The 57,485-nt window shown below is 65.5% G+C and carries 50 protein-coding genes (2 of these 50 running past the window's edge); 26 read left to right on the forward strand and 24 right to left on the reverse strand.

Features of this window, described 5'->3' with window-relative positions; all coding sequences use genetic code 11:
* The 4 genes in view from JQN66_RS16500 to glyA are tightly spaced (at most 11 nt apart) and all read right to left on the reverse strand, a layout consistent with a single transcriptional unit that may run on beyond the window.
* Positions 1-2,115 carry the 5' portion of a sarcosine oxidase subunit alpha gene (locus tag JQN66_RS16500; RefSeq protein ID WP_204675987.1) on the reverse strand. Its footprint begins 789 nt before the window's first position, so only the first 2,115 of its 2,904 coding nucleotides appear in the window; its start codon is at positions 2,113-2,115; its stop codon lies beyond the left edge, outside the window.
* Complete coding sequence (locus JQN66_RS16505) at positions 2,112-2,408, reverse strand: sarcosine oxidase subunit delta (RefSeq protein WP_204675988.1); 297 nt, start codon at positions 2,406-2,408, stop codon at positions 2,112-2,114. Before JQN66_RS16505 ends, JQN66_RS16500 begins: the two co-directional genes overlap by 4 nt.
* 11 nt (positions 2,409-2,419) lie before the next feature.
* Positions 2,420-3,637 carry a sarcosine oxidase subunit beta family protein gene (locus JQN66_RS16510; protein ID WP_188948086.1) on the reverse strand — a complete coding sequence of 406 codons (1,218 nt, stop codon included), beginning with the start codon at positions 3,635-3,637 and terminating at the stop codon, positions 2,420-2,422.
* A 2-nt stretch (positions 3,638-3,639) separates the two neighbouring features.
* The gene (gene glyA, locus JQN66_RS16515; RefSeq protein ID WP_420870936.1) at positions 3,640-4,956 is read right to left on the reverse strand and encodes a serine hydroxymethyltransferase; all 1,317 of its coding nucleotides are present in this window, start codon (positions 4,954-4,956) and stop codon (positions 3,640-3,642) included.
* 154 nt (positions 4,957-5,110) lie between these two features.
* Between glyA and JQN66_RS16520 the strand changes: the two genes are divergently transcribed.
* Complete coding sequence (locus JQN66_RS16520; RefSeq protein ID WP_204675989.1) at positions 5,111-5,770, forward strand: GntR family transcriptional regulator; 660 nt, start codon at positions 5,111-5,113, stop codon at positions 5,768-5,770.
* A gap of 15 nt (positions 5,771-5,785) precedes the next feature.
* On the opposite strand, the gene JQN66_RS16525 is transcribed toward JQN66_RS16520, so the two are convergent.
* Entirely contained in the window at positions 5,786-7,291 is a 1,506-nt protein-coding gene (locus JQN66_RS16525) for a PucR family transcriptional regulator (protein WP_204675990.1), read from the reverse strand.
* A 183-nt stretch (positions 7,292-7,474) separates the two neighbouring features.
* Here JQN66_RS16525 and JQN66_RS16530 point away from each other — a divergent pair, with 183 nt between their 5' ends.
* From JQN66_RS16530 to JQN66_RS16580, 11 genes are all read left to right on the forward strand, one after another.
* A complete protein-coding gene (locus JQN66_RS16530; protein ID WP_204675991.1) occupies positions 7,475-9,046 on the forward strand; it encodes a purine-cytosine permease family protein in 1,572 nt (523 codons plus the stop codon).
* A gap of 120 nt (positions 9,047-9,166) precedes the next feature.
* Positions 9,167-9,961, forward strand: coding sequence for a creatininase (locus tag JQN66_RS16535; protein ID WP_204675992.1), 795 nt, complete (start codon positions 9,167-9,169; stop codon positions 9,959-9,961).
* Position 9,962: 1 nt separating this feature from the next.
* Positions 9,963-11,675: a BCCT family transporter gene (locus JQN66_RS16540; RefSeq protein WP_204675993.1), complete on the forward strand. Its 1,713-nt coding sequence runs from the start codon at positions 9,963-9,965 to the stop codon at positions 11,673-11,675.
* Positions 11,676-11,905: 230 nt separating this feature from the next.
* The gene (locus tag JQN66_RS16545; RefSeq protein ID WP_204675994.1) at positions 11,906-13,162 is read left to right on the forward strand and encodes an aminopeptidase P family protein; all 1,257 of its coding nucleotides are present in this window, start codon (positions 11,906-11,908) and stop codon (positions 13,160-13,162) included.
* A 338-nt stretch (positions 13,163-13,500) separates the two neighbouring features.
* Positions 13,501-14,865 (forward strand): MFS transporter, encoded by a 1,365-nt coding sequence (locus JQN66_RS16550; protein ID WP_204675995.1) that lies wholly within the window; start codon positions 13,501-13,503, stop codon positions 14,863-14,865.
* Between the two features lie 247 nt (positions 14,866-15,112).
* On the forward strand, positions 15,113-16,456 hold the full coding sequence (locus JQN66_RS16555) for an MFS transporter (protein ID WP_204675996.1): 1,344 nt from the start codon (positions 15,113-15,115) through the stop codon (positions 16,454-16,456).
* A 76-nt stretch (positions 16,457-16,532) separates the two neighbouring features.
* Positions 16,533-17,345, forward strand: coding sequence for an IclR family transcriptional regulator (locus tag JQN66_RS16560; RefSeq protein ID WP_204675997.1), 813 nt, complete (start codon positions 16,533-16,535; stop codon positions 17,343-17,345).
* A 403-nt stretch (positions 17,346-17,748) separates the two neighbouring features.
* The gene (locus JQN66_RS16565) at positions 17,749-18,525 is read left to right on the forward strand and encodes an electron transfer flavoprotein subunit beta/FixA family protein (RefSeq protein ID WP_204675998.1); all 777 of its coding nucleotides are present in this window, start codon (positions 17,749-17,751) and stop codon (positions 18,523-18,525) included.
* 13 nt (positions 18,526-18,538) lie between these two features.
* Entirely contained in the window at positions 18,539-19,519 is a 981-nt protein-coding gene (locus JQN66_RS16570; RefSeq protein ID WP_188948070.1) for an electron transfer flavoprotein subunit alpha/FixB family protein, read from the forward strand.
* A gap of 2 nt (positions 19,520-19,521) precedes the next feature.
* Complete coding sequence (locus tag JQN66_RS16575) at positions 19,522-21,303, forward strand: cytochrome b/b6 domain-containing protein (protein ID WP_204675999.1); 1,782 nt, start codon at positions 19,522-19,524, stop codon at positions 21,301-21,303.
* 110 nt (positions 21,304-21,413) lie between these two features.
* A complete protein-coding gene (locus JQN66_RS16580) occupies positions 21,414-22,064 on the forward strand; it encodes a class I SAM-dependent methyltransferase (protein ID WP_188948068.1) in 651 nt (216 codons plus the stop codon).
* 99 nt (positions 22,065-22,163) lie between these two features.
* Here JQN66_RS16580 and JQN66_RS16585 read toward each other — a convergent pair whose 3' ends face one another.
* The 5 genes from JQN66_RS16585 to JQN66_RS16605 are packed head-to-tail and all read right to left on the reverse strand — an operon-like array spanning position 22,164 to position 28,596.
* Complete coding sequence (locus tag JQN66_RS16585; protein WP_204676000.1) at positions 22,164-23,636, reverse strand: rhamnulokinase; 1,473 nt, start codon at positions 23,634-23,636, stop codon at positions 22,164-22,166.
* Positions 23,633-25,690, reverse strand: a complete 2,058-nt coding sequence (locus tag JQN66_RS16590) for a bifunctional aldolase/short-chain dehydrogenase (protein ID WP_204676001.1) — start codon at positions 25,688-25,690, stop codon at positions 23,633-23,635. The genes JQN66_RS16585 and JQN66_RS16590 overlap by 4 nt, the downstream gene beginning before the upstream one ends.
* 33 nt (positions 25,691-25,723) lie before the next feature.
* Positions 25,724-27,016 carry an MFS transporter gene (locus tag JQN66_RS16595; protein WP_204676002.1) on the reverse strand — a complete coding sequence of 431 codons (1,293 nt, stop codon included), beginning with the start codon at positions 27,014-27,016 and terminating at the stop codon, positions 25,724-25,726.
* Between the two features lie 2 nt (positions 27,017-27,018).
* The gene (rhaI, locus tag JQN66_RS16600) at positions 27,019-28,191 is read right to left on the reverse strand and encodes an L-rhamnose isomerase (RefSeq protein ID WP_204676003.1); all 1,173 of its coding nucleotides are present in this window, start codon (positions 28,189-28,191) and stop codon (positions 27,019-27,021) included.
* Positions 28,192-28,248: 57 nt separating this feature from the next.
* Positions 28,249-28,596 (reverse strand): L-rhamnose mutarotase, encoded by a 348-nt coding sequence (locus JQN66_RS16605; RefSeq protein ID WP_204677667.1) that lies wholly within the window; start codon positions 28,594-28,596, stop codon positions 28,249-28,251.
* Positions 28,597-28,845: 249 nt separating this feature from the next.
* On the opposite strand from JQN66_RS16605, the gene JQN66_RS16610 reads away from it, so the two are divergent.
* A complete protein-coding gene (locus JQN66_RS16610; RefSeq protein ID WP_204676004.1) occupies positions 28,846-29,865 on the forward strand; it encodes a LacI family DNA-binding transcriptional regulator in 1,020 nt (339 codons plus the stop codon).
* 32 nt (positions 29,866-29,897) lie between these two features.
* Here JQN66_RS16610 and JQN66_RS16615 read toward each other — a convergent pair whose 3' ends face one another.
* Both JQN66_RS16615 and JQN66_RS16620 read right to left on the reverse strand, forming a co-directional pair.
* A complete protein-coding gene (locus JQN66_RS16615) occupies positions 29,898-31,664 on the reverse strand; it encodes a plasmid pRiA4b ORF-3 family protein (protein WP_204676005.1) in 1,767 nt (588 codons plus the stop codon).
* A 206-nt stretch (positions 31,665-31,870) separates the two neighbouring features.
* A complete protein-coding gene (locus tag JQN66_RS16620; RefSeq protein WP_204676006.1) occupies positions 31,871-32,671 on the reverse strand; it encodes an IclR family transcriptional regulator in 801 nt (266 codons plus the stop codon).
* A gap of 254 nt (positions 32,672-32,925) precedes the next feature.
* Between JQN66_RS16620 and mhpD the strand changes: the two genes are divergently transcribed.
* The 5 genes from mhpD (at position 32,926) to JQN66_RS16645 (ending at position 37,727) form a co-directional block, all read left to right on the forward strand.
* Positions 32,926-33,741, forward strand: coding sequence for a 2-keto-4-pentenoate hydratase (gene mhpD / locus JQN66_RS16625; protein ID WP_188948065.1), 816 nt, complete (start codon positions 32,926-32,928; stop codon positions 33,739-33,741).
* Positions 33,741-34,715 (forward strand): acetaldehyde dehydrogenase (acetylating), encoded by a 975-nt coding sequence (locus JQN66_RS16630; RefSeq protein WP_204676007.1) that lies wholly within the window; start codon positions 33,741-33,743, stop codon positions 34,713-34,715. The genes mhpD and JQN66_RS16630 overlap by 1 nt, the downstream gene beginning before the upstream one ends.
* On the forward strand, positions 34,712-35,719 hold the full coding sequence (dmpG, locus tag JQN66_RS16635) for a 4-hydroxy-2-oxovalerate aldolase (RefSeq protein ID WP_204676008.1): 1,008 nt from the start codon (positions 34,712-34,714) through the stop codon (positions 35,717-35,719). Before JQN66_RS16630 ends, dmpG begins: the two co-directional genes overlap by 4 nt.
* Positions 35,720-35,751: 32 nt before the next feature.
* Positions 35,752-36,933, forward strand: coding sequence for a flavin reductase (locus tag JQN66_RS16640; RefSeq protein WP_204676009.1), 1,182 nt, complete (start codon positions 35,752-35,754; stop codon positions 36,931-36,933).
* Positions 36,934-37,286: 353 nt separating this feature from the next.
* Positions 37,287-37,727: a hypothetical protein gene (locus tag JQN66_RS16645; protein WP_204676010.1), complete on the forward strand. Its 441-nt coding sequence runs from the start codon at positions 37,287-37,289 to the stop codon at positions 37,725-37,727.
* 27 nt (positions 37,728-37,754) lie between these two features.
* Here JQN66_RS16645 and JQN66_RS16650 read toward each other — a convergent pair whose 3' ends face one another.
* The 7 genes from JQN66_RS16650 to JQN66_RS16680 all read right to left on the reverse strand — a co-directional run bounded on the left by JQN66_RS16650 (position 37,755) and on the right by JQN66_RS16680 (position 45,068).
* A complete protein-coding gene (locus JQN66_RS16650) occupies positions 37,755-38,003 on the reverse strand; it encodes a hypothetical protein (RefSeq protein ID WP_204676011.1) in 249 nt (82 codons plus the stop codon).
* A gap of 638 nt (positions 38,004-38,641) precedes the next feature.
* Positions 38,642-39,943, reverse strand: coding sequence for a TetR/AcrR family transcriptional regulator (locus JQN66_RS16655; protein ID WP_204676012.1), 1,302 nt, complete (start codon positions 39,941-39,943; stop codon positions 38,642-38,644).
* A 208-nt stretch (positions 39,944-40,151) separates the two neighbouring features.
* On the reverse strand, positions 40,152-41,531 hold the full coding sequence (locus JQN66_RS18535; protein ID WP_239464067.1) for a cytochrome b/b6 domain-containing protein: 1,380 nt from the start codon (positions 41,529-41,531) through the stop codon (positions 40,152-40,154).
* Entirely contained in the window at positions 41,531-42,520 is a 990-nt protein-coding gene (locus JQN66_RS16665) for an electron transfer flavoprotein subunit alpha/FixB family protein (RefSeq protein WP_204676013.1), read from the reverse strand. The genes JQN66_RS18535 and JQN66_RS16665 overlap by 1 nt, the downstream gene beginning before the upstream one ends.
* Position 42,521: 1 nt before the next feature.
* Positions 42,522-43,307 (reverse strand): electron transfer flavoprotein subunit beta/FixA family protein, encoded by a 786-nt coding sequence (locus JQN66_RS16670; protein ID WP_188948057.1) that lies wholly within the window; start codon positions 43,305-43,307, stop codon positions 42,522-42,524.
* Positions 43,308-43,362: 55 nt separating this feature from the next.
* On the reverse strand, positions 43,363-44,169 hold the full coding sequence (locus JQN66_RS16675; protein ID WP_204676014.1) for a MaoC/PaaZ C-terminal domain-containing protein: 807 nt from the start codon (positions 44,167-44,169) through the stop codon (positions 43,363-43,365).
* Positions 44,166-45,068, reverse strand: a complete 903-nt coding sequence (locus JQN66_RS16680) for an SDR family oxidoreductase (protein ID WP_204676015.1) — start codon at positions 45,066-45,068, stop codon at positions 44,166-44,168. The genes JQN66_RS16675 and JQN66_RS16680 overlap by 4 nt, the downstream gene beginning before the upstream one ends.
* A 106-nt stretch (positions 45,069-45,174) precedes the next feature.
* Here JQN66_RS16680 and JQN66_RS16685 point away from each other — a divergent pair, with 106 nt between their 5' ends.
* The 5 genes from JQN66_RS16685 (at position 45,175) to JQN66_RS16705 (ending at position 49,527) form a co-directional block, all read left to right on the forward strand.
* A complete protein-coding gene (locus JQN66_RS16685; RefSeq protein WP_204676016.1) occupies positions 45,175-45,921 on the forward strand; it encodes an enoyl-CoA hydratase family protein in 747 nt (248 codons plus the stop codon).
* Between the two features lie 2 nt (positions 45,922-45,923).
* A complete protein-coding gene (locus tag JQN66_RS16690) occupies positions 45,924-46,769 on the forward strand; it encodes a CoA transferase subunit A (protein WP_204676017.1) in 846 nt (281 codons plus the stop codon).
* Positions 46,762-47,526: a CoA-transferase subunit beta gene (locus tag JQN66_RS16695; RefSeq protein ID WP_204676018.1), complete on the forward strand. Its 765-nt coding sequence runs from the start codon at positions 46,762-46,764 to the stop codon at positions 47,524-47,526. Before JQN66_RS16690 ends, JQN66_RS16695 begins: the two co-directional genes overlap by 8 nt.
* Positions 47,523-48,614, forward strand: coding sequence for an NAD(P)H-dependent flavin oxidoreductase (locus JQN66_RS16700; RefSeq protein ID WP_204676019.1), 1,092 nt, complete (start codon positions 47,523-47,525; stop codon positions 48,612-48,614). The genes JQN66_RS16695 and JQN66_RS16700 overlap by 4 nt, the downstream gene beginning before the upstream one ends.
* Positions 48,615-49,086: 472 nt before the next feature.
* The gene (locus JQN66_RS16705) at positions 49,087-49,527 is read left to right on the forward strand and encodes a hypothetical protein (protein ID WP_204676020.1); all 441 of its coding nucleotides are present in this window, start codon (positions 49,087-49,089) and stop codon (positions 49,525-49,527) included.
* Between the two features lie 146 nt (positions 49,528-49,673).
* Here the strand turns inward: JQN66_RS16705 and JQN66_RS16710 are convergent, their stop codons facing one another.
* Entirely contained in the window at positions 49,674-49,952 is a 279-nt protein-coding gene (locus JQN66_RS16710; protein WP_204676021.1) for a hypothetical protein, read from the reverse strand.
* Positions 49,953-50,106: 154 nt separating this feature from the next.
* Positions 50,107-50,556, reverse strand: a complete 450-nt coding sequence (locus tag JQN66_RS16715) for a MarR family winged helix-turn-helix transcriptional regulator (protein WP_239464068.1) — start codon at positions 50,554-50,556, stop codon at positions 50,107-50,109.
* Between the two features lie 82 nt (positions 50,557-50,638).
* Between JQN66_RS16715 and JQN66_RS16720 the strand changes: the two genes are divergently transcribed.
* Positions 50,639-52,087 (forward strand): MFS transporter, encoded by a 1,449-nt coding sequence (locus JQN66_RS16720; RefSeq protein ID WP_239464069.1) that lies wholly within the window; start codon positions 50,639-50,641, stop codon positions 52,085-52,087.
* Positions 52,088-52,239: 152 nt separating this feature from the next.
* Here JQN66_RS16720 and JQN66_RS16725 read toward each other — a convergent pair whose 3' ends face one another.
* From JQN66_RS16725 to JQN66_RS16735, 3 genes are read right to left on the reverse strand one after another with little or no spacing between them, the layout of a single operon-like run.
* On the reverse strand, positions 52,240-53,391 hold the full coding sequence (locus tag JQN66_RS16725) for an acetyl-CoA C-acetyltransferase (RefSeq protein ID WP_204676022.1): 1,152 nt from the start codon (positions 53,389-53,391) through the stop codon (positions 52,240-52,242).
* 12 nt (positions 53,392-53,403) lie between these two features.
* Entirely contained in the window at positions 53,404-54,207 is an 804-nt protein-coding gene (locus JQN66_RS16730) for an SDR family oxidoreductase (protein ID WP_188948048.1), read from the reverse strand.
* Positions 54,204-55,373 (reverse strand): acyl-CoA dehydrogenase family protein, encoded by a 1,170-nt coding sequence (locus tag JQN66_RS16735; RefSeq protein ID WP_204676023.1) that lies wholly within the window; start codon positions 55,371-55,373, stop codon positions 54,204-54,206. The genes JQN66_RS16730 and JQN66_RS16735 overlap by 4 nt, the downstream gene beginning before the upstream one ends.
* 151 nt (positions 55,374-55,524) lie before the next feature.
* Here JQN66_RS16735 and JQN66_RS16740 point away from each other — a divergent pair, with 151 nt between their 5' ends.
* Positions 55,525-56,376 (forward strand): enoyl-CoA hydratase, encoded by an 852-nt coding sequence (locus JQN66_RS16740; protein ID WP_188948046.1) that lies wholly within the window; start codon positions 55,525-55,527, stop codon positions 56,374-56,376.
* On the forward strand, positions 56,377-57,485 hold the 5' portion of the coding sequence (locus JQN66_RS16745) for an acyl-CoA dehydrogenase family protein (protein ID WP_204676024.1). The gene runs 70 nt beyond the window's last position; 1,109 of the gene's 1,179 nt are visible here — the first part of the coding sequence; the start codon lies at positions 56,377-56,379; its stop codon lies off the right edge, out of view.

Raw genomic sequence — 57,485 nt, forward strand, 5'->3', positions numbered from 1 at the left:
CCAGTCGAGCACGCCGGCGGCGCCGCCGGTGGTGGTGTGCATCAGGAAGCGGTCCTCGGCCAGGCGCAGGGTCACGCCGTCGTCGAAGACCATGCCGTCGGCCTTGCACATCACGCCGTAGCGGGCCATGCCAACCTTCAGCTTGGTGTAACCGTTGGTGTAGATGCGGTTCAGGAACTCGGCCGCGTCCTTGCCGCGGATCTCGATCTTGCCCAGGGTGGTGGCGTCCAGCATGCCCACCGAGTCGCGCACCGCCTTGGATTCGCGGTAGACCGCCGCGTCCATGTCCTCCCCGTCCTGCGGGAAGTACCAGGCGCGCTTCCACTGGCCGACGTCCTCGAACGCCGCGCCGTGGGCCAGGTGCCAGGAGTGCATCGGGGTGATGCGCGCCGGGTCCAGCAGCGCGCCGCGGGTGCGGCCGGCCAGGGCCGCGAAGGACACCGGGGTGTACGGGGCGCGGAAGGTGGTGGTGCCGATCTCGGCGGGGTTCTCGATGCCCAGCACCGCGGCGATCACGCCGATGGCCGCGACGCCCGAGGTCTTGCCCTGGTCGTTGGCGGTGGAGATCGAGGTGTACCGCTTGATGTGCTCCACCGATTCCAGGCCGGCGCCGGTGGCGCGCAGCACGTCGGAGACGGTCTGGTCGCGCTGCAGGTCCACGAAGTGGGTGGTGTAGTTCGCGGCCTGGTCGCCGTTCAGCGAGGGCACCAGCCAGACCGGACGGGTTTCCCCGGCCGGCACGGCCAGCGCCTGCGGCACCTGGGCGATGCGCTCGAAGCCCGCGGCGGTGGCCGCCGCGGCGCCCGTTGCGGCGCCGGTGGACAGCGCGCTGGCGGTGTCGAACAGGCCGGTCAGCGCGCCGGCCAGGTGCTGGTTGGCCACTGCCGTGTCCGGCACGAAGGCGTGGATGGAGGTGTCCCACACCAGCTTGCCCTGGCGCTGGGAGTGCAGGTGCACCACCGGGTTGAAGCCGCCGGCCACGGCCAGCACATCGGCCTCGAAGCGCTGCGGCGCACCCAGTTCGCGGTCCTCGCCCAGCTCGGCGACCACCACGGCGGACAGTTCGCCGGACTCGTTGGCCTCGGTGTCCGCGACGACGGAACCGGTGATCACCCGGACCCCGGCGCCGACGGCCTCGGCCGCCGCGGCGGAGACCGTGGTGCGGGCGTCGACGACGGCGACCACGCCGCCGCTGGCAGCCAGGTCCGCGACCAGCGGGTAGGCGGAGTCGTTGGTGGTGGCCACGACGATCCGCGTTCCGGCGCGCACGCCGTAGCGGTTCAGGTAGCTGCGCACGGCGCCGGCGAGCATGATGCCCGGGCGGTCGTTGTTCTGGAACACGATCGGGCGCTCGTGGGCGCCGGTGGCCAGCACCACCTGGTTGGCGCGGATGTGCCAGATGCGTTCGCGCGAGACGCCGGCACCGGAGGGCGCGTCCAGGTGCACGGTGCGCCGTTGCGCGGCGATCACGTAGTTCGCGTCATAGGAGCCGAGCACGGTGGTGCGCTGCAGGTGGGTGGTTTCCGCGGCCGAGGCCAATTCCGCGGCCGTCGCGTCGATCCACGCGGCGGCGTCCTGGCCGTCGATCTGCTCTCCGGCGGCGTCGCGCAGCGAGCCTCCGGCTTCGGCGCGCTCATCCAGCAGCAGCACGCGGGCCCCGGAACGGGATGCCTCGCGGGCGGCGGCCAGCCCGGCCGGTCCGGCGCCGACCACCAGCACGTCGGTGTGGACGTGCACATGGTCGTAGTAGGCCGGATCGGTGCTCGGGTCCAGCACACCCAGGCCGCGCAGCAGCGTGGCGCTGAGGTTCGCGGTCACCGGGACGGTGGTGGCGGCGAGCATGGACTCGTTGATGTCCTCCTCGTGGCGGGCGGCCACGGTCACCAGGGCGTTGGGCTCCTCGACCCCGGCGGAGAAGATGCCGCGCGGGCGGTCCAGGTACATGGAGTTGCCGCAGGAGCGCTGCCCGTTGGCGAGCATGGCGCTGGCCACGGTGTCGCCGCGGAAGGCGTCCAGCTGCTTCCCGTCGACGCTCAGGACCAGCGCTTCGCCGCGGTCGATGCGGGCGGCCGGGGACTGCTCGGCCGGCAGCCGGTAGGACTTGTTCTGGCTCATCGGGATCCTCCCTGGGTGTTCAGTTCCGGACGCGGTTCCCCGGCCCGGTAGACGGCCTTGAATTCATAGGTTGCGGTGTCGCGCAGGGCGTTGAACCACTTGCGGCACCCGCCGGAGTGGACCCAGCGTTCTGCGAAGATCCCCTTGGAGTTCCCGCGGTAGAACAGGTAGCGGGACCATTCCTTGTCGCTCAGGGTGTTCGGGTCCTCGGGGTAGGCCACGTGGGCCTGGCCGCCGTAGGAGAATTCGGTTTCGTTGCGCGGCCCGCAGTTGGGGCATTCAATCAGCATCATGGTGGCTGCTCCTAGTGGGCCACGGCGGCTGCGCCGTGTTCATCGATCAGGTGGCCGGTTTCAAAACGTTCCAGGCTGAACGGGGCGTTCAGCGCGTGGGCTTCGTCATTCGCGATGGTGTGCGCCAGGGTGAAGCCGGCGCCAGGGGTCCCCTTGAAGCCGCCGGTGCCCCAGCCGCAGTTGACGTAGAGGTTCTGGATCGGGGTCTTGGAGATGATCGGCGAGGCGTCCATGGTGGTGTCCACGATGCCTCCCCAGGTGCGCAGCACGTGCGCCCGGGCGAAGATCGGGAACAGCTCCACCGCGGCGGCCATCTGCTCCTCGATCACGTGGAACGCGCCGCGCTGGCCGTAGCCGTTGTAGGTGTCGATGCCCGCGCCCATGACCAGCTCGCCCTTGTGGGCCTGGGAGACGTAGACGTGGATGTGGTTGGACATGACCACCGTCGGGTGCACCGGCTCGAACAGCTCGGAGACCAGGGCCTGCAGCGGGTGGGACTGGATGGGCAGTTCGAAGCCCGCCAGTTCCGCCAGCACCGAGGAGTGCCCGGCGCCGGCCAGGGCGACCTTGCCGGCGTGGATGGTGCCGCGCGTGGTTTTCACGCCGGTGACCTTCTCGCCGTCCTTCAGGAAGCCGGTGACTTCGCAGTTCTGGATGATGTCCACACCCATTTCGTTGGCCTTGCGGGCGAAGGCCCAAGCCACGTGGTCGTGCTTGGCGATGCCGGCGCGCGGCTGGTAGGTGGCGCCCATGACCGGGTAGCGGATGTCGTCGCCGATGTTGATGATCGGGCAGACTTCCTTGACCTGTTCCGGGGTGAGCCACTCGGCGTCGACGCCGTTGAACTTGTTGGCTTCCACGCGGCGAATGGATTCGCGCACGTCGCCCAGCGTGTGGGCGAGGTTCAGCACGCCGCGCTGGGAGAACAGGAAGTCATAGTCCAGCTCCTCGGGCAGCTGCTCCCACAGCTTCAGCGACTTCTCGTAGATGCCCGCGGACTCGTCCCACAGGTAGTTCGAGCGGATGATGGTGGTGTTGCGGGCCATGTTCCCGCCGGCCAGCCAGCCCTTTTCCAGGACGGCGACGTTGGTGATGCCGTGGTTCTTGGCCAGGTAGTAGGCGGTGGCCAGGCCGTGGCCGCCGCCGCCGACGATGACGACATCATAGGATTTCTTGGGCTCCGGGTTGGCCCAGAGGAATTCCGGGTGCTCAGGCAGCAAATCAGCCATGGCTATTCTCCGATCTTTTTCAGGTTTGGGTACAGTGGGTGGGCTGCGGCCAGCTCCAGAACCCGGTCCTTCAGCTCCGGCAGTGCACCGGTATTGCCTTCGGCACCGGCAATCAAGGTCTGCGCGATAATCTCCGCGACCTCTGCAAACGCCGCCTCCGAGAAACCACGGGTCGCCAACGCCGGCGTACCGATCCGCAGACCGCTGGTGGTCATCGGCGGACGCGGGTCGAACGGCACCGCATTGCGGTTCACCGTGATCTCCACCTGCGCCAGCAGATCCTCGGCCTGCTGGCCATCCAGCTCGCTGTTGCGCAGGTCCACCAGCACCAGGTGCACATCGGTGCCACCGGTCAACACGCTGATCCCCTTGGCGGCCACGTCATCCTGGGTCAAACGCTCCGCCAGGATCCGCGAACCGGCCAGGGTGCGCTCCTGGCGCTCCTTGAACTCCGCGGTCGCGGCGATCTTGAACGCCACCGCCTTGCCCGCAATCACATGCTCCAACGGACCACCCTGCTGGCCAGGGAACACCGCCGAATTCAGCTTCTTCGCGATCTCCGCATCATTCGAGAGGATGATGCCGCCGCGCGGACCGGCCAGGGTCTTGTGCGTGGTCGAAGTGACCACATGCGCATGCGGCACCGGCGAAGGATGCAGCCCCGCAGCCACCAGGCCCGCGAAGTGCGCCATATCCACAAACAGGTACGCCCCGACCTTGTCCGCGATCTCGCGGAACCGGGCGAAGTCCAGCTGCCGCGGGTACGCCGACCAGCCGGCCACGATCATCTTCGGGGAGTGCTCGATCGCCAGGCGCTCCACCTCGTCCATGTCCACCAGGTTCGTCGCCTCGTCCACGCCGTACGGGACGATGTTGAACAACCGGCCGGAGAAGTTGATCTTCATGCCATGGGTCAGATGCCCGCCGTGGGCCAGGTTCAGGCCCAGCACGGTATCGCCCGGACGCACCAGCGCGTGGTACACCGACGCGTTGGCCTGCGCCCCGGAGTGCGGCTGGACGTTGGCGAACTTCGCGCCGAACAATTCCTTCACACGCTCGATGGCCAGGGTCTCGATGACGTCGACTTCTTCGCAGCCGCCGTAGTAGCGGCGGCCCGGGTAGCCCTCGGCGTACTTGTTGGTCAGCACCGAACCCTGCGCCTGCATCACGGCCTGCGCCGTGTGGTTCTCCGAGGCGATCATTTCCAGGCCGCGCTGCTGGCGGGCCAGCTCGGCGTCGATCCGCGCCGCGACCTCTGGATCCAGCTCAGCCAGGGACTGGGTCAGCGATTCGGCGACAAGCGATTGAGTTTGAAGCACCACATTCTCCCTAAAAGTATGAATTGCCGACAACTGATATATCAATGTCTGCGTCTTAGCGTATGATGTAAGCCACACACCGTCAATGGGTGGAGCGAAAATTTCTTTACCGGCCCCGCCCACGGCACAATGGACTTCGACAAAGGGGCGTGAAATGACAAGCATGACCGGAGTATTGGCCGGCGCCGAATCCATGGCGGATCGTTCGTATCGCATTTTGCGCGACCGGCTCATCATGATGGACATCGCCCCCGGCGACCCGATCAACGAGGCGCAGCTGGCGGTCGACCTGGACATGGGCCGCACGCCGATCCGCGAAGCGCTCAAGCGCCTGGAGGTCGACCACCTGGTGGTTTCCTACCCCCGGCGCGGCACCTTTGCCACGGGCGTGGACATCACCGAGCTGGCCGCGATCTCCGAGATGCGCCTGGTGCTCGAGCCTTTGGCCTCGCGCCGTGCCGCCGAACACCGCGGGGGCGCCTACCGCGGGGAACTCGAACGCACCATGAGCGCGATCCTGTCCCTGGACCTGACCGGCGATCGGCGCGAGCTGATGGAATACGACCTCGAGGTCCACCGCCTGATCTACCGCGCGGCGCAGAACCAGCACCTGGAGGAAACCCTGGTGCGGCTGGACAATCTGGCGACGCGCATCTGGTGCATGGTGCTGGACCGGCTGCCCGACCTCCACGTGCACATCTCCGAGCATGCGACGCTGATCAAGCTCATCCTTGATGGCGATGCCGATGGCGCGGAGCAGCTGGCAGCCAAACACGTCATCGGCTTCGAAAAGACCATCCGCAGCGTGCTGTAGCGCGCCGCAGGGAGCCTAGTTCCGCAGGGCCAGCCACGCGGCCAAATGCACCGGCAGCACCCTGTTGTTCTGGCGCGGGTCTCCCCCGATCAACGCAAAGATTTTCGCCAGCCGCTTGTGCAGCGTCTGGCGTTCGACATACAGCCGCGCGGCCGTGTCCGTGGCATGGCACCCGCTGGCAAGCCATGCTTCCAGCGTTCCGAGCAGCTGGCCGTCCTTGTCGCGGTCCTGCTCCAGCAGCTCGCCGATTTGCTCCGTGATGAATTCCTGCAGCTTCACCGGCTCGCCGAGCTGCGCAACCAGGCGCTGCAAGGCGTAGTCCAGGGCGTCGCGCACCGGCCCCTCCGAACCGACGGCCGGGCCCCAGGACTCGATGGCTTCCGCCTGCACCAGCGACCAGCGGGCGCGGGAAATGTCCAACGCTATCGGGCCCACGCAGCATTCCGCCTGTTCTCCGCGCAGCGCACGACGCAACCGCTGCACCAGCTCGGCCCGGGAACGGCGGGGCGCGGCGGGATCGAGGAGGCACAGCGCATACAGGCGCTGCGCCTGCACGTAGGTGAACACGCGCTGTCCGTCGGACCGCAGGTGGCGCTCCAGCTCTGCACGCCCACGGGAGACATCCACGCCTTGCATTACCATCATGCACAGCGGCACCCCCACGGCGATCTGCGCTTCGGCGGCCCGGTGCACAACGTAGTTCTCCCCGCCGGAATTAACAATCGACTGCAGCAGCGCCGACGATGCAGCCTGCTGGGCGCTGGGCTTGTAGTGCTGGGAGAATGCCAGCGTCACGATGCTTCCAAGCCTGTCCGCCATCAGTTCCAGGCGTTGCCGATGATGTTGCGCCTGCGCATGCAGCACCAGGCATGCCGCGGTATCTCCGCCGATGTACAGGTCCACCGAGACATCGAACTGCGCCGGCCCGTTCTCCTGCAGCCGCTGCCTCACCGCCCGCTGCGAGGCAGCGATCACGGCGCCATCCGGGTTCACAATCTCGGCCCCGAGGTGCAGCTGGCTGTCGATCATCTCCAGCAGCGGCACCAGCGCCGGGCCGGCCACCGCCAGGTGCTGCGCCAGCTGCTGCGAGATGGCATCGGCCTGCTGCAGCGCCGAGGCCTGTTCGGACACGATGCGGGTATTGATCTTTTCCGCCAGGGCCACGAAGGGCACCGTCTCCTGCAACTGGTACAGCGGCAGCTCCAGTTCCGCGGCCGCCGCCACGAAATCCGGGGGCAGCTGGGGGTCCGGCCCGACGGGCTCGACCACGAGCGCTGCCACATGGCATTCGGCCAGCATCGCCAGGTACTGCCGCTGCTGGTCGAGGGGCAGCTTGAACACGGACTCGCCGGTGGTCAGCAAGAGCTCCGCCCCGTGGATGAGTCCCGCCAGCTGCACCACCTCGCTGGTGTGCACCCAGCGGACATACACCTCGCTTTCCACCGTGCCCGGGGCCAAAAGCCGCGGCTTCGCTGCACGCATCAACGGGTCGGCCATGATTTCAGACAGGGTGATGAGCATGAATTCCTCCCGGCGAATACTGGTACCGCGCAGTAACCCTCAAGTTTCGAAGTTCAAGTGACTCTTTGTCACCTAGAACCATACATGTGACGACATTTTGCATGTATCCGTCATCACACTACGCTCCCTATGCTTTGAGTCAATGCACTTCCCTCACCTATTCCTTGCACGAATCGAGGCGATATGAAAAGCCAGCGAACAACAGCAACAGACCATTCCACACACGAGGTTGAAGACAGCCTGCAACCCATTCCCGAGGCTGTACGCACGACCAATCTGTCCGGGCAATTCTGGATCTGGGCCGGGGCCAACGTCGCTCCGATCAACTGGATCCTCGGAGCCCTGGGCATCCACCTGGGCCTGGGATTCGCCGACACGATCACGGTGCTGATCATCGGCAACGTCATCGGCATGCTGGGCTTCGGCTTCTTCGTGCTGCTGGGGCAGAAAACGGGGGCCACCGGAATGCTGCTGGCGCGAGGCGCCTTCGGACGGCGCGGAGCCTACCTGCCCGCGGCGATCCAGGCAGTCATCGCCATCGGCTGGTCAGCGATCAACACCTGGGTCATCCTTGATCTGGTGCTGGCCCTGTTCGGCAAGATCGGCTGGGTGGATCCGGCGCAGCAGAACATGCTCATCCGCATCGGCGTAGCCGCGGTGATCATGACCCTGCAGGTCATCATCTGCTATCGAGGCTACCGCGCCATCTCCAAGTTCGAACGGCTGACCATGCCGCCCACCGTCCTGGTGCTCGTCGCCATGTCGATCATCGCATGGACCCAGCTGGACATCGATTGGGCCTATGCGGGGCCCGAAGGCGCCGTGCTCACCGGCATGCCGCGCATCGCCGCCATGAGTTCCATCATGACCGCCATCGGCATCGGCTGGGGCATCGGCTGGTTCACCTACGCACCTGACTACTCGCGCTTCGTTTCCAAGAAGATCAAGCCGCATAAGCTCTATCTGGTCAGCGTGCTGGGACAATTCCTTCCGGTCGTCTGGCTCGGTGTGCTAGGCGCTTCGCTGGCCACCAAGAACGGCACCGCAGACCCCGGGGCGCTGGTGGTTGAAAGCTTCGGCGCCCTGTCCATCCCGGTGATCCTGCTGGTCATCCATGGGCCGATCGCCACGAACATCATCAACATGTACACCTTCGGCGTGGCCGTGCAGGCACTGGACATCCGCGTCTCGCGCAAGAAGATCTCCATTCTGGTGGGCGTTCTGGCCATGGGCGCCGTCATCCTGTTCCTCTTCGCCCATGATTTCGCGGAACTGCTGCACAACTTCATCGCCACCATCGCAGCCTGGGTCGCCACCTGGGGCGGCATCATGGCCGTGCACTACTTCATCTTCGAACGCAGGCACAAGGATTTCTCCTACCTGTTCATGGATCCCCGCTCCAGCCGCCTGAAATCGATCAATGCGCCGGCGTTCATCGCCTTCGCCGCAGGCATCTTCATGACGTGGATGTGCATGTACGGCTCGGTTCCGGTGCTGCAAGGCCCGATCGCCACCGCCATCGGCGGCATCGATTTCTCCTGGCTGGCCGGAACCGCCACCAGCGCCACGGTGTACTTCGCCTTGGGCTACCCGCGTTTCAAGGCACGCATCAACGCCGGAGTGCCGCTGGGCCTGAAGCTCGAATTCACCGACGAGCAGTTCCTGCAGCAATTCGGCAGCGCCGAGCACCTGCACGCAGACCAGCAGGTCGATGCGGACGACCCCACCCCTGAACCCGTCCGGGTCAACGGATAGACCCACCCCGATGAAGGAGTTCATCGCAGCCAATTCGACGCTGTGGAACGAAGACATCGCTGAGCAACCCCGACCACGGACCGCCCAGTACCCCACCACCCGCTAGCCAAGGAGAGAACGTTGCCTTCTGTTTTCCTCGAGGAAATCGACGCCCAGAGTTACGCGTCCTATGTATCGCGCATGGATTCCACGGTCATCATCCCGACCGGAGCCACCGAACAGCACGGCCCGCACATGCCGCTGGGCGTGGATGCCATGCTGTCCAAGGCCATCGCCGGAGCGGTGGCCCAGCGCATCGGAGCGCTGGTTGCCCCCGTTTTCAGCTACGGATACAAGTCCCAGCCACGCTCCGGCGGTGGAAACCACCGGATGGGCACCACCAGCCTGGGCGCCGGCACCCTGATTGGACAGATCGAGGAGGTCGCCGCATCCTTCTTGGCCCAGGGATTCAAGAACGTCGTGGTGCTCAACGGCCATTTCGAGAACTACCAGTTCCTCTACGAGGGCCTGGACAAGGCGGTGTCCGGCGCACTGCACGCCGGATCAACCTCACGCGCGGTGCTGATGTCCTACTGGGACTTCGTCGACGAGCAGACCCTGGAGCAGGTGTTCCCCGAGGGGTTCCTGGGCTGGGATATCGAGCACGGGGGCGTGCTGGAAACGTCGCTGATGCTGTTGCTCCATCCGGAGCTGGTGCAGATGGATCGCGTGGTGGACCATCCCCCGGCGGTGCTCACCTCCTATGACGTGTTCCCCGAAGACCCCGCGCGAACCCCGGACAGCGGATGCCTGTCCAGCGCGAAAAATGCCACCGCCGCCCGCGGCCAGCTGCTGCTCGATGCAGTGACCGCCGCCGTGGGAACCGCATTGAGCACGGAACTCAATCTCGCGGTCCAGATGGTCGAGGTGGAATAGCATGGCCACCGACCGCGTGCCGGCACGCACGGAAAACTCCGCGAACCCGCCGGTGGAACTGCCGCGCTTCATGGGCCGGCACATCCCTCCGCTGGACCGGCTGCTGATCCGGGTCATCCCGCCGATTCTCATCGTGGCGGTGATCATCTGGGTGCTGGCAAACCCCGTTGGCGCTTCGGCGGTCATCTCGGACCTGCGCACCTTCGTAACCGGGAAATTCACCTGGCTGTTCATCCTGTATTCCGTGTTCGCGCTGGCGGTGTGCATCTGGCTGGCTTCCAGCAAGGTGGGAAAAATCCGCCTCGGCGGGCCCAAGGCCAAGCCGCAGCACAGCAAGTTCGCCTGGTACTCCATGCTCTTCGCCTGCGGCCAGGGCATTGGCCTGATCTTCTGGTCCGTGGCCGAACCGATTATGCTGCGCGACGAGAACCCGGTAATTCCCGCCGGCCCCGACGGCGCATCGGAGGGCGGGATCATCTGGAGCTACTTCCACTGGGGCTTGACGGCCTGGGCCATGTACTGTGTTGTCGCAGTCTGCCTGGCGTATTCCCACCACAACCTCGGCAAGACCCTGACCTTCCGCGAGGCGACGGTCGACATCCTGCCGAAATGGTCCCAGCGCGGGGCCGGCGTGGTCGTGGAGCTGCTGGCGATCATCGCCACCGTGCTCGGTCTGGCGACATCCTTCGGCTTCGCCACGATGCAGTTCAGCTCGGGGCTCACCTCGCTCCTCGGCATCGAGGCTTCCCCGATGATGTGGATGATGGTCATCGCGGTGTTCACGGGCATTACCGCCATCTCGGCCATCGTGGGAATCAACAAGGGCATGGCGCGGATCTCCAGCCTGAACTCGATCCTCAGCATCGTGCTGGTCGGCGCCGTCTTCGTTTTCGGACCGACCTTGTACATCATCTCCACGTTGTCGCAGACCTTCGGCGGCTTCATGGCGAATTTCGTGAACATGAGCCTGTGGACCGATGCCGGGATCACCGCGCAACCGCTGGATTCCTGGCAGGACAGCTGGAACGGCTGGTGGACGGTCTTCATCTGGTGCTGGGTCATCGCCTTCTCACCGTTCGTCGCCGGATTCATCGCGCGCATTTCCCGCGGCCGCACCATCCGCGAATTCGTCATCGGCGTGACCGTCATCCCGACCTTGATCGTCATGATCTGGATCGGCGTGATTGGTTCGGCCGCGATCTACTACGACGACCAGAATAATCGCGGTATCAGCGACGCGGTCGCCACGGACACTTCGGCCGGCCTGTTCGCGATGCTCGACCACATCCCGTTCGTCGGCGCCATCCTGCTGGTGGTCTCCACGATCCTGGTGGCCACGTACTACGTGACATCCCTGGATTCGGGAATCTACGCACTGAGCGAATTCGTCTCCGCGCCGAACAAGTCCGGGCCGGTCTTCCGAGTGGTGCTCGTGGTGAGCATTGCGACCGTTGCCACCGTACTGCTGACGCTGGGCGGCACCGCCGTGGTGGACACGGTCCAGACCGGCACGATCATCGGTGCGTTCCCGTTCTCCTTCGTGATCCTGCTGATGATCGTGAACCTGATCCGCAGGCTTCTCAAGCGCGACAGGGCGATCAAGCAGCTGGAGAAGGACATCAACAACCCCGACCCGTCGCTGCTTTTCGTGCCCGATCCGAGCGGCGCTGGCGCGATCAGCAAAAAAATCACCGACGGCGCCGAGGAATCCTAGATATTCCGGCCGCTGCTTCATTCCCAGATTCCCACCCCGGATGGATGGCGCCAGGCACTCAACTCTTGCGCCAAAACCGAAGCTGACCTGCGCAAAAAAGATTCTTCAGCCAACCACTTGACAGTGACCTGAAACACAAATACTCTGGGTGCAACAGCGTTGCAATCAACGCAACTCGATTGTTCCCGGTTTTCCAAACACCCCAAATTACTTCCAAAAGGAGTCAAGCAATGACCACTTCCTCGAACATCGCCACCAACGTCTCCGAGCTGGCCCGCCTGAAGACCCTGCACAACGGCGTCAAGGAGCAGCTGACCTTCTCGGATGCGGAGTTCGAGCGCCGCTTGGCCGGACTGCGCCAGATCATGGCAGCGAAGTCCCTGGACGCGGTCATCCTGACCAGCTACCACGGCATCAAGTACTACTCGGACTTCCTCTACACGACCTTCGGCCGCAACTACGCGCTGGTGGTCACCGCAAAGAACTCAACCACCGTCACCGCGAACATCGACGCCGGCATGCCATGGCGCACCAGCTACGGCGAGAACATCGTGTACACCGACTGGAAGCGCGATAACTTCTACTACGGCCTGCAGGAAGCCCTGAAGCGCGACGGCGTGAAGGCCTCGCGCATCGGCGTCGAGGACGACTTCCTGCCTGGCCTGACCCGCCAGAGGATCCAGGACGCCTTCTCCGGCGCCACCCTGCTCGACGTCTCGCAGGACGCCATGCGCCAGCGCATGATCAAGTCCGCCGAGGAAATCGAGGTCATCAAGCACGGCGCCCGCATCGGAGACCTGGGCGGCGAGGCCATCAAGGCGGCGATCCGCGAGGGCATCTCCGAGTACGAGGTCGCGCTGATCGGCACCGAAGCCATGGTGCACGAGATCGCCAAGACCTTCCCGCACCGCGAAGTGCGCGACACCTGGGTCTGGTTCCAGTCCGGAATCAACACCGACGGCGCCCACAACTGGGCCACCACCCGCAAGCTGCAGCGCGGGGACATCCTGTCGCTGAACTGCTTCCCGATGACCTCGGGCTACTACACTGCCCTGGAGCGCACCTTGTTCCTCGGCGAGCCGGATGCCCGCAGCCTGGAACTGTGGAACGTCAACGTCGAGGTCCACAAGCGCGGCCTGGAACTGATCAAGCCGGGTGCGGTCTGCAAGGACATCGCCGCGGAGCTGAACGAAATCTACATCGCCCACGGCCTGCTGCCGAACCGCACCTTCGGCTACGGCCACTCCTTCGGCGTCCTGTCGCACTACTACGGCCGCGAAGCAGGTCTTGAGCTGCGCGAGGACATCGATACCGTGCTGGAGCCGGGCATGGTCGTCTCCATGGAGCCGATGATCACCGTCATGGACGGCGAGCCGGGCGCCGGCGGCTACCGCGAGCACGACATCCTGGTGATCAACGAGGACAACACCGTTGAGAACATCACCAAGTTCGGCTTCGGTCCGGAAAACAACATCATCGACGCCTAGGCCGATCCGCCCCGGGGCCCGGATGAGCGATTCCTGCGCTCGCCCGGGCCCCGAACGCGGCTTTCGCCGCTTTCATCTTGAACCGCAGCGGAGCAGACTCCGCTCCGAAGAAAATAGCTTTTCAGTATCCACAGGGCATTGCAGGCCCCCAGCCTGCCGAGAATGCCAGCGGCCAGCCAGGCCGCACCGTTGCAGGGCCGCCCACGCCGCCCGCCAGGGATTTCACCGCGGCAACTCAACCCGCGAACACTCAATGGCGATGAACTTGCGCCATCCGTTTATTAGACACCTCCACGCCGCAGCCGCTGCGGCGCAAAACAAACATGGTGGTACATCCAATGACGAACGAAAACTCATCATCAGGAAACGGGATTGCTCCCAAAATCGATTTGGGGCCAACACTCAGCGGCCAGAACCGGCCGAACCCCGAAGGGGTCGGCTCGGCAACCCGTCGCAAGGTCGTAGCAGCCAGCTTCATCGGCAACTTCGTCGAGTGGTTCGACTACGCGGCCTACGGATACCTGGCTGTCACCATCTCGGTGGTGTTCTTCCCCGAATCCGCACCGGAAACCGCACTGCTGCTGACCTTCGCCCTCTTCGCAATTTCCTTCCTGGTCCGCCCGCTGGGCGGCTTCGTCTGGGGGCACATCGGAGACAAGATCGGCCGACGCGAAGCGCTTTCCTGGTCCATCCTGCTCATGTCGGGCGCGACCTTCTGCATCGCCCTGCTTCCCGGCTACGCCACCATCGGCCTCGCGGCTCCTCTATTGCTGCTGCTTCTGCGTCTGGTCCAGGGCTTTTCCGCTTCTGGCGAATACGCCGGCGCTTCGGCCTTCCTGGTGGAATACGCCCCGGCCAACAAGCGAGGCCTGTACGCGGCCGTCGTGCCGGCCAGCACCGCCACCGGCCTGCTGCTGGGTTCGCTCATGGCGGCGCTGCTCACGGGCCTGCTAACCGCCGAGGACATGCAGTCCTGGGGCTGGCGCATCCCGTTCCTGCTGGCCGCGCCAATGGGCCTGATCGGCCGCTACATCCGCACCAAACTGGAGGATTCGCCGGTCTTCCGCGAGCTCTCCCAGGAAGACGAAGTCATCAAGGCACCGGTCAAGTCCCTCTTCCGCGACCACTGGCGTCGCCTACTGCTGGCCGCGGGCGCGGTATTGCTGAACGCTGTCGGTTTCTACGTGATCCTTTCCTACATGCCCACATACCTGTCCCAGGAACTCGGCCTGGATGCAACCTCCTCCTATGTGGCCACCACCGTGGCGCTGGTGACCTATATCGGCTTCATTTTCCTCACTGGCATGCTTTCGGACAGGTTCGGGCGCAAGCGCGTGCTGATCAGCGCGTCCATCGCGTTCGTCATCGCAACGGTTCCCGCATTCATGCTCCTGAACACCGGGAATTTCCTGGTCATCGTCCTGGTGCAAATTCTGCTTGGCGCGATGCTGACCCTGAACGACGGAACCTTGCCGAGCTATCTGGCTGAAATGTTCCCCACCAAGGTCCGCTACTCCGGATTCGCCGTATCCTTCAACCTGTCCAATGCGCTATTCGGCGGGACCGCGCCCTTTGTCGCGACCCTGCTCATCGCCACCTCCGGGAACCTGCTGGCTCCGGGTTGGTACCTGATGGGCGCGGCAGTGATCTCACTGATCGCAGTGGCTTGCTCGGTGGAAACCAGCCGCAAACCCCTGGACTGAGCGCCCTCAATCGAACCGCAACTTCGGCAGGTGCACGTCGCATGAGGCAATCGCGACGTGCACCTGCCGTTGTGCTTGAACCCCAATTCAGCGCCACCCCCGGAGCCCCGTGCGGCGGTTCCACCGAGGGCCGGCTGAAAACTTTCCCCGAGCCCCTTGACTGTGAACTGGGGCACATCTAGCATTAAGCAACACGGTTGCATTGATTGCAACTATCCGAATTCCCTCCAACCGACGGCGGTGGACCATGACCGAGCATGACCAGTCCCAAGGCTCGCAGACCCGGCTGCTTCCGGCAGCACCCGGCGCAGGCACGGCGCAGATCGACCCAGGTGTTCGCCGCAAGGTCGTCGCGGCCAGCTTCATCGGAAACTTCGTCGAATGGTTCGACTACGCGGCCTACGGATACCTGGCCGTCACCATTTCCGCGGTCTTCTTCCCGAGCGAAGACCGCCAGCTTGCCCTGATGATGACCTTCGGCGTCTTCGCCATCTCGTTCCTGGTACGCCCGCTGGGTGGTTTCATCTGGGGCCACCTGGGCGACCGCATCGGTCGCCGCACCGCGCTGTCCTGGTCGATCCTGCTGATGACCGGCGCCACCTTCTGCATCGCGTTGCTTCCGGGCTATGCCGCCATCGGCGTGGCCGCGCCGCTGATGCTGCTGGCGCTGCGCCTGGTGCAGGGCTTCTCTGCCGCCGGAGAATACGCCGGGGCCTCGGCGTTCCTGGTGGAATACGCTCCAGCCGACAAGCGCGGCCTGTACGCCGCGGTAGTCCCCGCCAGCACCGCCACCGGGCTCCTGCTCGGTTCGCTGATGGCTGCGGTGCTCACCGGGGCGCTGAGCGCCGACCAGATGGAAAGCTGGGGCTGGCGCATCCCGTTCCTGCTGGCCGCCCCGATGGGCCTGATCGGCCGCTACATCCGGACCAAGCTCGAGGATTCACCGGCGTTCCTCGAAGCCTCCGAGGAACCGTCGCAGGACAGCTCCCCGGTGCGCGACCTGTTCCGCAACCACTGGCGCCAGCTGCTCCAAGCGGCCGGTGCGGTGCTGCTGAACGCCGTGGGCTTCTACGTGATCCTCTCCTACATGCCGACCTACCTCTCCGAGGAGCTGGGACTGGATGCGACCCGCTCGTACCTGGCCACCACCGTGGCACTGGCCACCTATATCGGATTCATCTTCCTGACCGGCATGCTCTCCGACAAGTTCGGCCGCAAGCGCGTGCTGATCTCCGCGTCGGTCCTGTTCATCGTGTTCATCGTCCCGGCCTTCATGCTGCTGGAGACCGGCAATTTCCTGGTCATCGTGCTGGTGCAGATCCTGCTCGGCGCGATGCTGACGCTGAACGACGGAACTCTGCCCAGCTTCCTGGCCGAGATGTTCCCGACCAAGGTCCGCTACTCCGGATTCGCCGTCTCCTTCAACCTGTCCAACGCCCTGTTCGGTGGAACCGCACCGTTCGTGGCCACCCTGCTCATTGCCACCTCCGGCAACCTGCTGGCCCCGGGCTGGTACCTGATGGGCGCCGCGGTGATCTCCCTGGTCGCGGTGGCCTGCTCTGTGGAAACCAGCCGCAAGCCGCTGAGCTGAAACAACCCAAGCTAGCCGGGCGCACCTGCCGCCCGGCTAGTATCTTTTAAAGGACGAAATAATCCAAGGAGTTCAGATGACAGCGGTAGAACACGACGAGCGACAGAACGCCCGCGTCGACCAGCCCGGCGAGTCGCGCGGCGCCTCGGTGATCGTCAACGTCATCGACGTGCTGCGCTGCTTCAGCGTGGAACGCCCGGTCCTGGGCGTCACGGACATCGCCGCCGAGGTGGGGCTGCACAAGTCCAGCGTCTCGCGCATCCTGGCCACCCTGGAGCAGGAACGCATCGTCGAGCGCGACGACCAGACCCGCAAGTACAGGCTGGGCCTGGCGCTGATCGCCATTGCCGGCCCGCTGCTGGCCAACCTGGATGTCCGGCAGGTCGCCTACCCGTTGCTGCAGGAGCTGCGCGACTCCACCGAGGAGAGCGCCATCCTGAGCATCTGGGACGGCAGCGAATCCGTCTCGGTGGAACAGCTGCCCTCCGCCAGACTCGTGAAACACACCTCCGTACTGGGAAGCCGCTACCGCACCGGGCTGAGCGCGTCGGTGCAGATGTTCCTGGCCCATCAGCCCACCGACACCGTGCGTGCCCTGATCGACGCGGGGAAGATCCAGCTGCCCCAGGTCATGGCCGCCGAAGACTACCTCCCGCGGTTGGAAGCCGTCAGGCGCCGCGGCTACTCCATCAACTACGGCGAGACCTCCCGCGACGAGGTCAGCGTCGCCGCCCCGGTCTTCGACCACCGCGGCGACGTCGTGGCGGCCGCCATGATCGCCGCCCCGTACTACCGGGTCTCCTCGGAGGAGCTGGACCAGCTGTGCACCCAGACCGTGCGCACCGCCAAGCAGATCAGCGCGCGCATGGGCTACCAGCCGCAGGACTAGGCTAGAACCCCATCCGGGGAACCGCCCCAGCCCCCGGACGCACTCTGCGCTCACGGGCGAAGGACCCTGCTGGGGTCACGCGCTCACGGGCCGGACCGAAATATTCGCAACCAGTGCTTCGCGCGACATAGCCAGTTGGATGACGCGACTCGCTTTCCGCGGCCTTGAAGCGATCCGCGCACAGCGGCAGGCCGACACTGCCGGGGTGCGGGCATCACCATCTTCACCTCATGTTTTGCCCTGAACTCGCATGACGCAGCACCCCTGGATCCGACAATTTCGGGCATTAGTCAGTATTGTGTTCTACAACACATGCTTCAGGTGGTGCGTGGTCTTTCCCGCTCAGGTGGAGACGGGCCCGCGGCCACCGGGCGGCACACGGCGCTGATGCAAGGAGAGATTGATGAAGATCGCTGTTCTGATCAAGGAAGTCCCCGACACGGGGGCGGACCGGCTGCTGAATCTGGACACCGGATTGGCGGACAGGGCGGCGTCCGAGGCAGTTCTCGACGAAATCGGCGAGCGCACCTTGGAAGTCGCGCTCAAGTACGCCGACGGGACCCCGGGAACCGAGATCACCGTACTGACCATGGGGCCGGATTCCGCCCAGGCAACCCTGCGCAAGGGGTTGGCCATGGGAGCTGCGTCCGCCGTCCATATCAGCGACGAGCAGCTGCTCGGCGCGGATCTGCTGCTGACCGCCGACACCCTGGCCGCCGCGCTGCGACGCGGGGGCTACGACCTGATCCTGACCGGCAACATGTCCACCGACGGGGCCGCCGGGGTGCTGCCTGCCATGCTGGCCGAGCTGCTGGACCTGCCGGCGGCCACCGGGCTATCGGAAATCCGGATCGGCCCGGAAGCCGTGGAGGGATCCCGCGAATTCGACGGCGCCGCAGCGCAGATCCGCGTGCCCCTTCCAGCCATCGTCTCCATTACCGAGTCCCTGCCCGATGCCCGCTTCCCGAACTTCAAGGGGATCATGGCCGCCAAGAAGAAGCCGATCGAGGTGCTGGGCCTGGCAGACCTGGGTGTCGACCCGCTGCCCGCGGACACCGCCCGGACCATCATGCTCTCGGTAGCGCAGAAGCCGCCGCGCACGGCGGGCACCGTCATCACCGATGACGGCGAGGCCGGCAACGCGCTGGCAGACTTCCTGGTCAAGAACAACCTGGCGTGATTGGAGAACACCCATGACAACTTTTGCCACCGATTCGATTCTCGTTCTTCTGGAAACCGCGCCGGGCCCCGCTTTGGCCAAGAACCACGCAGAGCTGCTGGGCGCCGCGGCATCCGTGGGCACCCCCGTGGCGCTGGTCGCCGGGCCGGCGGATGCCTTGCCAACGCTGGCCGCGCAGGCCAGCGCCTCCGGCGCCAGCCGGGTGCTGACGGTGCCGCTGGAGGGCCGGCCGACCGTGCAGCTGGTGGATGCGCTGCAGGCCGCCGCCGCGCTGGTCCAGCCGCAGGCGGTGCTGGCCGGGCATACCGACACCAGCCGCGAAATCGCGGCCCGCTTCGCCGTGCGCGCACGGTCCTCGCTGAGCGTCGACGCCGTGGGGGTTTCCCGGGATGAGCAAGGTGTCCTCGCGTCCCATGCGATCTACGGCGGAGCCTTCTCCACCACCAGCGCCCCAACCTTCGGCGCCCCGGTGATCACCGTACGGGTGGGCAGCATCGAAGCCCGGGCCGAGGCCCAGCCGGAACTGTCCTCCGAGCTGGAGGTTGCCGCCAGCGGCAAGCCGGACGTCGAGGTCACGGACCTTAAAACCGTCGAGTCGACCTCATCGCGTCCGGAACTGCGCTCGGCCGACCGCGTGGTCTCGGGCGGCCGCGGCCTGGGCAATGCGGAGCAGTTCGCACTGGTCGAGCAGCTGGCCGATGCGTTGGGGGCCGCCGTCGGCGCATCGCGCGCCGCGGTGGATGCGGGTTTTGTTCCCCATGCGGCTCAGGTGGGCCAGACCGGCGTCTCGGTGTCCCCGCAGCTGTATGTGGCGCTGGGCATCTCCGGAGCCATCCAGCACAAGGCCGGCATGCAGACCGCCAAAACCATCGTGGCCATCAACAAGGACGCCGATGCCCCGATCTTCGACATCGCGGACTTCGGCGTGGTCGGCGACGTGTTCACGGTGGTTCCGCAGCTGATTGCCGCGCTGGAAGCCGCGAAGGGCCGGTAGCCATGAGCACCCCGACCCGTACGCTGCGCCAGGGGCTGCCGCGCATCCCCGGCGGCGAACCATGGCCGCCCGCCGGCTTCCCGGCCGCGGTCTCTGAAGACCTTCCGGGCAATTCCAGCCAGCTCGACACTGCGCAACCACCGGCTTGCGCCGATGCTGTCGATAATCCCGTGGCGCAGGCCCCCGCGTCGCCGACACCGGTGGAGCCAGCTGTCCCGGCCGCACCGTTGGTTCCCACTGTTCCAGCACCGGCCGTTGGAGGCGCCCTGCGCCGCGGTCTGCCGCGAGTGCCGGGAGCAGAGCCCTGGCCCCCGGCCGGAACTTCCATCGCGTCTGCCGGTACGGTTGAAGCTGCTGCACTGCCGGCACAAGCCGCGCCCGCCGCGGACCCGGAGGCCATCCCATCGGTCGGAACAGTCGCGACCGCGACCCCAGCCCCTGCTGTCCAGGCATCCACCGATCAGGCCGCTGAAACCGCTTCGGCAGGGAATCTGCGCCGCGGGCTGCCCCGGGTCCCCGGGGGCCAGCCATGGCCACCGGCATCGGCCGCCCCGGCCCACGCGGCTCCAGCGGCTTCCGTCGCTAAGAGCACTTCGCCCATACAACCTGCAGTCCCAGCCGAGCAGGAATCCGCGGCGCCGGCCGCGCAGACCAAACCTGCTGCTGCCACGCCATCGGCACCTGCGCCGCAGCCCGAAGCACCCGAACCCAAGGCAAAGCCGGCACAGCCCGCTGTGGTGGCGGCCTCGGTTGCCGAGCCCGCTCCGGCCAAGCCGACTGCGGCACCACAGCCGCGCAAGCCACTCGCCCCGGCAACTGCCCCAGCAAGGCCTGCCGCGGTGGCACCCAAGAAGTCCGAACCGAAGCGCCACGGCCCGCTGACCACCAGGCAGTGGGTGCTGGCCGGGGTGCTCGGCGCCTTCTGCGCACTGGGCATGGCCACCGCGGTCGTCCTGCTGGCCCGTTGGTTCGTCGGGTTCGACGCGATCTCCAGCTTCATCGCCCGCTACCCGGGCGAATACCACCTGCCCGAGTCGGCACCCGTGGGAATCCCGGGATGGCTTGCCTGGAACCACTTCTTCAACCTGTTCCTGATGGTCTTGATCATCCGTACAGGGTTGCAGGTCCGGCATCAGCGCAAACCGCCTGCCTATTGGTCCTCGAAACGCAGCCCCAAGGTGAGCATCAACCTGTGGCTGCACCAGAGCCTGGACCTGCTCTGGCTGGTCAATGGCCTGGTGTTCGTGGTCCTGTTGTTCGCTTCCGGGCACTGGATGAGAATCATCCCGACCTCCTGGGAAGTTTTTCCCCACGCCATCTCCGCCGCGCTGCAGTACATGACGCTGGACTGGCCCACGGAGAACGGCTGGGTGAACTACAACGCGTTGCAGCAGCTGGCCTACTTCGCGACGGTATTCATCGCCGCGCCGCTGGCGGCCGCCACCGGATTCCGCCTCAGTGCCTTCTGGCCCAAGAACGCGACGGCGCTGACCAAGCGCTATCCGATCGAAGTGGCCCGCGCGCTGCACTTCCCCACCATGCTCTACTTCGCGCTGTTCATCGTGGTGCATGTGGCGCTGGTGCTGTCCACCGGGGCGCTGCGCAACCTCAACCACATGTTCGCAGCCCAGGGATCCTCGGATCCAGCCGAGTTCGCCGACAACTGGACCGGCCTGTGGCTGTTTGCCGTGGCCATCCTGGCCACCGCGGCCGCCTGGGCTGCCTGCCGGCCGATGATCCTGGCGTCCATTGCCCGGCTCTTCGGAAAGGTCAGCGCACGGTAGGCAATGTATGGGTTTTTGCCGGTGGCGCAAACCGCCTCGCCCGGCCCGCCGCATGCGCCTAGGATCGTTGATGAGGACCCATCGGCTAGGAACTAAAGGGGAATGCAGGCATGGACCACCATCACGATACCGAGGAGCTTCGCGGAGTCGAGTTCTGGGAGAAGCACTACGGCGGCTCCGAGCGCGTCTGGTCGGGCAAGGTCAACCAAGTCATCGAGCGACTGGTCGCTCCGCTGGCCCCCGGCACCTCCCTTGACCTGGGCAGCGGCGAGGGAGGCGACGTGATGTGGATGGCCTCCCGCGGATGGCAGGCCACCGGTGTCGACATCTCCCCGACCGCGGTGGAGCGTGCCCGGCAGGACGCGGCGAAACACGGCTTCACCGAGCCGCAGGCCACTTTCATCGCCGCGGACCTGTCCGAGTGGAGCACCTCCCAGACCTTCGACCTCGTGACGCTGAGCTTCTTCCAGGCGCCGTTCGAGTTTGCGCGCGCCGAGATCCTGCGCAAGGCCGCGCAGCTGGTGGCCCCCGGTGGGCATCTGCTGGCGCTGTCCCATGCCGCACGGCCTTCCTTTGCCCCGGCCTTCGATGGCGAGGTTCCCGCCTTCCCGCAGCCGGATACCGAGCTCGAAGCGTTGCAGCTGGATTCCGATCGGTGGAACGTCCTGCAGGCGGAAGTCATCGAACGCGAGATCACCGATCCCAACGGGAACCCGGCCACGCTTGAAGACACCGTGGTGTTCATCCAGCGCAAGCAGTAGACGCCAAAACCAAAGAACCCCTTGGACCTGCGCTGCAGCAGGTGCAAGGGGATCTTTGCCGGCCGGACTCACGGCCGAGACCTAGATGCCCACACGGATCTAGGCCAGACTATGGGTCCTTTCAGGCTGGTAGGTTTCCAACTTGACCGAAGCGCGGACCATTTCCCGCAGGTCCACTTGGCTGCCTGACAGCGTGCGCAGTTGAACCAGCACGTTACCCAGAGCGGTGCACTCCACAGGCCCGGCGACCACCGGAACCCCCGCGAGATCCGCGGTACGCTGGCACAGCAGCCTGCCCTGCGACCCGCCCCCGACAACATGGATGTTCTCCGGCTCGAAACCGCCGAACGCCGCAGCAGCAAACGCTTGGGTTGCGAAGCTGGATGCTAAGGACTCGATGATCACGCGGATCAATTCCGCACGGGTGGACGGTGCCGCCCCTCCTGCAGCAACCACAGCTTCGCTGACGCGCTGTGGCATCCGTCCCGGTGCCAGGAATCTCTCGTCCTGCGGGTCGATGAGCACCGCCGGGACCGGCAGGGTCTCGGCTTGGGACAGCAGCTCTTCAAGGTTGGCTTCCGGCTCTCCGGACTGGGCGGACTGCTCGTTCCAGTGCCGGATGGACTCGCTGAGCAGGAATGTCCCAGTCACGTTCTTGAGGAATCGAACGCTCTGGTCCAGCCCCAGCTCATTGGTAAAGCCAGCATGTTGCGCCTCGCGGCTGAGTACCGGAGCATCTAGTTCTACACCGACCAGCCCCCAGGTTCCGCACGACACGTACGCCGAGCGCGGACCTGCCAGCGGAGTCGCGGCCACAGCACTGGCGGTGTCGTGCGAAGCCACCGCTACCACCTTGACCTCCGACCCAGCACCTAGCTCGGCAGCCAGCTGCGGGAGCAGGGTCCCGACCACGTGGCCGGGGTGGATCAGCTCAGGCAGCTTGCCGTCCACACCCAGATGGGAGGCGAGCCGCTCGTCCCAACCGCCGGTGCGCTGGTTGAGCAGTCCGGTGGTGGACGCGTTAGTCCACTCGCAACGCGCGGCTCCGGTCAGCAGCCAGTTGATGTAGTCAGGAACGAGAAGCACTGACTGCGCATCCCGCAACCGTGACTGTGCACGCTCCGCCTCCAGCTGGTACACGGTGTTAAAGGGCAGGAACTGCAGACCGTTTCGCTCGAAGAGCTCAGCCCGCTCGAAGTGCTTCTCCAGCTCCGGCACCGCACGCACATTACGCGGGTCCCGATAGTGGCGCACCTGCCCCAGTCGCTGGCCGTCGGCCAGCAGCGCATAGTCCACGGCCCACGAGTCCACGCCGATAGCGGCGATATCCGGTCGTCGCGCGAAGGCCAACGTCAAACCCTGGCGAATCTGCACCCACAGTTCGTCGATGTCCCAGGACAGGTCCTCGGCCTGCGCTCCCTCCTCCAGCGAGGCCAAGGGCACCGGACCGTTGGCAAAGCGGTGCACCAGCTCCAGCTCGAGCTTGCCGTCCACCAACGCTCCGATCATGACCCGTCCGCTGGTAGCGCCCAGGTCAATGGCGGCGACCGGTGCCTGAAACTCGGGGTTCATCGCAGGAACGCCGCCGCAACGCCGGAGTCCACCGGGATGTGCAAGCCGGTAGTGCGGGTCAGCTCCGGCCCGGTGAGCACGTACACCGCATCTGCAATGTTTTCCGGGACGACTTCGCGCTTGAGGATGGTTCGGTTGGCGTAGAACTGGCCGAGGTCCTCTTCAGCTACGCCGTAGGTCGCGGCGCGCTTGGCACCCCAGCCCCCGGCGAAGATGCCCGAACCACGAACCACGCCGTCAGGGTTGATGCCGTTGACACGTACACCGTGCTCACCCAGCTCGACGGCCAGCAATCGCACCTGGTGCGCCTGGTCGGCCTTGGTAGCCGAGTAGGCAATGTTGTTCGGGCCGGCAAAGACCGAGTTCTTGGAAGAGATGTAAATGATATCGCCTCCCATTTTCTGGTCGATGAGCACCTTGGCTGCTGCCTTCGAGATCAGGAAAGATCCCTTGGCCATCACGTCGTGCTGCAGATCCCAGTCAGCTTCGGTGGTTTCCAACAAGGACTTTGACAGCGAAAGTCCAGCATTGTTGACCACCAAGTCCAGCCCGCCGAAGGCCAGCACTGCCTGGTCAATGGCGGCCTGGACCGCAGCGGCGTCCGCCACATTCGCAGCCACGCCGACAGCAACATCCGAATCACCAAGCTCTGCGGCTGCTGCTTGGGCCTTTGCAAGATCCAGGTCGGCAATGACAACACAGGCACCTTCGGCAGCCAAGCGCTTGGCGACTGCCTTGCCGATGCCTGAAGCTGCGCCCGTGACCAGCGCAATACGCCCCGCATGCGACTTCGGCTTGGGCATTCGCTGCAGCTTGGCCTCTTCCAGAGCCCAGTACTCAATGCGGAACTTCTCTGCGTCGGAGATCGGGGTGTATGCATCCAGCGCCTCGGCACCGCGCATCACGTTGATGGCGTTGAGGTAGAACTCACCTGCCACGCGAGCGGTCTGCTTGTTCGCACCGTAGGAGAACATGCCTACGCCGGGCACCAGGACGATCAGCGGATCCGCGCCGCGCATGGCCGGGGAATTCTCGTCCTTATGCGCGTCATAGTAGGCCTGGTAGTCGGCGCGGTATTCGGCGTGGAGTTCGTTCAGCCGATCCAGCTGTTCTTCCACGCTGGCAGTTGCCGGCAGATCCAGCACCATCGGCTTGACCTTGGTGCGCAAGAAGTGGTCCGGGCAGCTGGTGCCCAGGGCAGCCAGCCGCGAAAGCTTCTCACGCGAGAGGAAGTCCAGCACGCGCTCGTCATCGGTGAAATGGCCGACCATCGGCTTGTCGGTGCTGGCAAGCCCGCGAATGGTGGGGGCCAGTGCTGCGGCCAGATCATTACGCTGTTCAGCAGGAAGCGCCTCGAAGCCAGCCACGATCGGCCCGAAAGGCTCGGCGGCCCCATGCTCCTCGATGTACGCGGCGGCGGTGTCAATGATCCACAGCGAGTTCGCTTCGGATTCCTCGGACGTTTCGCCCCAGGCGGTGATGCCGTGGCCGCCCAAGATGCAGCCAACGGCCTGCGGGTTGGCATCCTTGATCGCGGCGATGTCCAGGCCCAGCTGGAAACCCGGACGGCGCCAGTCCACCCAGGCAACCTTGTCGCCGAAGATCTTTGCGGTCAGTTCGCGGCCGTTGGCGGCCGTGGCGATCGCAATGCCCGAGTCCGGGTGCAGGTGGTCCACGTGGTTCGCGTTGACCAAGCCGTGCATGGCGGTATCGATGGATGGCGCGGCGCCGCCCTTGCCGTGCAGGCAGTAGTCGAACGCAGCAACCATTTCGTCTTCGCGCTCCACGCCCGGGTAGACGTTGACCAACGAGCGCATGCGGTCCAGGCGCAGGGTGGACAAGCCATTTTCGGTCAGCGTGCCCAGGTCTCCCCCCGAGCCCTTGACCCAGAGCAGCTCAATTTCCTCGCCGGTGACCGGGTCGGTGGCGGTGCCTTTCGCCGAGGTGTTGCCACCGGCGTAGTTGGTATTCTTCTTGTCGCTTCCCAGGCGGTTGGACCTGGCAATCAAATCCGCCGCGGCATTGGTGGTGGTTGAGGCAATGCTTTGAGTCATGATGCTCGTTTTTCTTTCGATGTCGAAAATGGTTTAAGCGTCGGCCTTGGCCCCGTAGCGGGCCAGCTCGATTTCTTCCAGGGTCTTTCCGCGGGTTTCCGGCGCCCAGATGGTGCCGATCAGCAGCGCCGCAACCAGCAGCCCGATGATCAGCAGGCCCAGCTTGGCCAGACCCATGCTGGTGAGCAGGACCGGGAATACCAGCGAGAGCAGGCCGACCATCACGCGGGCCAGCATAAACAGCACGCCCTGGGCGCTGGCGCGGTACTTCGTCGCAAACAGCTCGGCGGTCCACAGTCCGTAGAAAGCCTGCGCGCCGATGCCGGCAGAGATGCCCCAAGCCACCGCATAGAACAGCAGCGAGAAAGCGCCTGGAGGTGCGAAGATCAGCACGACCCAGGCCACGACGCCCAGCAGGGCGCCGGCGAAGTACAACCAACGGCGGGAGATCTTGTCGCCATACTTCATGAAGCCGAAGTAGGTGGCAGCCGCGGTCAGCACCCACACCAGAACCTGCAGCAGATTCTGCTGGGTTGCCGATTCGACGCCGGCAGCCTCGTAAACCCGCGGCTGGAAGATGCCAGCTTGACCGGCAACGGTGTTCCACAGTCCATAGACACCCAGCAGGAAGAGCAAGGCTCCCCAGTTCTTGCGCTCGGCCAGCAAACCGCGCATGCCGGAGAAGAAGGAAACCTTCACACCGCTGGCCAGCTCGGCTTCGCGCTGTTCCTTCCAGCGAGTCGATTCGGGCAGCCCGCGGCGGACCCACCAGGTCACGGCAGCGATGACGAACAGATGGAAGAAGATCATGCGGGAGCCGTTTACGCCCCACGGCTCCACCAAAATAGCGAGGGCGAAACCAATGGCTGGGCCAATTGACCAAGCCAGCTGGGCAGTGCCAACGTGGGCGGCCCGCGACTCACTCGGAGCTTCCTCCGCGATGTAAGTCCACGATGCAGGCACACCGGCACCGACTGCGATACCCATCAGCACTACGCCAAGGATTAGGAGTCCCGTGCTAGCAGTGAAGGTAATCATCAGCGCACCGATCATGAACAGAATCAGATCGTAGGTGTAAATGAACTTGCGTCCCAGACGGTCACACAGCGGGCCGCCAATCAATGCACCAAGCGCAGCGCCGAAGGCGTTTGCCGAGACCGCGGCGATGACGCCGACTAATGAATCGTCGAAACCAAACGCCTCTTGCCACAGCGTCAGGCTCGTGGCCAAAGCGATGATTGCTCCGGCTTCAATGTAGTTGCTCATCGCAACCGCGATGGTGGCCTTCCACCCGGTGATGCCGCGCTTCTTTGCAACGGTAGTCATCGTTATGCTCCCCAGCTTGCCTGTACGCCGCCAGCGCGTTCATTTTCAATAGTTGATTGGTAGTCCGAGACGCGGAAGGCCTCCATCGGGTCAGCAGGCAACCCACGCGAGGTGCGCCACTGGGCCAGTTCTTCTCGTACGTCAGTGTAGAAAGCATTCATGAAGATCTCGTTGGCCTTTAACACGTCACCGGATAGCTGGGCCTCGGTAAGCGCGACCCTGTCGATCAGCAACGCACGCGCTGTCATTTCCTGCACGTTCAAAACACTTCGAATCTGGCCCAGGATCTTGTTCTCGACATTGTGGCACTGGTCGAGCATGAAGGTGATCGGAGTATTCACTTCGAGTCCACCCCCACGGTGGACCTCGGCCATGATGCGGAAGAGCTGATACGGATCGGCCGCACCAACGATGAGGTCGTCGTCCGCGTAGAATCGCGAGTTGAAGTCAAACGATCCCAGCTTGCCAAGACGCAGTAGCTGCATCACGATGAACTCGATATTCGTGCCCGGTGCGTGGTGGCCGGTGTCCAGACAGACCATGGCTTTCTCCCCCAGTTCCGCGACCTGAGCGTAGGAAGTACCCCAGTCCGGAACATCGGTGTGGTAGAAAGACGGCTCGAAGAACTTGTATTCAAGCACCAGGCGATGGTTCTCACCCAGACCGGAGTAGATCTCGGACAACGAGTCGGCAAGTCGGTCCTGACGGCCGCGCATGTCTGCCTGGCCCGGGTAGTTGGAACCTTCGGCCAGCCAGATCTTAAGGTCTCGCGAACCGGTGGCGTTCATGACGTCGATGCATTCAAGATGGTGGTCGATCGCCTTGCGGCGGATCTTGGGATCCTCGTGGGTCAGCGCACCGAATTTGTAATCATCGTCTTGGAAGGTGTTGGAGTTGATAGTACCTAGCTCAACGCCAAGGTCCTGGGCATGGCGGCGCAGGATCGAGTAGTCCTCCACTTTGTCCCAAGGAATATGAAGGGCAACGGCGGGGGCGAGCCCGGTCAGCCGGTTCACCTGGGCAGCGTCGGCAATCTTTTCGAAGGGATCGCGCGGGGTGCCCGGCGTGCCGTAGACCTTGAAGCGCGTACCGGAATTGCCATAGGCCCATGAAGGGACTTCAACGGCCAGGCGTTCAAGGGTGGTTAGGATCTCGGGGCTCAACTTTGCGCCCATGGATCTCTCCGTTCTGTCGTGCGTTGATAGAGGTGGGAAGTTTTTCTGGCCTGACTGCTAGTCCGCAGTCGGAACGAGTGCGGCCATCTGGGATTCAAGATTGAAGACTTCTCCCAGCCGAAGCGCACTCTGGTCAGGTCTGCCGTCAAGGGAGACGAAGAAGTCGGCCATTTCGGCCTCCCACTGTGCGGTCCGAGGATCCGCGTCCAGTGCCACTTGGGCCGCCTCGTCGTCATCGGTCTCGTAGTAGCCGATGAGAAGACCATCCTCGCGGAGGAACAGCGAGTAATTCCTGCGACCAGCGTCACTGATGGCTTGCAGCATCTGCGGCCAGACAGCGGCATGGCGGCGCACGTACTCCTCCAGACGATCCTGCTTAACCTGAAGCTGGAAGCAAACTCGCATTGCCATCGGCCCTCCTCGTTGAAATGTGCCTGATCAGTCGCAGGACACCAAGTCCCATAGACCATAAATGAATCGTTTCAATTGATGCGACTTCACCGAGTTTAGATTACTTGAACCGCATTATTCAAGAGAGACCTCGCGTGATTGTGCAATATTTTGAAACCTTTCAATCAAGGATGCCCAGAGACCTTCAACCACGCGGAGGATATACTCGCAAGGAGCAGTGAAAAGCAACGGAATGGAACACCTGTGACAGTCAGCGTGAAGGAAGTCGCCGCCGAGGCGGGGGTTTCCGTGGGCACGGTCTCCAACGTGCTCAACCGTCCGCAGGTCGTTTCCGAACGCACGGTCGCCAGAGTTACGGCAGCTATCGACAAACTCGGGTTCGTCCGCAACGATGCTGCGCGCCAGCTGCGCGCAGGACGTAGCCGCAGTTTCGGACTCATCGTGCTGGACACACGCAACCCGTTCTTCATGGACGTCACCCAAGGTGCCCAACACCGGGCACTGGAGAACGGCTATACCGTCCTGACTGGCACCAGCGACAATTCATTGAGTACCGAGCAGCAACTACTTGACCTCTTCGAGGAGCAACGGGTGGCCGGCGTGCTCATCTCCCCCATGCACGGAGACATGGGCAAATTATGGAAATTGCGCAACTCCGGAACCCCGGTAGTCCTAGTGGACCGCGGTAGCGGCGACCGCAGCTTTTCCTCGGTGTCGGTGGACGATGTGGAAGGCGGTCGTCTGGCCGCATCCCACCTGGTCGGCCTCGGACGGCGCCGGATCGCCTACGTCGGAGGACCGGATAGCATCGAACAAGTACGCCACCGGCTGGAGGGCGCTCGCGAGATCGTTGCAGGAACCCCCGAGGCGATTCTCGAATACATCCCCACCAAAAAACTGACCGTCATGGAAGGTCGAGCTGCCGGCGAGCGCATTGCCGCCATGGAGCCAAGGATTCGACCTGACGCTGTATTCGCTGCCAATGATCTGCTAGCCATGGGCCTATTGCAGGCCTTTGTCATGTCCAGAAAGATTCGTGTTCCCGAAGACATCGCTCTGATCGGCTACGACAATATTGATTTCGCGGAATCGGCCATCGTGCCGATCACCACGATCAGCCAGCCGGCAGCCGAAATCGGGCGCACCGCAGTGGACGTCCTATTGCGTGAAGCCGACGCCGGCGAGGATGCGGTCCGCGAGCAATTCGTGTTCGCTCCCAAGCTCGTGGTGCGCGCATCCACCGCAGGAATCAAAAACACCTAGTCCAAAGCCAGATTCCAGAGACGGACTACGCCCTAAAACTCCTCCATCAGCCGTTCGTTGACCGAATCAATGGTGAACTCCGCTGGATCCGGGATCTCGAAATACATGTCGTCCAGCCACTCCCGGACTTCCTCGTGCTCCGGATGCCCGGCATCCCGGATAATTTCCATTTTGGCGTCCCATCCCTCGGTTCCGCCGGAATCCTCCAGCGGCGAGAAGCGCCGGCCTCCGGTACAGCGCGGCAGGAATCCCCCGTCCGCGTCGAGGACCTTCTCGACATCGATGCGCACCCGCCAGTCATCCCCGAAGTCATAGCTGTACTCCAGCCTGTCCTTCTCGGCCTTGAGGACTTCCGACACCAGGGCAGCGGTTTCATCGACATCGACTTCCGTCTCGGGGATGTCCGCCCCGTAACTGGTCCCGTCGTAGAGCCCGGTGCGGAAGATGTGCAGATGACTGTTGTCCCAGTTGAAGGCGGCCTGGATGATGTCATGCAGGTCGCCTAGGTGCAGATCCATGGGCACCAGCACCCGGCGCCAGATCGGCGGCTTGGTATCCCGCAGTCCCAGCTTCAGCTGCAGGACTTGCCCGGTATACGGCTCGGTCCGCTCGGGGCGGAACAGCTCTTCTTCCTCCCAGTCTGCAGCGTCACCGTAGAGTGTTTCCTCGTCGGCGTCGGGACCCAGTTCCTCGTCCTCCAGGTCCGCCAGAATGGCCTGCACCACGGGTGGCACCGTGTAGAAGTCGCCGGATTCAACGATTCCCAAATCAATCATTTCCCGCATCCGCGCGTGGGCCTTCGCCCAGACCTCCTCGCTGCGGTCCGGGTATCGATCTCCCGCCACCAATTGAGGCTCGCCGTCCTGAGCCGCGGTGAGCCAGCCCAGCGTCAGGTCCCACACTTCGTCGGCCTCCTCATCGCCTTCTTCAGGAGTCGCGATCAGCAGCTGGATTACAGAACGCACCAGCAGATAGGTGGCGCCCAGACCCACATCCCCCTCGGCCGTGGCGAATCCCTGGGCATTGTCGATAAGCTGCGGCTGGCCGAAGTCCAGACTCAGCACCCCTGCCATGGCCAGCCCCATGAAGACGTATCCCACGATCACCTCACGGCGTTCGCCGGTGATCCCCTCCGGGATCGACGCCGCCAGCTCCTGCACGGCGGATTGGATGAAAGGCTCGGGATTCTTGGAGTCCCACTCGCGTTCAGGCGCATTGGCAACCCAGTCGGCCATCGCATGCCCGAGCGCGACTACCGGCATGACATCGAACTGCGCTTTCGCAACGGCCTCGCGTTCTTCCGTGCTCAGCTCGGCCTCCGGCTCGAAGATCCCGCCGATTCCAGGTCCCCCGTTGAACGCAAACTGCGCGCTGTGCAGGCCTTCGCGCAGCATCTCCAGCTCTCTGGCGTGATGCTTCCATTGCCCGGATTCTTCGAGGAACAGGCTGTAGGAAATCCAGGCTTCGGAAAGGATCCTGCCGAGGTGCTCCTGGTCCTCGCGGCGTTCTTCGCGTTCGACCAAGCCGTGGACAATGGCCACAACAGCTTGGGGGTCGAAGTCCGTGACGGAGTCCAAGCCGACGAGATCCGCGTAGAAGCTCAGCGAATCGCGCACCGCCATCAGGTCCATCTCCACCGCGCCGGCGCCCTGATAGGTCTGGTCGAACCATCGCACGTAGTCCGGAGTCAGCGCGTCGAGCCCCCGTTTGACCTTCGCATGGGTCAGCGAGAGGACATTGGCGTTGACTTTCGCCGGATGCCCCTGCTTGCGCTGCGGCTTCTTCTTTTTCTTGGCCACTGCAGCCACCTCATTTCAGCGTCGCCTTGCTTTTCCTCAAGGCTACGGCGGGTCGAGGCCCAACATCACGTTATTGCCTCGCGCAATGCCGAAAGACGTGCAATGCTGCCAGGCATCCTCCATTGGATGCCTGACAGCATTTGGCGGCCATGACCGGGCGGCTTGAGAGTAAGCCAACGAGCGCCGGAGCGACTGGCGAATGCCAGTCAGGCGGTCATCGAAGCCGGGGCACTGAGCGCCTCGGAGATTCGATGCGCGGCCTGCTGAACCAGCGGAGCCACCAGCTCCATGGAATCGCGGCCTCGGCCCACCAGTGACAGCGCGGCCACCGGTTTGCGGCGAATGCGGATGGCCGAGGCAACGCAGGTGATGCCTTCGTAGCTTTCACCGGTTTCATAGGCCAGGCCCCCGCGGCGGCGGATGCGCGCCAGCTCCGAGTACAGCAAGGCCGAGTCGGTCAACGTCTTGCCGGTGACTCCCGGCAGGCCGCTCGCGAAAATCTCGTCCAGGTCTTCCGGGTCCATCCACGCCAGCATCGATTTGCCCAATGCGGTGCCGTGGGCCGGATTGACGCCGCCCACGCGGGAGGGAATGGTCACCGCAGTCGGTCCACCCAACTTGTCGAGGTAGCGGATATTCGCGCCCTCCAGCACCGCCAGATGCACGATCTTGCCGGTGCGGATCTGCAGATCGTGCAGCAACGGCGCCGCCTCTGCGCGGATTCGGCTGCTGATCGAGTCGTTGTTGCGGTACTTCAGCGAGCGCCATCCCATGCCGTAGCCGTCCGGGGCGTGCTCCAGCCAGCCCAGCTGCACCAGCTGGTCGAGGATGCGGTGCGTGGTTGACCGCGGCAACCCGGCGCGAACCGTGATTTCATCCAGAAGCAGGCGCGCATCCTGGGGCTCGAATGCCTCCATGATCATGGTCATGCGGGAGACCATGGACGGAGCCTGGCTGGCCGTCTGCATAGCCGGCATAAGGGTGGGGGCAGAGGTCAAAACGCTCATTTGGAAACCTTCCTGGGAAAAGGGATTCAAGTCTTCTGCTGCGCATCGTTGCGCAGGTCATGCTTGTGTCCGGATCACCGGAAGCTGCTGCAAACTTCCATGTGACATGAACCACGTCTTTGTTTTCATTCACTGTACACGTCACTACAGAGAAAAACTAGAACTAGTTTCAATTTATTTATCCCGCTCTCTGAGACAACCGAATCACGTCCCGAAGCGAGCTGTGGATACTGGAGTTTCACTTTGGAGGACGGATGACTACACACACTCAAACGGTTCGCGCACAGTCCACGGCACTGGCGGATCTCGCCCTGCGTCTGCGCGAGGCTGAACTCAACGGCGTTGCCATCAGCCCCATCCGCGATGAGCTCGCCGCCGGCGGCATCGAAGCCGCCTACGAGGTCCAGCGGCTGAACGAGGACCACGCGATCAGCGCCGGACGCCGGGTCGTCGGCCGCAAGATCGGCCTGACCTCCCCTGCCGTGCAGGCCCAAATGGGTGTGGACCAGCCTGATTTCGGGGTACTGTTCGCAGACATGTGCCTGGCCGACGGCGAGCCGCTGGCCGCCAACGCGGTGCTGCAGCCGCGGGTCGAGGCGGAAATCGCACTGGTCCTGAACAAGGACCTGCCGCACCCGGACACCACCATCACCGAACTGATCTCCGCGGTGGACCACCTGCTTCCGGCCATCGAAATCGTCGGCTCCCGCATCGAGAACTGGGATATCTCGATTCTGGACACGATTGCGGACAACGCCTCCTGCGGGCAGATCGTCACCGGCACGGTGCCGGTGCTGCCCACGGCGCTGGACCTGTCGGCCGTCGGCATGGCCATGGAAGTCAACGGCAAGGTGCGCTCGGTCGGATCCGGCGCCGCCTGCCTGGGCCACCCCTACCGCGCCGCGCTCTGGCTGGTGCGCCGCATGGCATCGCTGGGCCGGCCGCTGCGCGCCGGAGAAATCCTGATGACCGGGGCGCTGGGCCCCATGGTCGACTTCCCCGCCGGAGCCAACGCGGTGGCAACCATCCAGGGCCTGGGACAGGTCCGCATCACGCACGAGGAGAACTAATGGAACAGCACAATCGCTGGCCGGTGGCCATCATCGGCTCCGGCAATATCGGCACCGACCTGATGATCAAGGTCATGCGCGGCTCGACGCGCCTGGAAATGGGCGCCATGGTCGGCATCGACCCGGAATCCGACGGCCTGCGCCGCGCGGCCAAGTTCGGGGTGCCCACCACCGCCGAGGGCATCGACGGCTTGCTGGCCCTGCCGAACTTCAAGGACATCAAGGTCGTCTTCGACGCGACCAGCGCCGGCGCGCACCGCGCCAACTGGGAGAAGCTGAAGGATACCGGGGTCCGGGTGCTGGATCTGACCCCGGCGGCCGTCGGTCCGTCCTGCATCCCGGTGGTCAATCTGGAAGACCACCTGGATGACTCGAACCTGAACATGGTCACCTGCGGCGGCCAGGCCACCGTGCCGATGGTTGCGGCCATCAGCGCCGTCGCCCCCGTACGCTACGCGGAAATCGTCTCTTCGGTCTCCTCGAAGTCCGCCGGCCCGGGCACCCGCGCCAACATCGACGAATTCACCGAGACCACCTCGCAGGCGCTAGTGGACATCGGCGGCGCGGGCCGCGGCAAGGCCATCATGATCCTGAACCCCGCCGAGCCCCCGATGCTCATGCGCAACACCGTCTACGCGCTGGTCGAGGGTGATCCGGACGTGCAGCAGATCGAAGCCTCGATCCTGGACATGGCAGCCAAGGTGCAGGGCTACGTCCCCGGCTACCAGCTCAAGCAGGCCGTGCAGTTCGAGACCTTCACCGAGCAGAACCCGCTGTACCTGCCGGAATCCGGCAAGTTCACCGGCGTCCGCGTCACCGTGATGCTGGAAGTCACCGGCGCCGCGCACTACCTGCCGGCCTACGCGGGCAACCTGGACATCATGACCTCCGCGGCGATGGCCGTGGCCGAACGCTGGGCACAGCACCACTCAACCACCGCAGAAAACCCAGCACTCCAGGAGGCCCGGGCATGAGCAAGCTCTACATCTCAGATGTCACCCTGCGCGATGGCATGCACGCCATCCGCCACCAGTACAGCGTCGAGCAGGCGGTCGCCATCGCCACCGAACTGGACAAGGCCGGGGTCGCCTCCATCGAGGTCGCCCACGGCGACGGCATCAACGGCTCCTCCTGCGTCTACGGCTTCGGCGCCCACACCGATCTGGAGTGGATCTCCGCGGTCGCCGCAGCGGTGAAGAACGCCAAGGTCGCCACCCTGGCGCTGCCGGGCATCGCCACCATCACGGACTTGAAGGCCGCCAACTCGGCCGGCGCCACCGTGGTGCGCATCGCGACCCACAGCACCGAGGCGGATGTCTCCGCGCAGCACATCACCGCCGCGCGCGAGCTGGGCATGGACACCGTGGGCTTCTTGATGATGTCCCACATGACCGAGCCGGCCGAGCTGGCCCGCCAGGCCAAGCTCATGGAAAGCTACGGCGCCACCTGCGTGTACGTGGTGGACTCCGGCGGCGCGCTGACCCCGAAGGGCGTGGCCGAACGCGTCGACGCCTTCCGCCAGCTGCTGGACCCTGCCACCGAGATCGGCATCCACGCCCATGAGAACCTCTCGCTGAGCATCGCGAACTCGCTCACCGCCGTGGAACACGGCGCGAACCGCGTGGACGCCTCGCTGGCAGGCATGGGAGCTGGAGCGGGCAACGCCCCGCTGGAGGCGTTCATCGCCGCCGCCGACAAGTACGGCTTCGAGCACGGCTGCGACTTGCCCACGCTCATGGACGCGGCCGACGACCTGGTCCGCCCGCTGCAGGACCGCCCGGTACGCGTGGACCGCGAAACCCTGTCGCTGGGCTACGCGGGCGTGTACTCCAGCTTCCTGCGCCATGCCGAAGCCGCCAGCGAGCGCTACGGCATCGCCACCACCGACATCCTCATGGAACTGGGCAAGCGCCGCATGGTCGGCGGCCAGGAGGACATGATCGTGGATGTCGCCTTGGACCTCATCGGCCAGAAATAGCTGCGCCAGCGAAGCACTGAAAGGAAAAGACCGTGAATGCAGTAGCACTGGGGGCACAGACCCCGCCCGTCTCAGATCCGATGGCGTTCCGCAACGTCCTGGGACACTTCCCGACCGGCGTCGTGCTGATCACCGGCATCGCCGATGACGGCGAGCCGGTCGGCATGATCGTCGGCTCCTTCACCTCGGTGTCGCTGGATCCACCGCTGGTGGGCTTCCTGCCCACGGTGGCGTCCTCCACCTTCAAGAAACTGCGCACCGCCAGCTCCTTCTGCGTGAACGTGCTGGCCGCGGACCAGGAGGAGCTGTGCCGCCGCTTCGCCGGCCGCGCGCCGAACAAATTCGAGGACATCGACTGGACCCCGGCGCCATCCGGCGCCCCGGTGCTGGACGGCGCGGTCGCCTACATCGACTGCACCTTCGAGTCCATCACCGACGCGGGAGACCACTACATCGTGGTCGGCGCGGTACAGGAGCTGCAGGTCTGCTCCCCGGTGGCCCCGCTGCTGTTCTTCCAAGGCGGCTACGGGCGCTTCGCCCCGTTGTCGCTGCATGCCCCGTTCGAAACGGACCTGATCCGCGGGGTGCGCCGCGCCGAACGCCACAGCCCGACAATGAAGCAGCTCGCCGCATCGCTGGGCGCGGATATTTCCACCATGGCGGTCATCGGCGACGAAATGGCGGTGATCGTCTCCGGCACCGGGGAGTTCCATGACGGCCAGCGCCTGGGCGAACGCATCCCGCTGATGCCACCCATGGGTGAGATGTGCCTGGCATGGGAGGACGAAGAGACCATCGACCGCTGGCTGGCCCGCGCGCTGCCCTCGGACGAATGCACCCCCCAGGACTACCGCGCCAGGCTGCAGGTCGCCCGCGACCGCGGCTGGTCGGTGACCATGCGCGGGGACTACGCGGACGACGAGGTCTACTCGGTGCTGCGCGAGTACTCCTCGGGCCTGTACACCCCGGCCCAGGAACGCAGGCTGCGCGAGATCATCGCGCAGACCTCTTCCGGCTACGCCCCGGTGGACTTCGCCGCGGAGGACACCTATGACGTGGACTCGCTGCTGGCCCCGGTCCGCGACGCCGCCGGCAAGGTCCGCTTGGTCCTGCGCGCCTCCGGCCTGCCGCAAGGCGTTTCCGGAACCCAGGTGCTGGCCTGGTCCCAGGAGCTGGTGCGCACCGCAGAAGAAATGAGCGGCGCCGAAGACTAGGAAGCCACAACCGCCAAACCGAGCAGACCCCCGACGGAATTTTCCGCCGGGGGTCTGCTCGTCCCGTTCCGCCGTCCGGGACTGCGCCACGCGCCGGAAGCACCGCGCCCGCAGCCAATACCCCATAACGCCCTGCCGGAAGTCGAAAAAATCTCGATACAAGGAATTCATTGGCCGTAATCCATGCTGGATGTCGAATGTTCGATACGGGAATTTGGGCGTATTGTCAGAGGAACACTCCACGATGATCACCGAGCGCCGTAGGCGACACCCGGGGATTCCTGCTGGCAACCACTGCAGCAGGATTTCGTGGGCAATCACCTTTCGGAGAGCTGCCATCAGCGGAGGAAAATATGGACTATCCAGAGCTGCGTTCGCGCACGAGCCAACGGGTCAGCGAACTTCTCAGTTCTCCTGAGGCCAGACGCCATCTCGCCAGTTACGGCTGGACCGAAGGGATGCCCGTCGTGCTGGCGGATCGCGAGGAGCTGCTTGAAGACGTGATGGGGTTCGTTTCCATTCATGGCCGTGCGGTCCTTCTGGCGCTCTGCGAAGCCGAGAGCGACCATCTGGAACTTTGGCACATCACCATTCCCAGCCCGATCTTCACCAGGGTTGCGCCCCTGCCGCCCGAAACCACCCTGGGCGACTTATGCGTGCGGAACCGGCAATCCCGGCTCTCGCCGTTTCGCGTGTCCTTTTGGGCGCACAGCGCGGCGATCCACGAGGTGCCGTGTTTCATCCGTACGGATATGAGCTTCACCAGATCCGTTGCGCCCGCAGAGCCGTACTAGGCCCGCACCGGACCAGAGTTCCCTACGCTATGAGTCTTCCCGGTCTGCCGAGTAAGACTCGATGCTTCCGCTCTCGGCCTCACGGTGCACGGTGTCGAGCAAATTCTGGACATCAGCTACCCGGCCGTCCCAATATGAGGCATCCAGTCCGAAACCGAGTTTTGCATCGGCTGCCAGTTTTCTTAAGCCGTCGCGGTGCGCTTCCAGCGCACTGGTGAGATCGTCCAGCTGGTCGTTCGTGAGCGACAAGTGGATGTCTTTGCGCCGGTTAGTCATGATCTCCTCGGTACTCCAATAGATTCATGTCCCTTTGACCTTGCGCCCTATCTGGTTTTAGAATCGTGGGCTCTTGGTTGCCTTGGATCAGTCCGTGGGCAGGATCGCAACGGCAGCCAGCTTTTCGTTCCATGCTGATAGCTCGACGGGGAATATGAACATTCTCCCATTGAGTATAAACGTCTTCAATAAGTCACTGCATATCAACAGATTTCCGCGCTGTCATATTTTGCGATCAGTTTTCAGCTCACTTGGTGCTTTGCAGCAATTCACTCGTCCTTGAAATACGACCAAATGAACTGGCGAATGATTCCGCGATCCCCGAGCCTTGGATAGTCTTTTGCTTCCTTGCGGATCAGCGGATGTTTTATTCGCGTTTTCCAGAGCCGCGCCCTTGCGGCCCACACAGCGTGAGGCTCCGGAGAAAGCTTCTTGGCCATGGCTTGGTGGCGGGACCCTGAACCGTGTCATTTTCCTGAGTAATTTTAGGGGCGAGGCATCGGGTGGCCCGGAAGGCGCAAAGAAATGGGCGGCAACCCGGAAGTTTCCCCGGCACAGCGGGGATCAGACCTACGCAGCAATTCCTCTTCAAAGCCTAAAACTTGCTGGTATTGAAAACATGGTTCAGGCTCAGAGCCTCACGCCGCTTGGGCTCCCCGCTGTGCAATCTGCACGATGGCATTGCTGATCAACGTAGCCAAAAGCTGTGGGTCGTAAAACTGGTCCACCACCCGGCGTCCGATCAGCATCCCGTCGAGCAGGCGGAACAGGCAGATGGCGACATCCTGGGCGTGGCGGCGCAGCGGCCCGGATTCGGGGCCCAGTAGTGAGGAGAACCAGTCGACGGTCGCTTCGAAGGTCTCCTGCAAGACTCCTTCAAGTTCGTTGCGGCCGGCATGGACATGCTCGGCGCGTTGCAAAAGCAACAGCAGGCTCATCGGCACCGCGCCCTGGCCGTGCTCCGTGCCTTTCAGGGACGGCAAAATGAACGTGCGCACCTGCTCGGCCCAGTGCTCGCCTGGCGGCAGGGCGAATTCCTTCTCGCGCAGCTGCTTCCAGCCGGCGCACGCGTTGGAGATGACGGTGGACAGCAGCTCCTCCTTGTCCTTGAATGACCAATACAGGGAGCTGGCGGGAAGCCCTGCCCGCTCGCAGACCTTGGCGATGCTCACCCCGTCGTATCCCGACTGCCCGATAACCTCCTGCGTCGCGCGCAAGATGGCCTCGCGGCCCGACTCGGCGTCATCGGCGCAGGCCACGAGCGTCATCTGCGGTGGGGTCGGGGTGGATGGCGTCAGGTTGCTGGTTTCAGCTAAGGTCACCAGCTGTGCAGCCACGGCGTCCAGCGCCGCGGCGACCATCTTGGTCAGCCGGGCGGTGTCGGTAGTCCGCGGTCCGCGAAGCTTCAGGAAACTGCTTTCGCGTTCGGCGACCGTGAAGTTTCCCATGAGGCGAGCGGCTTCCCGCCGCTGCGGCATGTTTTCCGGTAGCGTTCGTTCCCACCAGTCCGCCGTCCACTCGATGCCTTCGGCGCGGATCTGCAAGAACCTGTCGCGGGCCGGTATCGGTTCTTCGGGCTTGGTCAGCGCAAGCTGCAGTCCTACGCGCCAGTACCCCATCTCCCCTTCGCCATTGGGCGAGTGCATAAGCTGCGAATAGAGATCGTTGGCGCGCGAGGAGGAGGGAGGGGTATCCAGCCAGTTCGGCAGCCGCTGGGCCTGGGAACGGTAGGCGTGTTCCAGGGCGGCCGCAACCAGTTCCTCTTTGCCTGAATAGTGCCAGTAGATGGAACTTGCCGATACGTTGCAGGCTCTGCGCACCATGCTGAGGCTGGTTCCCGCATATCCGTGGACCGCGACCAGCCGCATGGTCTTTTCAAGAATTCTGGTTCGGGTTTCTTCGCCCTGCAGGTTCTTTCGTTCTGTCTTGCGCTGTGCCAAACGTCTACTCGTTTCTCAATCCTGCCCGGTCCCCAACCCGAAATGATGGACTCTCGATATTAAAGTGAACCCCGCGCGCCGCAACTCTGCAAGGGCAGTCCCACTTTCACACCCACAAGAATCAGTTATCGGCTTGCCATTCCGCCGGCAACAGCAAAGGACCGCCCCGTCGCTGATAAGCGAGGAGCGGTCCTTCCAAGTGCGTCGGCTAGCGTCCGACCTTGCCGAACAGCGAGGCCAGCGGGGCCAGCAGGATCGGCCGGGCGGCGAACCAGCCGCCGACGATGACCAGCAGCGAGGCGAAGAAGATCCAGAATCCAGTCCAGTTCACCGCGTCCTGCGCCGCGTACATGTGGTTCAGGTTGCGCAGCGCCCCGGTGGAGAAGACCAGTGCCACGTGCACCACAATGAATGCCACGAAGTAGAACATCACCGGCAGGTGGATCGTCCGTGCGACCTCGATCGGGTAGGCGCGCGACAGCTTCTCGGCCTTCGACGGCCATGCTCCGGACATCCGGAATCCCGTGGCCGCAGCCAGCGGCGCGGCCAAGAAGATGGTCGTGAAGTAGGCCAGCACCTGCAGGCTGTTGTAGTTCACCCAGCCATTCTCGGTCGGCCAGTCCAGGGACAGGTACTGCAGGGCCGCCGAGAGCGCGTTCGGGAAGACTTCCCAGCTGGTGGGCACCACTCGCATCCACTGCCCGGTAGTCAGCAGCAGGATGACGAACACCGCGCCGTTGACCAGCCAGAGGATGTCCAGGAACTGGTGGAACCACAGGTTGATGCTGATCTTCTTGGGGTTCTTGCCGAACTTCGCGGTCCAGCTCGCCGGCGGCCGGCGCTGGGTGCGCACCTGCCAACCCGAACGGATGATCAGCACCATCAGGAAGATGTTGAAGAAGTGCTGCCAGCCCATCCAGGCAGGAAGCCCCACCGGGGCGCCCTCGGGCAGGTGGGTCTCCCCCGGGTACCGGGTGAGGAATTCCTGCACCGATTCCATTCCGACCAGCCAACGGGCCAGCAGCACTGCGGCGCCCAGGAGCACCAGCAGGCCCGCGGCCAGCAGCACGGTCTTGCCGATTGCGGTGGCCCACAGCTTGGCCAGCGCTCCGGGCGGGGCCGGAGCCGGTTTGGCTGGTGCCGCAGTGGCCGCGGCTGCGGCCTGCACCTTCGGGGCCGCGGCTTCTGGCTTGGCAGGGGCTGGCGCATCCGCCGCAGCCGGGGCGGCGGCCGCCGGCGCTTGAGACGCAGCCGGCGCGCTTGCGGCCCCGGGACGCGGAAGCCCGCGGCGCCCGGTCGCCGCGGCGGGCGCGGCAGCTACCGGTTCGGCCACCGGTTCGGCCTCGACCGCCGCAGCGGAGGCAGCTGGCTGCCCCGGAGCTGCTTGGGCCACGGACGATTCGGCAGCCGCTGGTGCGGCCCCCGGCCGCGGCAGCCCGCGGCGCACGCCGGTCGAGGCGGCCGGCGCCGAGGCCGAGGTCGAGGCGGCGGGTTCAGCTGCCTGCTGCGGCGGTTCGTTCTCCTGCACCGGTGCCGGCGGCGGCGCCTGGGCCGCCCCCGGGGTGCGCGGTAGTCCCTGCCGTGCCATTAGTTCGCCCGCTTTCCTTCGATGGCCTCGACCAGCTGCGGGACCACGGTGAACAGGTCGCCGACCACGCCGAAGTCAGCGACGTCGAAGATCGGGGCTTCCGGGTCCTTGTTGATGGCGATGATGGTCTTGGAGGTCTGCATGCCGGCCCGGTGCTGGATGGCGCCGGAGATGCCCAGCGCGATGTACAGCTGCGGTGCCACGGTGACACCGGTCTGGCCCACCTGCATGGTCTGCGGCACGTAGCCTGCGTCCACCGCGGCGCGGGAAGCGCCGATGGCGCCGCCCAGGGCGTCGGCCAGCGACTCGACCAGGGAGAAGTTCTCTCCCGAGCCCAGGCCGCGTCCGCCCGAGACCACGATGTCCGCTCCGCGCAGGTCGGGGCGCGAGGACTCGATGACCGCCTCTTCGCGGGAGGTGGCCACCGCATCCGGCGCTCCGGATGGCTGCACGGCCAGCGGTTCAAGCTGGACCGGCTGCGCCTGGGCGCGGGCCTCGCTGGATCCCTGCCGCAGGGTGACGACCAGGGCTCCGGTGCTCGCGGCCGAGTCGACCAGGTAGGCGCCGCCGTACACGGAGTGGTGCGCGATGATGCCTTCCTCGTCGCGGTCGATGCCCACGGTGTCCACGGCCAGCGCCAGGCTGGCGCGGGCGGCGAAGCGCGCTGCGGCGTCGCGTCCGCGGATCGAGTTCGGGGCCAGCACGGCTTCGGGCTGCACCTGCGCGTAGGCGGCGGCCAGCGCGTCGACCAGCGGCGCGATGACCTCGGTGCCGAAGGCCTCGGAGCCGGCGACCAGCACGCGCTGCGCGCCCAGCTCGGCCAGCTCGCCGGCCAGGCGCTCGGCCTGTCCGGACGGCGCAACGGCCAGCGCCACGGCGCTGCCTACCGAGGCGGCCGCGCCGAGCAGTTCCGCCGCGCCCGCGCGCAGCTGCCCTTCAGGCGAGGTGTCCACCAGGACCAGAATCGGGTTCCCGGAATTGCTGCTCATCTTAATGCCCCTTGATCAGTTGGTTCTTGGCCAGGAATTCGGCGATCTGCTCGCCGGCGTTGCCTTCGTCGACGATCCGCGTGCCGGCGCTGCGCGCCGGACGGGCGGCGGCGGAGATCACGATGGACCGCGCGTCCTCCTCGCCCGGCGCCAGGCCCAGGGCCTGCAGGTCCAGGGTGTCGAACGGCTTCTTCTTGGCGGCCATGATGCCCTTGAAGTTCGGGAAGCGGGCATCCGGCAGCGCCTCGGTGATCGAGATGACCGCCGGCAGGTCGGCGCTGGCGTCGTAGCGCTCCACGTCGGTGTTGACGCGCCCGGCGACGGTCAGCTCGTCGATCTGCACGCTGGACAGCGCCGCCAGCCCGGCCACGCCGAGCAGTTCCGCCAGCATCGACGGCAGTGCGCCGCCTCCGCCGTCGGTGGAGACGTTCCCGGCGATGACCAGGTCGAAGCCGATCTGCTTGGCCGCGGCGGCGATCACCTGGGCGGTCAGCGTCAAATCCGCGCCGAGCAGCGCCGGATCCTGCACGTGCACCGCGCGGTCCGCGCCCATGGCCAGTCCCTTGCGCAGGGTGGTCGGCAGGCTGCCTTCCGGGCCCACGCTCAGCAGCACCACTTCGGTGCCCGGCTGCGCCTCGCGATGGCGCAACGCCACCTCCAGCGCGCGCTCGGTGATCTCGTCGAGCACCGGCTCGGCCTCCGTGCGCTTCAGCAGCCCGGTTTCCAGATCTATGGTGCGTTCACCGTAGGTATCCGGGACTTCCTTCATCAAGACGATGATTCTCATGTGTTCCCTCTTTCAGCTTCCGTGGCGCTGCCCGCGCCCCGGTCTTCGGCACTGCTCAGCCGAAGACCGCCAGTCCGTCGGCAATTACCGTCCGGTCGGCCACTGCGGCCTCGAATCGTCCGTTGTCCCAGGTCTTGACCTCGATGCGGTCCCCGGGGAAAACCACCCCGGAGAAGCGCCCGCCGAATTCTGTCAGGTCCGCCGGGTGCGCCCCGGCCAGGTCTGCCAGCGGCAGCGTGGTCGCGGCCAGGGAGGCCAGCCCGTGCAGGATCGGACGGTCCTGCCCGATGCGCGCGGCGGCCTGCGGGTCGATGTGGATATGGTGCTTGTCCCCCAGCAGCCGGTACAAGGCCGCCTGGTTCTCGGCGCTCTGCACGCTGGCGGTTCCCACGGGCGGCGTGTCCGGGGCGGCGGCGCGGCCCGGGCCGCGCTCGCCGTTGAAACCGCCGAAGCCGGGGGCGAAAATCTGCCAGGTGGCCTGGAAGTAGTCGCATTCGACGATGACGTTGAAGACGGCCGCGCCGCCCTTGTCCCAGACCTCGCCCACCCGGGCGTTCAGCGCCAGTTCCCCGCTGCGCGGCAGCGGCTTGGAAACCAGCAGCTCCTGCGCGCCGTGCACGGCGCGGTTGTCGAAGGCTCCGCGGTCGGCCAGCACGTCCGGGGCCCACTGGGCCAGAGTCAGGCCGAAGGACGGCAGCACGCGCAGCCGGTCCTCGAAGACCAGGTCCAGGTCCGCGGGCTTGGCGCCGACGGCGAGCGCGTACAGGATCGCCTGGTCAGCGGTGTAGCCGACGGTTTTCTCCCCCAGATGCTGGCCGGCCCAGGCGCCGGCGGTCATCGGGTCGACTGCCGCGGCGCTCATGATCCGTACACCGGTTCCGGGACGGCGGCCTGGGCCAGCAGCTGCTCGATCTGGGTGCCGACGGCGGCGGCGTCCCAGCGCGCTCCGGCGTCGACCTGCGGGCCGTGGTTCCAGCCTTCCTCGATGCATACGCGGCCGCCTTCGACCTCGATGACGCGTCCGGTGACTTCGCTGCCGGCGCTGGCCAGCCAGGCCACGACCGGGGAGACGTTGGCCGGGTTCATGGCGTCGAAGCCCTCTTCCGGGGCGGCCATGGTCTCGCCGAAGGCGTCCTCGGTCATGCGGGTGCGGGCGGCCGGGGCGATGGCGTTCACGTTCACGCCATAGCGGGCCAGCTCGTGGGCGGCGACCAGGGTCAGGCCGGTGATGCCGGCCTTGGCGGCCGAGTAGCTGGCCTGCCCGACGCTGCCCTTCAGGCCTGCGCCGGAGGTGGTGTTGATGACGCGGGCCTGCGGGGTGCGTCCGGCCTTGGCCTCGTCGCGCCAGTACTTCGAGGCGTGGCGCAGCGGGGCGAAGTGGCCCTTGAGGTGCACGCGGATCACCGCGTCCCATTCCTCTTCGGTGGTGTTCACCAGCATGCGGTCGCGCACGAAGCCGGCGTTGTTGACCAGGATGTCCAGCCGGCCGTAGGTGTCGATGGCCTGCTGCACCATGGCGCCGGCCTGCTCGAAGTTCGCCACATCGGCGCCGTTGGCCACTGCCTGGCCGCCCGCCGTGCGGATCGTCGCCACGACTTCGTGGGCCGGATTCGCCGGGTCGATGGCGCCGCCGAGGGTGGTGCCGAAGTCGTTGACCACGACCATCGCTCCCTGGCGGGCCAGTTCTAGTGCATGTTCGCGTCCGAGTCCGCGGCCTGCGCCGGTCACGATGGCGACGCGGCCACTCAAAATGCCAGTCATGGGCTATTCCTTTCGTCGATGTGGTGCTTATGGATTGCCAGTGTACCTGAAACCAAGCAAGTGCTAGGGTAACAAACAAGCAAACGTTAGGTACAGGGAGATCCCAATGTCGATTACTTCAGCAATGCACTCCAACGGAGTCCGCGTCATCACCATGAACTACCCGCCGGTCAACGCCCTTCCGGTCGCCGGATGGTTCGGCGTCGCCGACGCCATGAACGAAGCCACCAAGGACGCCAAGACCCGCGCGGTCATCCTGCGCGCCGAGGGCCGCGGCTTCAACGCCGGCGTGGACATCAAGGAAATGCAGTCCACCGAGGACTTCAACGCCATCCTCGGCGCCAACCGCGGCTGCTTCGCCGCGTTCAAGTCCATCTACGAATGCGCGGTCCCGGTCATCGCCGCGGTCAACGGCTTCTGCCTGGGCGGCGGCGTGGGTCTGGTGGGCAACTCGGATACCATCGTCGCCAGCGACACCGCCTACTTCGGCGTGCCGGAGGTGGACCGCGGCGCCCTGGGCGCGGCGACCCACCTGGCCCGCCTGGTGCCGGCCCACATGCTGCGCACCTTGTACTTCACCAGCAAGAACATCAGCGCCCAGCGCCTGGCCGAGCTGGGTTCCGTGGCGGAGGTCGTCAGCGCCGACAAGCTGGACGAGACCGCGTTCTCCTACGCCAACGAAATCGCGGCCAAGGATCCGCGCGTCATCCGCGCGGCCAAGGAGGCGCTGAACTGCATCGACCCGATCGACGTGAACCGCAGCTACCGCTTCGAGCAGGGCTTCACCTTCGAGCTGAACCTCGGCGGCGTCTCCGACGAGCTGCGCGACGACTTCGTCGCCACCGGAGCCTAGCCATGTCCGGCAAGGTCATTGACGCCGCGGCGCTGGGCGGACTGTTCGAGGACGGGATGACCATCGGAATCGGCGGCTGGGGCTCCCGGCGCAAGCCCATGGCCCTGGTCGCCGCGCTGGTGCGCTCCGGGGCCAGGGACCTGCGCATCGTCAGCTTCGGCGGCCCGGACGTGGGCACGCTGTGCGCCACCGGGCAGGTGCGCGAGGTCGTCCACGGGTTCGTCACCCTGGATTCGATCGCCGTGGACCCGCACTTCGCGGCCGCCCGGCAATCCGGGGCCATTGCCACCACGGAGCTGGACGAGTCCATGCTGGTCTCCGGGCTGCGCGCGGCCGGCCGGCGGCTGCCCTTCGAGGTGACCCGCACCGGGCTGGGCTCTGACGTGCTGACCGTCAACCCGCAGATCCGCACCATCACCTCCCCCTACGAGGACGGGGAAACGCTGGTGGCCATGCCGGCGGTGCCGCTGGATCTGGCGCTCATCCACCTGAACCGCGCCGACGCGCTGGGCAACGGGCAGTGCCTGGGCCCGGACCCCTACGTGGACGACCTGTTCGCCCGGGCCGCGGCACGCACCATCCTCAGCGCCGAATCCGTGGTCGGCACCCGCGAACTGACCGAGGGTGCGCACCCTGCCACGCTGCTGCTGAACCGCACCATGGTGGACCACGTGTTCGAGGCCCCCGGCGGGGCCCACTTCACCACCTGCCTGCCGGACTACCCGCGCAATGAGGAACTGCAGCGCGAATACGCCCGAGCCGCCTCCGATCCCGCACTGTGGGAGCGGTACCGCGCCGGGCATCTGGACAATGAGAACATCTGGCGGAAGGAGGCCCTGAATGCCTGAGACCCTTGGCGCCACCCGCGCGGACATCGCCGTGGCCGCCTGCAGCGACCTGTTCCGCGGCCAGCGCGACATCCTGGCCAGCCCGGCCGGCGTGATTCCCACGCTCGGCGCCCGGCTGGCGGCGCTGACCCATGCCCCGTCGCTCATGCTCAGCGACGGCGAATCCACGATCTACGGGGACGTCCCCGCCCTGGGCGAAGACAGCGAGTACAGCGCCGGCTACCTGCCCTACCGCGAGCTGTTCGAGCTGATCGCCGCCGGCAAGCGCCACGTGGTGATGGGCGGCGCGCAGATCGACCGCGAAGGCAACCACAACTTCTCCGCCATCGGGGACCACTTCCAGCCGCACCGCCAGCTGCTGGGGTCCCGGGCCGCGGCCACCAACACCGTCAACCACGCCACCAGCTACTGGATCGCCCGGCAGTCCAAGCGCAGCTTCGTGCAGGACGTCGACTTCGTGACCGGCGTGGGGGCGAACCGCGCCCGGGCCGCAGGAACCGGCGCGGCGCGCTTCCACCACGTGCACCGGGTGGTCACCAACCTCGCCGTCTACGACTTCAGCGGGCCGGGCGGCACCATGGCGCTGCTCAGCCTGCACCCGGGCGCCAGCCTGGACGAGGTCCTGGACGCGACCGGTTTCGACCTGCACGTGCCCGAATCGATCCCGGCTACCCGACTGCCCGACAAGCAGGAGCTAGAACTGATCCGCGAGGTCCTGGACCCCGCCAACCGCAGAGAACAAGAGGTCCGCCCTTGAGCACCACCAACCGCATCCGCACCTCGCTGACCGAACTCACCGGGATCCAGCACCCCGTGGTGCAGACCGGCATGGGATGGGTTGCCGGCCCGAGCCTGGTGACCGCCACCGCAGAAGCCGGCGGCCTGGGCATCCTCGCCTCCGCAACCATGACCTACGACGAGCTTGAGAAGGCCATCGTGGAGACCAAGTCCCGCACCGACAAGCCCTTCGGCGTCAACCTGCGCGCCGACGCCGCGGACGCCATGGACCGGGTGAACCTGCTGGTCAAGTACGGCGTGAAGGTGGCATCCTTCGCGCTGGCACCCAAGCGCGAGCTGATCGACAAGCTCAAGGAAAACGACGCGGTGGTCATCCCCTCGGTCGGCCTGCCGCGCCACGCGGAAAAGGTCGCTTCCTGGGGCGCCGACGCGGTGATGATCCAGGGCGGCGAGGGCGGCGGGCACACCGGCGCCACCCCGACGACCCTGCTGCTGCCGACCGTGCTGGACGCGGTGGACATCCCGGTGATCGCCGCCGGCGGTTTCTTCGACGGGCGCGGCCTGGCCGCGGCCCTGGCCTACGGGGCGGCCGGTATCGGCATGGGCACCCGTTTCCTGCTCACCAGCGACAGCGCAGTGCCCGAGCACATCAAGCAGCGCTACCTTGAGTTCGGGCTGGACGGCACCGTGGTCACCACGAAGGCCGACGGCATGCCGCACCGCCTGCTGCGCACCGAGTTCATCGACGGCCTGGAGTCCGGATCGCCGCTGGGCCGGCTGCTGGGCACCGCGCGCCGCACCCTGCAGTTCAAGGAGCTGTCCGGGCAGTCCTGGCTGGGCCTGGCCCGCGACGGGCTGAGCATGAAGCGCAGCACCGGACGCAGCTGGGGCCAGATGATGCTCGCCGCCAACACCCCGATGCTGCTCAAGGCAGGTCTGGTCAACGGCGATACGCAGGCCGGCATGCTGGCCTCCGGACAAGTCGTCGGCGCGATCGAGGACCTGCCGACCTGCGAGCAGCTCGTGGACCGCATCATCGACGAGGCCGTCGAGCGCCTCTCGGTGGTTCCGGGCTTCGTGCAGATCAGCAAGGACGCCGTCTCCTAGACCCGGCTTGCAGGCCACGCCGGCCGCCGTGCGGGCAGCGGGAATCCGCTGCCCGCACGGCTGCTTTCCATGCATCCGCGGCCCGCCGCGCCACCGCCGGCCCCGCTCCGGCCGCCCGAGACTGAAGAAACGCTGATAGCCCTTGCGCCGCGCGGACTACGCCGACAACCTGTCGTTGCGCCCCGGGCGCCGCCGCGATAAGCGTTCTGATTAGGCGTTTTGCCCAGCGGGATCGCGTTCTTGAAAAGCGTCCGCGGCGCAGGAGCAACCGAACCGGCCGCGCGCCTGCGGAGGGCGGCTTGGAAGTTGATCCGAATTTCCGTCACTCCATGCCGGCCAATGCCGCATCACGTAGAGTTGAAAAGACACTGTGCAGCATCATGAGTCCTCCCTGCAAATGGACGACGCTGATGCGCGCACCGTGACTGATGGGGACACTCGGAAAGTTACGAACAAGGTGGAGGTAGTACAGATGCCAGGACGTATTGTCAGGACGGAAACTGCTGAGCGTGTCACAGAGCTGCTGGGTTCCCGGGAGGGACGCCAGCACCTCAGCGCCCACGGATGGGTTCAGAACATGCCGGTGGTCATGACAGCGGCGAAGGAATCCGCCAACGACGTCATGGGCCTCGTTTCGATGCATGGGCGAGCTGTCCTCGTCGCAATGATCGATCCCCAGTCCAGCGAGCTCAAGCTGATTCATGTTTCCATGCCGAACCAGGCGCTGAAGCCCGTGGAGGTTGAAGCCGAAGAGACCCGGATCCGTTCACTTTTCCAGCGGGCCGCCCGAGAAGGGTCGACCACCTTCCGGGTCAAGTACTGGGAGCACAGCGCGGTGGCGCACCCGATTCCGAGCTTCCAGCCGGCCTCGGCATCCACGCCGACGGGCCGCCCGCAAAGGCTCGCCGTCTAGGAACGCTTCCCGCGGGACGCGTCCGCGGCCGGCCAGCACGAGGGCCGCTCCATCACCGGATGGAGCGGCCCTCGCGCTGCGCCCCTGCGCTCCGGAACAACCCCGCCGCTCGCGGAGCTGGGAGCCTCTTCAGCCACCGCCATCCGCTACGGCCGGGGAAAGTTGCGCGAAGGTTTCTCCGAGGCGCCCTTGATGCTTTCAGCGCTCTCCCCCTCGGCCAAACGGCGCACCGCGTCCAGCAAATTCTGGACTTCACCGGCCCGTTCCGTCCAATAGCCGGCGCCCAGCCCAAACCCGTTGGAGGCTTCGCCCGCCAGTCGCCGCAAGCCGTCACGGTGGTCTTCCAATGCGGTCGTGAGGTCGTCATATTGATCTGTCGTCAGGGACAGGGACAGGTCGTAGTTTTTGCGCTCGCCATCATTCATCGTGAACTCCTCGCTGCTCAAAATACTCAACGGTCGTCCCGAGACTACGCTTGGTTACGTTCGACTTCGACGCAACTAAGGATTCATTCAGACTTCACACATGCTTTACCGTTCGCCAAGCCGGAGCAGCTCGGGAAACCGGCAAGGCCAGGCCTCAGCTCAAGTTCTTGGCATCACGGAAGTGCTCGATCGCCCCGTTATAGCGACGCAGCAGCTCGGCAAAGGTATTGACGTCCTCGACGGACCAGTCGGACGTGATGGCATCCAGGTCGCGGATATATCCCTTGCGGACCGTTTCAAGCAGGGCACGGCCATGCGAGGTCATGATCAGCTTGCGCGCGGCGCTTCCGCTGGGATCCATGCTCCGCTCCAGCAGTCCGTCGCGCACGACCGCGGTCACCTGGCGTTGCAGGGTGGACACGTCCAGGCGAAGCGCTGCGCTCAATTCGGCGATTGTCATCGGCCCGCGGGCATCGATCTGGCTGAGGAGCAGATAGGCGCTGCGGTCCAATCCGTTTCCGCCGCGGTGCTGCGCCACGAAGTAGCGGCTAAGTAGCATCTGCTCGTACTCGATATCTGCCGTGCGTCGCTTGATGATATTCACGCCCTTTCAGGTCTTCCATAGTACCCCTCAATGTGTATTATGAATACTGTATGTATCTTACACATCCCCCTGAAAGGACCCCTTGACGCACCGCGCCAAAAAATCCGCCACTCGTCCGGGAACTGCCGTCGGCATCCTGGCAACAGCCGGCATCGCCTCTGCGCTGACGCAGACGATGGTTGCACCACTGATCCCGCAGCTGCCCGAGATCTTCAATACCTCTGCCGACAACACCGCCTGGATCGTGACCGCAACCCTGCTGGCCGGGGCGGTGGCCGTTCCGATTTCCGGACGCCTGGGCGACCTCTTCGGGAAGCGCAAGATGCTCCTGATTCTCGCGCTGCCGCTGATTCTCGGCGGGCTGATCTGCGCCTTCGCGCCCAACGTCACCATCATGATCATCGGCCGCGCACTGCAGGGCTTCGGCTCCGGCATGATCCCGCTGGGCATTGCCATGCTCCGCGACCTCGTCCCCAAGGAGCAGCTCTCCTCGGCCATCGCCACGGTCAGCGCCACGTTGGGCGCCGGAGGCGCCATCGGCCTGCCCATCTCCGCCGCGGTCATCGAGTTCTACGACTGGCGCTCGCTGTTCATCGGCGGCTCCGTAGTCACGCTGATCGTTGCGTTGCTGATCTGGAAGTTCATCCCGGGCCAGAAGGCCGGGGCCGCGGGACAGCGCTTCGACTGGCTGGGCGCGATCGCGTTGTCCGCGGGCATCCTGTCGCTGATGCTGGCGATCTCCAAGGGATCTTCCTGGGGCTGGGCCTCGCCGATGACCCTGTGCCTCTTCGGCCTGTCGCTGCTGGCCTTGGTCTTCTGGGGCTTCTGGGAACTGCGGACCACCGATCCCCTGGTCGATTTGCGCACTGCGGTCATCCCCCGCGTGCTGCTGACCAATATCGCCTCGATCTTCGTCGGCTTCGGCATGTACGTCAGCATGCTGCTCATGCCGCAGATCCTGCAGCTGCCCGCAAGCACCGGGTACGGTTTGGGACAGTCCGTCCTGGCCGCCGGCCTGTGGGTCGCCCCGGCCGGCTTCATGATGCTGGTCCTTTCCCCGGTGGGCGGCAAGCTTTCCGACAAGCTGGGCGCCAAGTTCACCTTGATGCTGGGCATCTCCATTCTGGCCGTCGGCTACGTGGTGGGCCTGTGGGGCATGGGAAGCACCTGGGGCCTGCTGCTCACCGCGACGCTCGTGAACAGCGGCGTGGCCTTCGCCTACGGCGCCATGCCGTCGATCATCATGAGTTCCGTGCCGCGCAGCGAAACCGCTGCCGCGAACGGCTTCAACACGCTGATGCGCTCGCTGGGCACCACCGGCAGCGCCGCGGTCATCGGCCTGGTGCTGGCCCAGATGTCCACGGACTTCCATGGCACCATGATCCCGACAGAGCAGGGTTTCCGCACCGCGCTGCTGCTGGGCGCCGGGTTCTCCATCGCCGCCGTCATCCTGGCGGCGTTCATTCCGAAGAACCCGCCGCACGGCGAATTGGAGCCAGTCGACGCCCCGCTGTCGGTCAACGCCAAGTAATTCCCCGGCCAGCGCCGACGCCCTGCATAGGGCGGGCACAGTTCCGGACCCTACAGTTATAAGTACCTCATAAAGGTGCGAGTGATGATCGAAAAGATCCCCGCCGGGTTTTCCCGGCGGGGACCTTGGGTTAAGCGGCTGCTGCCTGGGTGCTAGAGGCGCTCGATGATGGTGACGTTGGCCTGTCCGCCGCCTTCGCACATCGTCTGCAGGCCATAGCGGCCGCCGGTGCGTTCCAGCTCGTTGAGCAGGGTGGTCATCAAACGCGTGCCGGTGGCGCCGATCGGGTGGCCCAGGGCAATGCCGCCGCCATTGACGTTGACCTTCTGGCGGTCGATGCCCAGCTCATCCATCCAGGCCAGCACGACCGGGGCGAAGGCCTCGTTGCATTCGAAGAGATCAATCTCATCCACGCTCATGCCCGCGCGTTCCAGCGCGTACTTGGTCGCGCGGATCGGGCCGGTCAGCATCCACACCGGATCGTCGGCGCGCACCGAAATGTGGTGCACGCGGGCGCGCGGGGTCAGTCCGTGCTCTTCCACCGCCTTTTTCGAGGCAATGAGCATGGCGCTGGCGCCGTCGCAGATCTGCGAGGCCACCGCGGCGGTCAGCCGCCCGTCTTCGGTGAGGGTGTTCAGCGACGCCATCTTCTCCAGCGTGGTGCCGCGGCGGATGGTCTCATCCTGTGCCAGCCCGTTCAGCGGAACGATCTGCGAATCGAAGCGGCCCTCGTCCGCGGCGGCGGCGGCGCGCTCGTGGCTTTCCAGCGCGAACTGCTCCATGCGCTCGCGGGAGATGTCCCACTTCTCCGCGATCATCTCGGCCCCGCGGAACTGCGAGACCTCCTGGTCTCCGTAGCGGGCCACCCAGCCCGGGGATTCGGCGAACGGGGTGGTGAAACCGAACTCGGCTCCGGCGATCATGGCCGCGGAGATCGGGATCTTCGACATGTTCTGCACGCCGCCGGCGATGATCAGGTCCGCGGTGCCGGACATGACGCCCTGCGCCGCGAAGTGCACCGCCTGCTGGCTGGAACCGCACTGGCGGTCGATGGTCACGCCGGGCACGTGGTCCGGCATCCCGGCCACCAGCCAGGCGGTGCGGGCGATGTCGCCGGCCTGGGAGCCCAGGGTGTCGGTGCAGCCGAAGATCACGTCGTCCACCGCACCGGGGTCGATGCCGGTACGCTCGACCAGCGCGGAAATCACGTGGGCGCCCAGGTCGGCCGAGTGCATCTCGGCCAGCGAACCGCCGCGACGACCCACCGGGGTGCGCACGGCGTCAATAATGTAAGCCTCAGTCATGTCATTTCTCCTTTAGGCCTGCTGGCTGCTGACGGGAACCACTTCACCGGTCATGTACGAGGAATAGTCGCTGGCCAGGAAGACCATGACGTTAGCGATTTCCCACGGCTCCGCGGCGCGGCCGAAGGCCTCGCGGGAGGTCAGCTGCTCCAGCAGCTCATCCGAGGTGACCTTGGCCAGGAACGGGTGCATGGCCAGGGACGGGGCCACCGCGTTGATTCGGATGCCGTGCGGCGCCACGTCCATGGCGGCCGAGCGGGTCAGCGCCATGACGCCGGCTTTCGCGGCGGCATAGTGGGCCTGGCCTTCCTGGGCGCGCCAGCCGATGACCGAGGCGTTGTTGATGATGACTCCGCGGGTGCCGTTCTTCACCATGCGCTGGCTGGCGGCGCGCACCGAGCGGAAGGTGCCGGTGAGGGTCACGTTGACGACCTTTTCCCACTGCTCGTCTTCCATGTCCAGGATCGAGGCGGTGCCGCCCAGCCCGGCGTTGTTGATCATGACGTCCACGCCGCCGAATTCCTCGGCCACGTCCAGCAGCGCCTGGACCTGATCTTCATTGGTCACGTCGCAGACGGCAAAACGCACGCGCTCGGCGCCGAACTCGGCACCCAGTTCATTGGCGGAGGCCTCCAGCCGGCCGGCGTGGGTATCCCCCAGCACCACCAGCTCCGCACCTTCTTCCAGGCAGCGGCGTGCGGCCGCCGCACCGATGCCGGCGCCGGCCGCGGCGGTCACCACGACACGGCGTCCGGCGAGCAGACCATGGGCGGGAACATATTCGGGCGCCGGCTGGGCGATGCGCTGGATGGTCATACTCGTGCCTCCTTGGGCAGGCCGAGCACGCGCTCGGCGATTACATTGCGTTGGATTTCGTCCGATCCCCCGTAGAGGGTGTCGGCACGGCTGAACAGGTACAGCGCCTGCAGCTCGTCGAGCTCGTAGGGCGCCTGCGCGACGGTCAGCCCGCCGGCGCCGGCCACGGCCATGGCCAGTTCCCCGAGCGAGCGGTGCCACGGCGCCCACAGCAGCTTGGTGATCGAGGCTTCGATGCCTTGCTCGCCGCTGAGCGTGCGCAGCCCGTGCATGCGAAGCATATCCAGCCCCATCTGGGCCTTGACGATTTGGTCTTGGATAATGGGATCCTCGATGGCGCCGTTCTTGCGGGCCAGGTCGATGATCAGCTGCAGTTCGCGCTGGAAGGCGATCTGCTGGGCGAGCGTGGACACGCCGCGCTCGAAGCCCAGGGTGCCCATGGCCACCGACCATCCGGCGCCGGGTTCCCCCACCACCAGGTCCTCGTCGGTTTTCGCTCCGTCGAAGAAGACCTCGTTGAATTCCGAGGTTCCGGTCAGCTGCAGGATCGGGCGGATCTCCACCCCCGGCTGGTCCATCGGGACCAGCAGGTAGGACAGGCCGCGGTGCTTCACGGATCCGGCTTCGGTGCGGGCGATGACGAAGCACCAGTCAGCGGTGTGCGCCAGTGAGGTCCAGACCTTCTGGCCGTCGACCACCCATTTCCCGTCCTCCAGACGGGCCTTGGTCTTCACCCCGGCCAAATCCGACCCGGCGCCCGGCTCGGAATAGCCCTGGCACCAGAGTTCCTCGACCGCAATGATCTTGGGCAGGAAGCGGGCCTGCTGCTCGGGAGTGCCGAAGGCGATCAGGGTCGGGCCCAAAAGCTCCTCGCCCAGATGGTTCACGCGGGCCGGGGCGTTCGCCCGGGCGTACTCCTCGTGGAAGATGACCTGCTGCTGCAGGCTCAGCCCGCGGCCGCCGTGCTCCTTGGGCCAGCTGACGCAGCTCCAGCCGTGGGCCGCCATGTGGCGGTTCCACTCCAGACGCTCTTCGAATGCTTCATGCTCGCGCCCCGAGCCGCCCAGTCCGCGCAGTGCGGCGAACTTGCCGACGAGGTTCGCTTCAAGCCAATCCCGGAATTCCTGCCGAAACGCGTCATCTTCCGCCGAATAATTCAGATCCATGACAGCTCCCTCACTCTCGATTTCCATTGGTCTCTCGGTTGATCTTCGCTTATGCTAGCAAACCAAGCACTTGTTTGGTTACTGTAGTCTCAAGCAAGTTTTCACGGCTGGGCTCCCAGCCGAAATGCGACACAGGAAATGGAGGCCCGCAATGACACTGAACGACAGTGACGGCGTTGTAACCTACGAAGTGCGCGGCACCACGGCGATCATCCGGTTGAACCGGCCCGAGTACCGCAACGCACAGAACTCCAAGATGACCTACGCCTTGGACGCGGCGTTCACCCGCGCCGTCGAGGACGACGCGGTCAAGGCCATTGTGCTGGCCGGCAACGGCAAGCACTTCAGCGCCGGACACGACATCGGCACCCCGGAACGCGACGCGGACCAGAGCTTCGAGCGCAAGGCCGTGGTCTGGTGGGACCATGTCGGCGCGGAGGGCGTCGATTCGCGCTTCGCCCGCGAATCCGAGGTGTACCTGGGCATGTGCCGCCGCTGGCGCGAACTGCCCAAGCCGGTGATTGCCATGGTCCACGGCGCCTGCATCGCCGGGGGCTTGATGCTGGCCTGGTCCTGCGACTTCATCGTGGCCAGCGAGGACGCATTCTTCTCCGACCCGGTGGTCCGCATGGGCATTCCCGGCGTGGAATACTTCGCCCACCCGTGGGTCACCAACCCGCGGGCGGCCAAGGAAATGCTGTTCACCGGCGACCGCTTTACGGCCCGCCGCGCCTACGAACTGGGCATGGTCAACCACGTGGTGGAGCGCGAACTGCTCGAGGAGCACACCCTGAACCTGGCCGAGCGCATCGGCGCCATGCCGCGCCTGGGCCTGGCACTGGCCAAGAAGGCGGTCAACCAATCCGAGGACCTGCAGGGCCTGCGTGCCGGCATGGACTCGGTCTTCGGGCTGCACCACGCAGCCCACGCGCACAACGCAGAGGTCGGCAAGGATTCCCTGGCCGGCATGGGAGCCAAGAACATGGCGGAGGCGGCAAAGTAAATGGATCTTGACCTGACAGAAGAGCAGCTCGCATTCGCTGCCGAAGCACGCGCCTGGCTGGCCGAGAACGTGCCGGCCACCCCGCTGCCCTCCATGGACACCGAGGCGGGCTTCGCAGCCCACCGCGAATGGGAGGCCAAGCTGGCCGCCGGCGGCTGGTCCGTCGTGTCCTGGCCGGAGGAGTACGGGGGCCGCGGAGCCGGACTGATCGAATGGGTGCTCTTCGAGGAGGAGTACTACCGCGCCGGCGCCCCGACCCGCGTGGCGCAGAACGGCATCTCGCTGCTGGCCCCGATCCTGTTCGGGCACGGCACCGATACGCAGCGTGAACGCTTCCTGCGCGACATGACCGATGGCACGCTGATCTGGGCCCAGGCCTGGTCCGAGCCCGGAGCCGGCAGCGACCTGGCCTCCATCCGCAGCACCGCGAAGCGCGATGACGAGCGCGGCGGCTGGATCCTGAACGGCCAGAAGACCTGGAGCTCGCGCGCCCCGTGGGCCGACCGCGGCTTCGGCCTGTTCCGCTCGGACCCCGAGGCGCAGCGCCACCGCGGGCTGACCTACTTCCTGTTCCCGATGGATGCCGAGGGCCTGACGGTCCGCCCGATTACCCAGCTGGACGGCACCACCGGCTTCGCGGAGCTCTTCTTCGACGACGTCTTCGTCGCGGACGAGGACGTGCTCGGTGCCCCGGGCGACGGCTGGCGCGTGGCCATGAGCACCGCCGGCAACGAACGCGGCCTGTCGCTGCGCTCCCCCGGCCGCTTCTGCGCAGCCACCGACCGGCTGATCGATCTGTGGCAGAAGAACCAGGACCAGGATCCCTTCGCCCAGGACGCGGTGGTGGACGCCTGGATCAAGTCCGAGGCCTACCGCCTGTACACCTGGGGCACCGTCAGCACCCTGCAGGAAGGCGGGGACATCGGCGCCGAAGGCAGCGTGAACAAGGTCTTCTGGTCCGAACTGGACATCGCGATCCACCAGACCGGCCTGGACCTGCTCGGCCCGGCCGCAGAACTGCGCTCCGCCTCCGCGGAAGCCGGCGGACGCTGGGTGGATGACTACATCTTCGCCCTGGGCGGCCCGATCTACGCGGGCACCAACGAAAT

Origin of the sequence: Glutamicibacter protophormiae, assembly GCF_016894325.1 — a bacterium.
Classification (GTDB): domain Bacteria; phylum Actinomycetota; class Actinomycetes; order Actinomycetales; family Micrococcaceae; genus Glutamicibacter; species Glutamicibacter protophormiae.

Coding starts and splice junctions, on each gene's coding strand:
- JQN66_RS16540 (WP_204675993.1), top strand. CDS start 9,963: ATGGCCACCGACCGCGTGCCGGCACGCACGGAAAACTCCGCGAACCCG.
- JQN66_RS16665 (WP_204676013.1), bottom strand. CDS start 42,520: ATGAGCAGCAATTCCGGGAACCCGATTCTGGTCCTGGTGGACACCTCG.
- JQN66_RS16705 (WP_204676020.1), top strand. CDS start 49,087: ATGCCAGGACGTATTGTCAGGACGGAAACTGCTGAGCGTGTCACAGAG.
- JQN66_RS16580 (WP_188948068.1), top strand. CDS start 21,414: ATGGACCACCATCACGATACCGAGGAGCTTCGCGGAGTCGAGTTCTGG.
- JQN66_RS16620 (WP_204676006.1), bottom strand. CDS start 32,671: ATGAGCGTTTTGACCTCTGCCCCCACCCTTATGCCGGCTATGCAGACG.
- JQN66_RS16510 (WP_188948086.1), bottom strand. CDS start 3,637: ATGGCTGATTTGCTGCCTGAGCACCCGGAATTCCTCTGGGCCAACCCG.
- JQN66_RS16675 (WP_204676014.1), bottom strand. CDS start 44,169: ATGAGCGCCGCGGCAGTCGACCCGATGACCGCCGGCGCCTGGGCCGGC.
- JQN66_RS16725 (WP_204676022.1), bottom strand. CDS start 53,391: ATGACTGAGGCTTACATTATTGACGCCGTGCGCACCCCGGTGGGTCGT.
- JQN66_RS16685 (WP_204676016.1), top strand. CDS start 45,175: ATGTCGATTACTTCAGCAATGCACTCCAACGGAGTCCGCGTCATCACC.
- JQN66_RS16575 (WP_204675999.1), top strand. CDS start 19,522: ATGAGCACCCCGACCCGTACGCTGCGCCAGGGGCTGCCGCGCATCCCC.
- JQN66_RS16680 (WP_204676015.1), bottom strand. CDS start 45,068: ATGACTGGCATTTTGAGTGGCCGCGTCGCCATCGTGACCGGCGCAGGC.
- JQN66_RS16650 (WP_204676011.1), bottom strand. CDS start 38,003: ATGACTAACCGGCGCAAAGACATCCACTTGTCGCTCACGAACGACCAG.
- JQN66_RS16505 (WP_204675988.1), bottom strand. CDS start 2,408: ATGATGCTGATTGAATGCCCCAACTGCGGGCCGCGCAACGAAACCGAA.
- JQN66_RS16710 (WP_204676021.1), bottom strand. CDS start 49,952: ATGAATGATGGCGAGCGCAAAAACTACGACCTGTCCCTGTCCCTGACG.
- JQN66_RS16735 (WP_204676023.1), bottom strand. CDS start 55,373: ATGGATCTGAATTATTCGGCGGAAGATGACGCGTTTCGGCAGGAATTC.
- JQN66_RS16595 (WP_204676002.1), bottom strand. CDS start 27,016: ATGACTACCGTTGCAAAGAAGCGCGGCATCACCGGGTGGAAGGCCACC.
- JQN66_RS16555 (WP_204675996.1), top strand. CDS start 15,113: ATGACCGAGCATGACCAGTCCCAAGGCTCGCAGACCCGGCTGCTTCCG.
- JQN66_RS16670 (WP_188948057.1), bottom strand. CDS start 43,307: ATGAGAATCATCGTCTTGATGAAGGAAGTCCCGGATACCTACGGTGAA.
- JQN66_RS16630 (WP_204676007.1), top strand. CDS start 33,741: ATGGAACAGCACAATCGCTGGCCGGTGGCCATCATCGGCTCCGGCAAT.
- JQN66_RS16740 (WP_188948046.1), top strand. CDS start 55,525: ATGACACTGAACGACAGTGACGGCGTTGTAACCTACGAAGTGCGCGGC.
- JQN66_RS16530 (WP_204675991.1), top strand. CDS start 7,475: ATGAAAAGCCAGCGAACAACAGCAACAGACCATTCCACACACGAGGTT.
- JQN66_RS16545 (WP_204675994.1), top strand. CDS start 11,906: ATGACCACTTCCTCGAACATCGCCACCAACGTCTCCGAGCTGGCCCGC.
- JQN66_RS16525 (WP_204675990.1), bottom strand. CDS start 7,291: ATGCTCATCACCCTGTCTGAAATCATGGCCGACCCGTTGATGCGTGCA.
- mhpD (WP_188948065.1), top strand. CDS start 32,926: ATGACTACACACACTCAAACGGTTCGCGCACAGTCCACGGCACTGGCG.
- JQN66_RS16730 (WP_188948048.1), bottom strand. CDS start 54,207: ATGACCATCCAGCGCATCGCCCAGCCGGCGCCCGAATATGTTCCCGCC.
- JQN66_RS16690 (WP_204676017.1), top strand. CDS start 45,924: ATGTCCGGCAAGGTCATTGACGCCGCGGCGCTGGGCGGACTGTTCGAG.
- JQN66_RS16645 (WP_204676010.1), top strand. CDS start 37,287: ATGGACTATCCAGAGCTGCGTTCGCGCACGAGCCAACGGGTCAGCGAA.
- JQN66_RS16520 (WP_204675989.1), top strand. CDS start 5,111: ATGACAAGCATGACCGGAGTATTGGCCGGCGCCGAATCCATGGCGGAT.
- JQN66_RS18535 (WP_239464067.1), bottom strand. CDS start 41,531: ATGGCACGGCAGGGACTACCGCGCACCCCGGGGGCGGCCCAGGCGCCG.
- JQN66_RS16585 (WP_204676000.1), bottom strand. CDS start 23,636: ATGAACCCCGAGTTTCAGGCACCGGTCGCCGCCATTGACCTGGGCGCT.
- dmpG (WP_204676008.1), top strand. CDS start 34,712: ATGAGCAAGCTCTACATCTCAGATGTCACCCTGCGCGATGGCATGCAC.
- JQN66_RS16695 (WP_204676018.1), top strand. CDS start 46,762: ATGCCTGAGACCCTTGGCGCCACCCGCGCGGACATCGCCGTGGCCGCC.
- rhaI (WP_204676003.1), bottom strand. CDS start 28,191: ATGGGCGCAAAGTTGAGCCCCGAGATCCTAACCACCCTTGAACGCCTG.
- JQN66_RS16590 (WP_204676001.1), bottom strand. CDS start 25,690: ATGACTCAAAGCATTGCCTCAACCACCACCAATGCCGCGGCGGATTTG.
- JQN66_RS16570 (WP_188948070.1), top strand. CDS start 18,539: ATGACAACTTTTGCCACCGATTCGATTCTCGTTCTTCTGGAAACCGCG.
- JQN66_RS16605 (WP_204677667.1), bottom strand. CDS start 28,596: ATGCGAGTTTGCTTCCAGCTTCAGGTTAAGCAGGATCGTCTGGAGGAG.
- JQN66_RS16560 (WP_204675997.1), top strand. CDS start 16,533: ATGACAGCGGTAGAACACGACGAGCGACAGAACGCCCGCGTCGACCAG.
- JQN66_RS16550 (WP_204675995.1), top strand. CDS start 13,501: ATGACGAACGAAAACTCATCATCAGGAAACGGGATTGCTCCCAAAATC.
- JQN66_RS16565 (WP_204675998.1), top strand. CDS start 17,749: ATGAAGATCGCTGTTCTGATCAAGGAAGTCCCCGACACGGGGGCGGAC.